A 57,671-nucleotide genomic window follows, 5' to 3' on the forward strand; every position below is an offset into this window, starting at 1 on the left:
ATAAGGTTTGGTAGACCTTAACAGTGTGGCTCATCTAGGTGCCGGGTAAAAGGGAGGATGAGTCCATATCATTGCTTGCTGAAGCAAATTAACCTTCGGACTGGCAGCTAAATTTTCTCATTTCCATAATGTCTTATTGATTTCAACAGGTAAAATGAGGCTGCGCAAACTATGAGAACTGGAATTGGTTGAAGCATAGAGTTTAAGAATATTCTCTGCCAGATATAGAGAAAAAGATTACTTATAAATATTAATGATAGGGGAGTATTAATCGTTTTCATTTGACTGATTATAAATGGCAAAATTACAACGATAAGAATTAAGGAATGATGAGACTCTACGTGCGGATTAAATAAAAGCATGTATAGAGAAGAAACGACGTATAAGAAAAAAGGAAAAAGGCGTTTGTCTATTTTTTTCTTGACCTGCCACGAAAACAAAATAGTCAAAATTGAAAAAGTTAAACGAACAATAAATTGTGTGTAATCAGAAATATTACTGTTTGTAAAAAGAAAAAATAAATTAAATACATGTGGAAATTCGGAGGTTGATAACAGCCTGTATCTTAAAATCAGTTCAATGTACTCTTGGTTCACATAGTTTGCTTTACTAATAATATATGGAAATAAAATAAAAAAAAGTGAAAAACAAATTATTCTAAACTGTAATTGACGATGAAATAAAAACATTAAACCCATAAAAACAATGGATAATGGATCTAAGAATACGGAGAAGCAGAGAAGAAAGGCGCATTTCGTATATTTCTCATCATGCCAAGCAGCAATTGCAAAGATCATACATGAAATCATCAATATGTCTGCTTGTCCTTGTGTAAATGGTCCTTGAGCGACAAGAAGGGTTATCCCAAAAAACATAAAAAGTTTTTTTCTTTCCGTAATTTTAAAAATTTCTAAAATTTTAAATAATGAAGAATACAGAGCGATAATTAAAATTATTTTCCAAATGATCAAAAATAGTTGGGGGGGAAGTATTGAGATCGGGATGAAAAAAATTGCACTTTGGGGTAAATATACAAAACAACTAGAATAAAGGGATGATCCTTTTAACCACTGGTTAGCAGCATTATAGTAACAGGAGTAATCATGAGTCATACTACTGTAAAAGGACAGATAAACAGTTTGGATGAAAAGTAGGATAAGATGAATAATCAACATAACAAATACAGCTTTATTTGTATGCTTAATAAAGTTAAATTCCTTTAATAAATTATTCATTATCTACATGGCAAATTTTTTAGTTTTCTGTTGGCTTAACTAGGACATGAATCTAGAGTCAATCAATTATGAGCTATAAATTTAAGAACGCTGCATTAACGCCTTGATTTAAGTGGCTCCCCGGAAAAGACTCGAACTTTGACCTAATGATTAACAGTCCCAGACTTAGCTATTAACCATAGCACTCTACAAAAAATAACAATAATAAAATCAATGCATTATCAAAACAATTGTTACTAATCGTTGTCATTTATTGCCGTTACTTTGTGGGCTAGTGTGGCATGAGTGTCCCATGAAATCAATTCAATTTTTCCAGCAAATGTAACAAGCGTAGATACTGTCTTTAAAAGCAAGTTAAGTTTTCATTAAAGACTTGCTTTTAAAGACAGTATCTACGTTTGCTATAATAATCTTAATTGATCTTATTTGGGATCTGAGATTGGATTGATATAAATACTTTCCTCCATATTTCAATTGTTAGATTAAGATCTGAATCAGGAGCATTAAATGACCAAACGAACTCACGAGGATATTTACAAGGATTATAAAATAGAATATCACATCATAAAGCATGATAGTGGACTAGTTGAAGGTACAACTGAAATTCATGGCCCAATTTGTTCAACAGCCACCACAAAATCTACTAAAAGTGACCTTAGTTTCTTAGAGTTTAACAATGAAACCGAGGCATTAAAGGCTCTTAAAAAAATGGCAGAAAAAAGAATTGATGAGGCGGAGTATTTCCATATATATAATGTTAAAACTTCAATAGGAGAAAATAAATGTAGCTCCTGTGGAAAAATAATTCAAAATTAGAACGTAGGTTGAGCTGCGACCCAACTATGATCTAATGATATCACTAGATATCAAATGTGAGTCTTGACCAGAACTACTCTTGCTTTATTTTTACCAATTATTAATTTTTACATAGTCTGGTCAAGCGAATGATAGTTGTTCCACCCGTTCCACCATCAATTTTGATTCTTGCTCGTGTTCCACTATTTTTATCTATAATGTATTTGTCTCCTAATACATTCTTTTAAGAGAATCATTCATTAAAGAGAAAATGGAGTAATTAAATGAGCAATTTTATTAAAGCAATGAATGAAATAGAAATGGTACTAATTTTTCTTTCGGCCTTTAATTACAAATCTACAGATGAAAATATAACTATAAAGAGCATAAGCCAAAATGACCATTCAAAAATTGACGTTTTACTTACACATTGCCATGAAAACTATAATTTTCAAATTAAACAAATTCTTTATGACTCCGAAACCATGAGTGCCTCAGAAAACAATTGTGTACAAGGATCAACAAAAGCTTTTATTAAATATTATAGAGGTGAAACTAAAACCCCACCGGAATTATTAGTATTCGATAAAGTTCAAAGACCCGGAATTGATGTAATCAACGATTATATATCTGATAAAGTTAACAATTTATATCCAAGTGATATTAAAGAAAACCTTGATCTTCTTATCTATCTAGATACTCTTGCTTTAAAATTTACAGAAAAGTGCATTCATAATAATAAACAAAAATTAAAAACATTCGGATTTAGATCTATTGCTTGTGTTCATTCAATGAATTATGCATCAGTCATTTTCATTAGTGATAAGTCTCCAAAAATACTTAGAGAGAGTTATGGAACCATACATGATTTGAAAAAAGGAGATTTCATCTATTTTTAATTTTTTTAATAAAAAATAATTATTTCATACTTTTAAATAAGTATTATTTAAGGTTTCATTATTCGACACATATTCGACACGTAGTTTAAATTCCAAAATAAATTTTCATAACTCATTGATTTTATTATGCCGCTGCGCAGAATCGAACTGCGGACCTTCTGATTACGAATCAACTGCTCTACCGACTGAGCTACAGCGGCGCATGGGAAAGTATACTTAAGTTAAATGATGATGCAACTGCCCTATGATTTATCTTGGAAGCAAGTGATTTATTTCTTACAAAAAAACAAAGGATTATAATCTTTTTCACCGATTTAATCTCCAATTAATTATTAAATTGAGGATTACCCTGTAATAATTTTTGGTAGTTTATTAAAAAAATATTCAAATAGATAAAAAATGTTTTATAATGCCGTTTTAAATAATTTTTTATGGCAATTTAAAAAAAAAATTAGTGTAAATAGAAAAAATTTAGTTTTAAATTATTAAAGATGAATATAACATAGCGTCACCCAAAAATATGACAACCTGTGAGAAACAAACAGTCCGTGAAAAAGAGCAAGACAGAAATAGATAAACCCATTAAAGATAGTGGTTATAGCCGAAGATTGAAAGACCGCCATGTGCAGCTTATAGCCTTGGGGGGAATTATCGGCTCGGGTTATTTTTTAGGCACAGGGGAAGTAATAAACCTTGTTGGCCCTGCCGTGTTTCTAGCCTACATATTGGGTGGCTTGATCATTTTTTTAACCATGCTCTGCATGGGTGAGCTTGCTGTAGCAATTCCTATCTCCGGTTCCTTTGTAACCTACACCGCCGATTTCATCTCTCCATCAGTTGCTTGCGGCGTAGGATGGTCTTATTGGATCAGTTGGGTAGCATATATCCCTGCCGAATGTGTTGCAGGTGGAATAATTATGGAGATGTTTACTGGGGTAAATGGTTACGTATGGGCTGTTTGCTTTGGCTTACTTATTACTTACATCAATCTTGCTAAAGTGGATACTTTTGGTGAAATCGAGTTTTGGCTCGCTTTAATCAAGATCTTGGCTTTATTAGGCTTTGTTATTTTAGCTATTTTAATTTTCTTTGGTCTCATCCATGGCTCAGAATCGGATGGATTTATTGGTTCCAAGTATATCTTTGGTGATGGTGGTCTTCTTCCTAATGGAACCATGTCCTTATTGACCGCTATGGTTCTTTTATTGGTTAACTATCAAGGTTCCGAAATCATTGGGCTTGCTGCCGGAGAGTCAGAAAATCCTGCGCGCATGATCCCTCATGCCATTCGAAATGTAACGTTGAGAATTCTTTTTATCTATATCATTCCCGTATTTTGTTTGGTGTTAATTTTTCCTTGGCAAAAAGCAGGCCTTTCCAATTCTGTGTTTGCTGATGCACTCAACTTTTACAATCTAAAATGGGCTGGGGCTGTGACCAGCTTTGTGACCCTAAGTGCGACTTTATCTTGTGCTAACTCTGGATTTTATGGAACGGTGCGCGCACTTAATGCTTTAGCGCGTGATGGTATGGCACCGCACACTTTTGCTAAATTCAATCATAATTCAGTACCGCAAAATGCGGTCATCGCGACCTTAATTACCATCTGGATTCTTTTAGGGGTAGGTTACTTTTTTGGGCAAACACAACTTTATATCGCCCTACTTCTGGTATCAGGATTTACTGGCACACTGGCATGGATTTCTTTATGTACTTCTCAAATTCGCTTTAGAAATAGACTATATCAAGCTGGGTATACTACAGCGAACCTTCGCTATGTGACTCCCTATTCACCCTACACCGGAATTTTAGCAATCATACTTATGTTTATTGCCTTGTTTTTCTTGGTATTGAATAAAGACCCTACCTATAAGCTTGCTTTCTATATAGGCATGGTTAGTTTTATAGTTCCTATAATAATCTACAAGCTTTTTGATTTATCGAAAAAAAGGAAAAAAGCGCTCCACTTGAAAACTCGTGTTAAGTTTCAGGACCTTTTCCCTCCAGTTTAATATGTAGCCTGGGTGAAGCGCAGCGGAACCCGGGGAAAGAAAGTATATTTATGCTCAAAAATCCCGGGTTCCGCTGCGCTTCACCCAGGCTACGTCGCTACATCCTTTCATTTAAAATTAATGCAACTTTTCTCCATTAGGAACTTTGGGATCAGTTGTTATGAGACATATGGCACCATTAGCATCAGAGAACCCAACTAATAAGAATTGGGAAGTAAAGCCTGCGATATTTTTTTCGCCTAAATTGACACATCCAACAACAGAACGTCCTAATAAAGTTTCTGGCGTATAATGTACGGTCACTTGAGCAGAGGTTTGTAATATACCGATATCCTTACCAAAATCCACCCAAACTTTATAAGCGGGTTTCCTTGCGCGGGGAAATTCTTCAACTTTAACTACAGTGCCTGAGCGTAATTCAATTTTGGCGAAATCATCATAAGAAACAATCATCTTGAAAACCTTATCTATTATAAATGAGTACAATAACACACAACGACACCCATAAATCAATTAGGATATTGGCACAACACTGGTTGTATTTAACTCAGGAACTAAGCTCTTCAATAAAATGAATAATTCATCATCCTGATTTTCCTCGCATGCTGAATGCAATAAACGCATTGTTTGGATTAACTCCTCCCAATTTAGCTCACGGAATTTTGCTTTGAATAATTTTTCATGTTCTGTTGAAGCCAATTGCTCTGATTCATGGAACAACTCTTCAAATAATTTTTCTCCTGGGCGTAATCCAGTGTATTCAATCATAATGTCCTTTCCAGGCTCTTTTCCCGCTAAGCGAATCATTTGCTCTGCTAAGTAACTAATTTTAACGGGCTCTCCCATATCCAGAACAAAAATTTCGCCCCCTTTTCCATTAACCATAGCTTGCAAAATTAACTGGCATGCTTCAGGTATAGTCATAAAATACCGTTGCATGTCAGGGTGAGTTACTTTTATCGGACCACCGCTTTGTAATTGTTTTTGAAATAAAGGAACGACACTTCCAGCCGAGCCTAAAACGTTTCCAAAACGAACAGTAATAAATTGAGTTTTAGACCTACCATCCAAGTTCTGGCAATAAATTTCCGCCACGCGCTTTGTAGTTCCCATAATGTTGGTTGGATTTACTGCTTTATCAGTAGAAATTAAGATAAATTTTCCGACATTAACAGATACACTCGCCTTCGCAACAATCTGGGTTCCGAGTACGTTATTCATCACAGCAACGCGTATTTGATTTTGCAAAAGAGGTACATGCTTATAAGCAGCTGCATGAAATACGATTTCAGGTTGAAAATTCACAAAGAAATGATTTATTGCTACTTCATCAGTAACACTCATCAACATGAATTCCATAGGAGAATCTGGGAAATTTTGCCTTAATTCAAGTTCAATTTGATACAAATTGAACTCACTATTTTCAACTATAGCTAAACTCTTGGGCTTAAGAGCTAAAATTTGTCGGCATAGCTCCGATCCAATTGAACCTCCTCCACCAGTAACCAATACTTTTTTTCCAGAAATCCCTGCTGTTAATCTATCCCATTCCAAATTAACTTGGTCTCTGCCTAACAAGTCTTCTATATTAACCGGTCTAAGTGCATTGACCTCCACTCTTCCAGAAGCTAAAGCATTAAGACTTGGAAGTGTGCTAAATGATGTTTTGCTTTCCTCACAACACGTTACAATACGTCGCATAACGGAAGAATTTGCTGAAGGAATAGCAATGAAAATCAAATCAATTGAATACTCAGTAACACACTTAGCAATTTGAGCTGTAGTCCCTAAAACTCGTACTCCATGTACCTCCAAACCGCGTTTTGCCAGGTTATCATCAATAAAACCTACAGGAATGTATTGCTTCGATCGTTTTAAATCACGGGCGAGACTTTCGCCAGCCATACCTGCACCGATAATAAGTACTCGCTTCATTTCACTTGAATTATTACCGCTCGCTTGTTTATCCCAATAAATCCTTCGTAACATCCTGCAACTACATAAAATTGCAGTTAAGATCATGCAGTATAAAGGAAAAACTGAGCGGGGAACTTCGTGAAGTATTGACACTAAATATAAAATGGGAATTCCTAATACTGTAGCAGTCAACGTGGCTTTTAAAATTCGCACTACATCGTTTAATGAAAAAAAGCGCCATAAGCCGCGATATGTTTTAAAATAAAAAAAGCAGACAACCTGAATTGCTGTCAATAAGGTTAAACCAATGACCGAGTGAGTTGAACTTAATATTTTAGGAAAGGGTTGCATGTTATAACGCAACCAATATGCTGCATACCATGCTACAGGAATTGCAAGCAAATCACACAAAAGAACAGGTAATTTTTTATACAGTTTTTGAAAAAATACTGACACCTTTTGTATCATACGAGAATCCTTCACTCATTTTTTATTACTATCGGAATATACACTATATTTTGCATATATCACATAAAAAAGCATCATCCACAGGAAAACCTTAGGCTAAAATGATTTCCTTTTTGATGGAAAAGCAAATGGATTTTCATATATTTCGTAGCGATAAGTTGAATCGGGATTGTTACTTACATAAGTAGTACTTAATTTATAGTGATATTTATCCAATATTGTTTTCAAACATGCGTCACTCGGCGTATAGATTACTTTTCCTTGTTTAATAAGCGACGTTAAAATGATAATTTTTGGCTTCTTTTGCCAAATACTTTCACAAAAGTGCGCATATATATGTTGCGTAGGATAGTGGGCCATTGCTAAATTATTTAAACAGTATGAGTCAATAAAATTCAAATTACTGGCATAAGGAATTAACCCACTATCCGCTAAAACGACCCAATCCCCAGCAGAAGCATGGTGATTTAACCAGTCTACTACCTTACTACGTAACTGCTCTCCTTTAACTGGATTTTGACTAAAATAGCGATAATCTGCCAGGCTCATTTTTGGAATTAAAAGAAACAAAATGACCAAAGTACACACATAAAAAAGTAATGAAAAAATAGAGTCCCTTGTTTGTCGGAAAACACACATTACTGTGTAAATACCTTGAACTACCAAAGGAAGAAACAAAGCAAATGCAGGTAAAAAAAGTCGATTTTCAAAAGCGACAACAGGGTCCGAGTCGACCAACATAATGAGGTAGACAAAACTAGGCAACCATAAAAAATAATGCCGTTTATCTTTAGCTTTAATACAAGCAGGCAAGACCAAAAGAGCCAAAGGCCAAATCAATTTGAGATAGTGCAGATTCAATGAAAAGGTAAATGATTTAGATAGTCCTTTGCAATACACTGAATTGGGGAACAAAAATCCAAAATAAATAAGGCGCCAAAAAAAATAAGGCCCATAGAAGAATACGAGCGTTAAACAAAAAAGCAAAACACCATATCGATACTGTTTTATTTCTTCTTTCGGTCTATCCCAACACATTAAAATAAAAAATAATATCATGAATGCAGGAGCTTCTGGCCGTGTCATTCCAGCAAGTGCCAGCAAAATCCCAGCGAATATAAAGTAAGCATTTACTGCTGTTCCCCGTAAATTTGGGAAAAAACTATACCCCATTCCTCTTAAACAGCAATATACGGTACCGCAGATGAATGCTTCATATACCGTTGTTTCCAAGCCACTGGTTGCCCATATAATTTGTCCTTTATAGAGTAGCAGTCCAAAACAAGGCAAAAGTGAGTCACGCTGAGAAAACCATAATCGACTAATTAAGTAAATAAAATAGCAGGTAATAAAAAGACCTAATAATCCTGCCAATTTTAAAACAATTACAGGATTACCTTTGAATAGAAGTGTTAAGGCCCCTAAAGCAACAAAGCTAAAATTGGAATAGCCTTCTACTGGAGGAGCATGCAAATTCCATAAAATACCCTCTCCAGCTACCCAATGTTTGGCATAACGCAAAGAGATAAACATATCATCAATGGTAAATGCCCAGATGGCTTGTATTTGCAAAACAAATAGATAGAAAAATAATAAAATCAGGATGCTGTCATACCATCGAAACCCTGGTTTCATTGAGCTAAAGCCATAAAGGTCAAGACCACAAAACACCAAAGATTAATTCGCGACAATCGATCACTTAAAAAAACAATAACCGGATCATCATTTTCAATATCTTGCATTGCCAACCAAGTAAAACGCCACAATGCGATTGCGGCAAAAGGCACGGTTAACATAAAATAAAATGACTCATCTCGAGCATAAATGATATAGAAAACGTAAGTAATAAAACTGGCAGAACCTATCGCGACAATCAGCCAATGCAGTACGAGAGGATTATATTTCTTCAATACCTTGCGCGTAGCATGCTTTAATCCTAATTGCATTTCCATTCGTCGTTTGTTTAAAGCAATAAAGAGACTAAGCAAAGTTGCCGCAACAATTAACCACGTTGAAATAGGCAACCCAATACCCAAAGTTCCGGCTAATACGCGCAGCATAAATCCTGCGGCAATACAAAGCACATCGACTATAGGAATAAGTTTGAACAGGTGGTTATAAGCAACATTAATCACTAAATACACGCAGAGAATAATAGCCAGTTTCTTAGAAATCAACCATCCCAAAGTAAGTCCAGTCAGCAGCAATAAAAACAGCATAAAGATTGCTTCGGATACAGAAACTTTCTCACTTGCCAATGGTCTATGACGTTTGTGGGGATGTAAGCTGTCTTCAGTTCTGTCTTCAATATCGTTATAAATATAAACTGCACTTGAAATCAGGCAAAAAGCTAAAGAAGCAAGTAACGCAGGTATAAAATATCCAGGAGTGGGTGTGTAACAAAATCCCAGCATCACAAAGACTGCTTTGGCCCAGTGGGACACACGAAGAAGCAGAAACAAATGTTTCATCTTTTCGATGAAGCTCACTTTTCTCACATCATTCATCAATTCATTCACCTTGTCTGTTCCTGTAAAAATGCAGCCTGGGTGAAGTAAAAGCATAACCCGAGAACTCTGCATCTGCCAGAACCAAGGTCATGGTCTCGCCTCGTCCAAGTTACACTGCTATGTACTACCCACAACATACAATAACTATAGTCAATTAAGTTAAAAGTATCATAATCCTGAAAAAATGCATCATTTCAATAGGTTAATCGCCAAATAAAATAAAAACCTTCAACATATTGAAACAATTTAGTAAAAAATAATCAAATAACATTGCATTTATACAATTACGAAGTAAGATAAAATATGCAAAAAAGGAATTTCATGCGGCTCACGCAAAAAAATATGCCATTGGAAGGGGGATATCATGCACTTTATTCTTGCACCTGGATGTATTGCGAAGTTTGACCATTTACGTAAAGATTATGAAGCAGAACGCCATGTTGATTTGAATGCAAAACCATCAATGATAGGTACACCTGTTTTTTTCGGAGGAACAGATGTCGTCAATCGCAGTAAACAAGTTTCGTTCTTAGAAAAAGTAAAAGCGGTACTTAAAGTACACTTACTCCACGAAGAAGACATCAAAACACCGCAACAGCGACTAGCATATATTATCGCAGAACGTTTTATGATTGCAGCGTGTCTGTATGTACAATCTCAAATAGGTAGTTCAAAACGAAACTCTGCTCTGTACCGTATCATTGAAGACAATTTGGGAGTAACAGATAAAAATTTCATGGATGATGAAGATAAAGAAACATGTTATTTGACTGCAGAGCGACTCCTTAAAACGACAAATGCGTTTGAACATGCCAATGTGGCATTAGGAAAAGATGGACATAAACCATTTACTGAAAAAGAATGGAAACAGTTTGGCGATTTTTTAAAAGTGATGTGCCATAAAAAAGAGGTTCCTGAACATGTCAGAAACTTTCCTGTTATCTCATTCACCCAACCTTTGTTTGGAGCTGCTTTTTCTTATGTAGGAGCTACCGTGGGTGTAGTATTGGCAGAGGGAGTTAGCAACTCGACCACGGCAATATCTCCTAGAGTTCAATTAACCGCTCTAGTAGGCAGTACTTTATTAATTTTTAGCCCTGCTGGTACAACCGGAGTTGCTCTCTTTGCACCAGTAATTGCAACCAGGCTCCTCACTTCGTTCTGTACGATCAGTTTGGCTCATATTATGGGAACAGCAGCAGGATATTTAGGGCAAGGAGTAGGCATCGGTGTAGGCTTCCCCTTCGATGCAGCATACAATTTACTTTGGTCCGTTTGCTCTCTAATTAGTGGTTATTACAGTACAACACCAAAGCTTGCAGCAATTGATGGAATACGTATTGCTGACGGAGCACCAATAATTGCTGGCATACCGGTTCAACTCGTTCCTGAAAATGCATTACCCGAAGGCTGTACTAAAAAAATTCTTGAAATAACTGAAGCAGGCGAAATTCGCATTGAAGGAGAGGAAATATCAGAACCCAAAAAACCAATGCAAATTCCCCCAGAAGTCATTGAAGAATTAAAGAAACAATTAGCAACTCGTACAAAAACGCAAGAATCAACAGAGATCAAACAAGGACCAGAACAAGAAGCAAAGAAAAGTGAGGAAGTAGAGCCAGGTGAAAGTTCATTATCCTTGGTATAAGTAGCTAAAATTGAACAAAAGCTAAATGACTGGGTGCACCAGTACCCAGTCAAGTATTTTAAGGACGGCTATCAACTTCTTTGCGTTGACTTGGCATAAAGTCTTTTCTATCAAGTCCCATTGCTACTGCTAAAGCTCCAGCAACATAAATCGAAGAATAAGTACCGATCACAATCCCAATGATCAACGCCAGAGAAAATCCATGTATGGCTTCTCCTCCGTAGATAAACAATGCAAGTACTACAAAAAGCGTCAACGTTGAAGTCATAATGGTTCGTGATAAAGTTTGGTTAATCGAAATATTCATAATTTCGATTGAGCTGGCACGACGTACCTTAACAAAATTCTCTCGTACCCTATCAAAAACTACGATGGTATCATTTAGAGAGTAACCAATAACTGCCAACAAACCTGCCAGTGCTTTCAAATCAAACTCGATGCCAAAAAAAGCAAAGATACCTAATATCAACACAGGGTCATGGACTAGAGCAACTGCAGAGCTTACTGCAAGTCGATACTCAAAGCGCATGGCAATATAAATCATCGTTGCTAACAGAGAAACAACAACAGCCAAAGCCCCCTTAGTCGCTAATTCTTGTCCTACTTGTGGCCCGACAAAATCAACTCTTTGTTTTACAGCACCTGGCAGAGCAGTCATGACTTGATCTACCAGACGCGCTTGCTCTTTATCTTCTCGAGGTGCAATACTGATTAATACGTCTTTAGAAGTTCCATAGCTCACAACCTGAGCTTCTTTGAAACCTGCCTTACTCAGACTTTCTCTGATTGAGGGCAAATCTGCAGCTGAGGAATAAGAAACTTCAATTTGGGTTCCACCTGTAAAATCAAGCCCCCACTTTAAGCCATGAATTGCTAAAGCGCCTATAGAAAGTACAAAGATCAATATGGAGAATATTGCCGTCCAACGACGAGCACCCATAAAGTCCACATTTGAATTTGGATTAAAAAATTCCATCTGAGCCTCGCCTTAAATACCAATAGATAATTTCTTAACAGCCCTACCACCATAATACCAATTTACAATCGCTCGGGTATAAGTGATACCGGTTAGCATAGAAGTGAGTAACCCTAAAGAAAGAGTTACAGCAAATCCACGTACAGGTCCTGTACCCACAGCAAACAAAATGATTGCTACGATTAATGTAGTCACGTTCGCATCAAGAATGGTCGCAAAAGCGCGCTCATAGCCCGCATAAATTGCGGCTTGCGGTGATAATCCATGACGCAATTCCTCTCGAATACGTTCGTAAATCAGTACGTTGGCATCTACAGCCATACCCACTGTCAATACAATCCCTGCGATACCCGGTAAGGTTAATGTGGCATCAATCACAGACAACAAAGCACAGAGTAATATCAAGTTAAGCAACAGTGCTATATCTGCGATAAGACCAAAAAGCCGATAATAGACTAACATTAAGATCAGAATTAAGCCCATACCCACTTGCAAGGAAACAATACCTCTACGAATATTTTCTTTACCTAAAGTGGGGCCTACTGTGCGTTCTTCGATTGGATAAATAGCAGCAGGTAAAGCTCCTGCTCTAAGTAATAAAGCCAAATTACTTGCTTCTTTGCTGTCAGCAAGACCAGTAATCTGGAAATTATTTCCTAAAGCATTTTGGATCACTGGAGCACTAATAACACGTTCCTCTCTATGAGTAATCCTTTTTTCCTCTCCATTTACAGTTTGTATGGTATTTTTTGTTTCAACATAAACAATTGCCATACGTTTGCCAATATTCTCACGGGTCACTTTGGTAAACAGGCTTTCACCCCCTCCACCAAGTTGTATTTGTACCGCTGGAGTTGCTGTTTGCTGATCATAACTAGAAACTGCTGAGGTAATTGAATCACCACTCAACACCACTTGTCTCTTTAACAAAATAGGGCGGCCATCCATCATGAGTAATTTATCATTGACAGGGATAGCACCCGTTTGTTTTGCAATTTGTGGATCATTATCCTGGTCCACTAAGTAAAATTGTAGGGTTGCAGTTCCGCCAAGAATTTGTTTCGCGCGGGCCGCATCTTGAATTCCAGGTAAATCAACAGCAACACGAGTTGCCCCTTGTTGTTGTACGACAGCTTCGCCAACACCTAATTCATTAACCCGATTACGTAAAATACTCATTGTTTGTTCAATAGTATTTTGGCGCATAGTGTTCAATTCGACGGGTGAAATTGAGGCTAAAATTTCATTATCCGTTTTACTTTTTACGAAAACGAGCTCAGGAATTTTTTCCTTTAAACCCGCATAGGCATTATCCAGAGTTTCACTGTCACGGAAATGTAAATTAACACCTTTATCTGCTACATAACGAATACCTGTATAACGAATACCAAGCTCACGTAATTCTTGGCTAATGTTTTTCATGATCCCTTCATAACGACGGCTAATCACACTGTCAACATCAACTTCTAACAGGAAGTGTACCCCTCCTCTTAAATCCAAACCTTGCTTCATTGGAGCAGCACGAATGGAATCCAACCAATTGGGTGTAGAGGGAGCCAAATTCAGGGCTACAGTATATTGGGATCCCAAAGCATTTTTAATGGCATCGCGAGCTAATAACTGGGAATCAGTAGATGAAAAAACAGCTTCTACAGCGTCGCTTTGAGCGATAACTGATTGATTAGGTATGTTATCTTTTTTTAAGATACCTTCTATCTGATTTTTTAATTCATCATAATCCACAGGTGTTTCAGACGAAATTTGTACTACAGGATTTTCTGTATACAAATTGGGTATGGCGTAAACAAACCCAACAACTGCGATAATAATCAGCATTAGGTTTTTCCATAGAGGATATTTATTTTGCATTTCCGTGTGTCCCTATGACTTTCTTAAAGCGATTTTAAAGTGCCTTTGGGCAATACAGTGCTTACTGCGCCTCTTTGTATATTAATCTCAACACCTTCTGCAAGACTGATCTTGATGTATTGGTCATCCAGATTAACTACCTTAGCTAAAATACCACCCGAGGTAACGATCTCATCACCTTTTTTTAAACGGCTTATTAATTCACGATGTTCTTTTGCTCTTTTGTTTTGAGGTCTTATAAGCATAAAGTAGAACAACACAAAAATAGCAGCGATCATAACGAGCGAAAAAGTTCCATCTGCTTGAGGCGCTGCTGTAGTCCCCGCTGCAGCCAGAGCATCGCTAATAAAAAAACTCATACTGTCTCCTTTAATCTACTATTGATAATCGCGTGACATCATATAGTGAATTGCTCTTAAGGTAAATGAATCAAAGCGGAAATTAAAACAGTTTTTCATAATATGAGTTCATTTTTTGAACTATAATTTGTTGGAACAGTTAGAAAAGGAATCTAAATGAATAAGCTAAAGGTCTTTATGCTTTTATTTATAATGACCTATTTCATATCAGGATATTCAACTACAGAAAAAAATTTGCCTACTTCGCAGCAACCTACTGTTCTTATTATAAAAAAAATACCACTTATCGTTGATGGAAAAAGCACTGAAGTATTTAAAATTGAACAACCCGATGGAACTTGGGGTTACCATGGAGTAGAAGGGCAATATTTTGATGCAATAGTTAAAAATACAACAACCAATCCTACAGTAATTCATTGGCATGGATTAATTTTGCCCAACTCAGAAGATGGTGTACCTTATGTAACACAACCACCAATTCCACCTGGTGGAACAGCTCATTACCGTTTTAAATTGCGCCAATCAGGAACTTACTGGATGCATTCTCATTTTGATTTACAAATTCAACAATTACTTGCGGCACCATTCATCGTTGACAATCCGAATAAAAAAAATAAAGAACATGATGTGGTTTTATTTCTTGCAGATTTTAGCTATAAAAAACCTGAGGCCATATTATATCAGTTGAAAAACAAAGGAACTGTACCCTTAAAAACAATGGGTAGTATGAAGCAAAAAACACCTATGAATGCTAAAGCAATGAATAGTTCGTCGAAACCCGATTTAAATGATGTGACTTATGATGCTTTTTTAACAAATTATCACACCCTATCCAATCCTGAAGTTATCCCTGTTCGTAGTGGAGAACTTGTTCGACTCCGTATTATTGATGGTGCTGCGATGACCAATTTCTTTATTAATCTTGGTCAACTTAAAGGCACAGCAATTGCTGTTGATGGACAACCTATCAAAGAGATTCCAGGCAATCAATTCCAACTTGCTGTTGGACAACGAATTGATGTCCTCATTAAAATCCCTAAGGGTGAAGGAGCTTATCCTATCCTTGCTCAAGGTGCTGGAACACAACTGCAAACTGGATTAGTTTTATCGACTCCAGGTGCTTCCAAAATATCAGTAAGTGAAAAAGCCCCTACCCCTGTTGGAGGACTAAATAATGATCAAGAATTTAAAACACACTCCTTGGCTCCTCTGCCCGTAAAACAACCAAATCAAACACTTACTGTCACTTTAGACGGCGATATGATGAACTATATTTGGAAAATAAATAATCAAGCTTGGCCTAATATTACGCCATTGAGTGTTGATAAAAATAAAAGAATAGAAATCGTCTTAATTAATAAAACCGGTATGGCTCATCCGATGCATTTACATGGACATTTTTTTGAAGTCACAGAAATTGATGGCAAACCTCTGAAAAATGGACCCATGCGAGATACTGTTTTGGTTTTGCCTCGTTCTACAGTCAAAATACAATTTGATACAGATAATCCAGGAAATTGGATGTTTCACTGTCATATGCTCTATCATGAAGCTACGGGAATGATGACTTTTATTAATTACAAAGGAATAAAAATACCGGACTTTAAGAAAGATACATTTCGTAAATAAAAACCCTTATATCGTAGCCCGGGTGAAGGCAAAGCCGTAACCCGGGTTTCGGTTAAGAAATCACGCTTCTATATCCCGGGTTTCGCTGCGCTGCACCCAGGCTACAACGATCACAAGCAACCAAATTTTCGTTAAAAGATTGTATTTAAAGACAGTATCCACGTGTTTATGATCTATAACGAGTCGATTCCATGAGCCAAATGATATACCTTATGAAACCCAGCTTTTTTTAATAACATTACAGCCTGTTGGCTTCTTTGACCCGACTGGCAATAAATAAGGATGGGCTCGAAAGGATTAAGTTCATTGAGACGCGTAGTTAGCTCAGCTAAAGGAATTAATGTTCCACCTAAATTTTTATGGTAGTGTTCCTCGGCTGTTCTTACATCCAACAAAAATAGCTCAGGATTTTCTTGCAAAAAATTTGGCAAATTTTCCCCTGAGATCGCAACAGATTGGATCTCCTCTGAATGCATACACAATCCAAAAGCATTTTTGTCTAGAGTATGACCATAAACACAAAATGAACATTCCTCATTTTTAGTCAACTGAATATTTTTTATTTCCATTGTGAGCAAATCGATACAGAACAATCGATTCCATAATGGCGCACCGCTATTGGTAATCCATTTAATCATTTCAGTCGCTTGCAAAATCCCTAATAATCCAGGCAGCGTACCGATTACCCCCCCATTTTGGCAATTTGCGTTGGTATCAGGAATGCTGGGAAACAAACAATGTAAACAGGGATTCTGTTGCCCATAAAACAAAGAACAGTGCCCTTGGAATTGGTAAGCACTTGCATAAACGTAGGGCTTTTCTAAACGATAACAAACATCATGAACAAGATAACGCGTATAAAAATTATCGGAACAATCCGCGATAAGATCATATTGCGCAATAAGTTCTTCTGCATTATGGGCAGTTAAACGAAATGCATAAGCTTGAATGTTGCTAGTGGAATTCAGCGTGTTAATCTTCATCTTTGCTACATCAGCTTTTGCCTTGCCAACATCGTTCTCTTGGTAAAGAATTTGTCGATGCAGATTACTTTCTTCAATCAGATCATCATCAATAATCCCTATCGTTCCCACACCCGCGCCAGCAAGATAAGGAAGTAGCGTAGCACCTATACCTCCTGCACCAATGCATAACACCTTTGCATTTCGCAGTTTTTTTTGTCCCTGTATACCAATTTCTTCTAATTTAATTTGCTGAGAATAACGTTCTAACTTGGATAAAACGGTCATATTAGGTTCCTTAACCAAGGTGCTTAATTTCTATCATCTTGTCCTCATTTCCATCAGTCAATAAAACTCAAAAGTTGTTCCGTAGCTCTTTGTGGATCTTTCGCTTGAGTAATTGCAGAAATAAGAGCGATACCTTGAACACCTGTAGCAACCACATCAGGCATCCGTTCAATATTGATCCCCCCTATTGCAACCAAAGGATAATTTAAAGTTCTTTGCCAACGATGTAATCGTTCAATACCCTGTGCTAAAAAAGGCATTTCTTTGCTGGTAGTTGGATAAATTGGTCCAATCGCAATGTATGAAGGACAAATCGCATGCGCTCGTGCAACCTCAAAATAACAGTGAGTACTTACTCCCAGTAATAATCCTTGATCTCTAATTGCATCGAGATTTGCAGTATCTAAATCCGATTGACCTAAATGAACTGCTTCTGCATTCAATTTTAAAGCCATTTCCCAATAATCATTAATAAATAAGGTAGCTCGATGCTTTTTAGCCAAAGTAATACTTCGCCGCATCTCCTCTTCAATATTTTTTGTTTTTTCTTTAATCCGCAATTGAATGGTTTTTACCCCAAGATTTAAAAGCATTTCGACCCAGGAAAAACAATCAACAACAGGATAAAGACCTAATCGAAGACATGATTTAAATGGTAGAGGTGCTTCGTACAAAGGCTTGGACGACAGATAAGGCAAATCCATTTCATCCTCTGGAAAACCACCATAATATAAACCCGATCGTGCACGACGTACTGCTTGGTGCGCATACATTTTTGCTATGATGAGTGCATCTTCTAGCGAATATCCAAGAGCCAATGCTCCGGTAATCGCCGCTGATAGAACAAAGCGCCGTTCTGGGAATTTCGAATCAGAGAGATGATTTTGCGTCAACCAAAATGAAGTAACACCGTTTGTCCAATAATCATGCTCCCATGAAATTTCCTGTAGATGATTACCCAATAGTAGTATACTTTTAGCACCCAGAGTTAATAATTCCTGAGCCGCTTCCTGCATGGCTTGATGCGTCATGATCCTTCGCTTTAAAAGAAATTCGGCTTCCAGTGTATTCAATACACAAACATCTGAGAAAGAAAATCCTGAAGTTAAATTATTCGCATTTTTAATATACTGAGATGAAGATAACGTAAAATCTAAAACTACAGGCCCAGAATAATGTTTTAGGATTTGTAGGTCTTCAGAAGAAATGTTCTCGTTAATTTTAATTGCCTTAGGCTGGGTGGTTCCATTAAATTGCTGTTGTTGAATCTCAAGACCCAATCCACGAAAAGTGTGCCGATCGACTTCATTTCCAGTATTGGTCCACACCGTGTTCATCATATAACCTCCTGATGCCAAAAAGGTGTATCAATCAATGGAGTACATGATTGTGCTGTAATCCGCTCCGGCATAAGTCCCGCTTCGAAAGCACTTCGTCCAGCGATTACTGCATGAGAAAAAGCTTCAGCCATAGTTACAGGATGAATTGCTGAGGCAACAGCACTATTCAGTAAAACTGCATCAAAACCTAATTCCAAAATACGTGTTGCATGAGATGGCTTACCAATTCCTGCATCTACAATTAGGGTCACATCGGGTAATCGCTGCCGTAGAGTCTCTAAAGCAAAAGGGTTGAGTAATCCTTTCCCAGAACCAATAGGAGCGGCCCAAGGCATCAAAATTCGACAACCACAATCAATTAAACGCTGACATAAAACCAAGTCGTCGGTACAATAGGGAAAGACTTCAAATCCTCGTTTTACTAATTCAGTAGCCGCACGTAACAATTCAAAGGGATCCGGCTGCAAACTAAACTCATCACCAATCACTTCCAATTTAATCCATGAAGTTAGAAAAAGCTCACGCGCCATTTCTGCTGTAGTTATTGCAGTTTGAGCATCACGGCATCCAGCTGTATTGGGGAGTAAATGACAATCCAAAGACTGGATGGTTTGCCAAAATAAATCGCTGCCTGTGCCACTGGCCATTTGTCGTTTTAGAGAGACAGTAATTACATCAGTTTTGGAAGTCCGCACCGCGTCGGTCATTACCTCAAGTGATGGATAACCCGCTGTTCCCAAGAGTAAACGACTCGTTAAAGGTTTATCTGCTAAATGCCACATAGCCTACCCTCCTTGCATTGGCACGATCAGATCAATACGATCTCCTTCATGCAAGATCGTATTAACAAACATGGACTTGGGAATAAACTGATTGTTAATTGCAATTGCTACATGTGCAGCAACGTTTTTCTTTTGCTCGAGCATTTCCTGGAGAGTACAGGATTTATCTAAAGTTAGTGGTTTATTATTGATATAAATAATCATGAACAAGCCTCCCAAAGCTCAGGATAATAAATGTCTTTTTGATCGCTCTTCAATCCACGCAGGATTTCCTCCACCAATGCTGGCGCAATTAAAAATCCATGCCGATACAGTCCATTCACAGCAATCAATCGTTTCGCATATTTTATACGTGGCTGATGATGTATTAAGGTTGGACGACAATGTGTCACTGTTTTAATTATCCGTGCTTCAGCAAAACCTCGATGTACATAATAAGCAGCAGTTAATAATTCAAGCGTAGTACGTACCGAAATTGGACTGGAATCTTCTGCCTCCAATTCGCTGGCACCGATAAGGTAATAAGAATTAGGGCGAGGAGCAATATAAATATTGTATCTTGGATGCAAGAACCGTATTGGTCTTTGTAATTGAACTTCGGGGGCATGGAGCCAAATAAGTTCCCCACGAAGCCCGCGTAACTGTGTAAAAGTACTTTTTGCTCCAATGCCTCGACAGTCAAAAACAAAATCAAACAAATAGGACTCCGTTCCTGTTTCTACCTTGCCTGAATGGATGTAAGAAACAAAAGTTTGGTCTCGCCAAACGACTCCTTGCTGACACAGATGTTTTTTTAGTGCCAACAATAAAGTCTGATTATCAAGCTGCGCTTCTTTTGGGAAATAATACCCAACTTTGAATTGATTCAGCTCTGGTTCAAGTTGGCACAGAGTATCTTGAGTCAGTAACTGATAACATGAATCGCTTAATTTATTTACAATTCGGGTACTGAACTGCTGCCATTCTGCTTTATCTTGAGGATGGTGCACTACCAGAGAGCCTTTTTGGCGAAAATAGACAGCCTCTGTTAATTGATTCAAAATAGACTTCCATAAGGTATCAACCGACTCCATTCCCAAAGTAAAAATCACGTGCTCCGCTTTATCAAGCTCAGACAGAGGTGCCAATAAACCTGCTGCTGCATAACTGCAATTATTGAAAGAGGCTTCCGCCTCAAATAAGGTCACCTGCCAACCCTCATTTTGTAAACGTAAAGCGAGCAAACACCCCATAATTCCAGCACCAACCACAGCAGCATTTTTCATTTGAATCACTCAAAAACAACCTAACATTATTGTAGCCTGGGTGCAGCGCAACGGAACCCGGGGATTTAGAGAGCTATTCATGCCCAAATCCCGGGTTCCGCTGCGCTGCACCCAGGCTACACAGCATAAAGGTCTACAATTAGTGCATCTTACTCACCAACACAACACGCAATAGGCTCTAAATCAGAATGAGGCATCTTTGGCAATAACTCATTTGTATAACAAGAGCTCACTGAAAAAGACTCATCGATTACCCCCAAATGCTTGCCAAAACGCCCTACCTTATTCCAATCACGCTCTACATTTAAAAGAGTGCGCGAGAAAAAGGGCAAGCTACGAATAAAAATAGTATGATACATAGGTGTTCGTAGCTGGGGCTTTGTTCTACATAAAAGTTCATAGGCTTCATCTGGGTTTTCGGTAGTAAAAGCAGCCCCACGTTGTGTGGCTTTGAGAAATCCTTTAATCGTTTCAGGATTTTTTAACATCCTTTCTGGCACAATAAACTGAATGGAACAAAAACAGCAGCAACCTAGTCCTGCAAGCTGATCCAGGCGCAGAAATACCGTTTCACCACGGAAGTGCTCTAATTCAACTTTTTGAAAATTAATAAATCCAATACCGGTATCAATAATGTCGCGGCAAATTGCATCAGTAACATTCATGCCAATACGCACTGTTTCATAACTCGCGGAATCAATGCCAGCCAACTGTGCCAAATTATCGATAATGATTTTGCCAAACTCACCAATGTACCCTACTCGTTTCCCGGCAATATCTTGAAACGAGGTAATACCACTGGATTTAAGTGCGATAAGGCCTGTAGGAGGTTCATCTAATAATGTCCCAATTGATGTGACAGGATAACCTTTTGCACGAGCCGCCAAGGTATGGATCATCGCCTTAACCCCAAAATCAACATGCCCCATACCTACAATTTCGGTCACATCACTGGGATCGCTAGGCTCCAAAATCGCCAGTTTTATCCCTTCCTGTTGATAATAACCTAATGAATGAGCAACAAAAATTGGGGTATGATAAGGGTTTGCATACCAATTGAGTAATAAAGTTGTTCTTGTAGATAACGCGCTCATGCCATAACTCCTTAGTATTAATTGATAAAATAAAGGATGGCTAAAGATATCGCGAAAGACTTAATTGAAGAAATTAACCTGGACTAGAACTGTTGGGAATAACTCTTAAAAGAGAATGCACCACAGCAGGAGATCTAAAATTCAACTACTCTCAAATGAAATTCAGATTTAAGGCGTTTCTTACGCTGGTATGAACCAGATCAAGTTCAACGGGTATTTCTCAGACGTTTATCACGACACCCCGCGCCATCAATTGTTGGTAATGCTAGCGGTTATGGAAAAAACTGTCAAACATTATAATAATAACCCTCATCCACCCTAATGGGCACCTTCTCCCCCACGGGGAGAAGGGATTTTTTGGTAAACACTAAAATTAACGTAATCCTCTATCCCGTTATCGGGAGAGGAGCTGGGGTAAGGGTAAAAATTTATTTACGCTTCTGCACATAAAACACATTATGCTGAATCAAAAAGCGCTGACATAACAAAGGGGTATGTTGCAATAAATGATGTAGGTAAGCGCGTGTGAATTGTTGCGAACAGGTAGGACAAACGCAATCAGCATCAATTAGTTCAAATTGCATCTGTGTTTTTGAATCCATTAAATCCACATCCCCTGCTCTGCTGTAGACTTTTCCTTGCAACGCCGCGTGCGCTGGTTCATCAGTCTCAATAAATCCTATACCCTTATCACGCAAACGCCAAATTAATTCGGGATCAAAACGCCCCATGATATAGCGCGGTACATGAGACCAGCGATTTAATTGTTCCCAATCCAACTCATGCAAAACATTAAAATAAATTCCATGGTGCTTATCCACCTTATGTTTTTCCAGGTCATTAACATGCATAAATGGAACAATTGCATCATTCCAATTATCCCAAATTTGTGGAAAGTCCTGCACGATTTTTTGAGGTAAAATGACTGCATTGGGCTTTAAGTGCTGAATAAGACCGAGCAAATCGGCCAAAGTAAATTTTATTTTAGAACCATCATAAGGAGATTTAAGCGTATAAATTCCTTCTTTATTTACCACAAGCGATACCGCATTGAGCACTAGGACACCAGGCCAAACCAGATAATGTGATAAATTAGTTATTTTTTTGAGTCCATCCTGGCCAGGTTTATACAACAAACGCTCTAGAGAATAAGATGCTGCTGTTATTTCTGCTTCTTGCCAATTTGCTGTGGTAAGACATAAACCTGCTTCTGAAGTTAGAACGGGTATAAAATTCTGTACTGCAGTCAACATTCTGGATCTCCTGATTACTATCTATTTACCACATTTGAATGCCTTAGGGGAACAGTCACCTGATTTACAACAATAAGCTTGTGTCACCATAACTAAAGAACCTATACCCTTTTTCGATTGCTTCTTGATAAAGCATCATTGCTTGTTGGTGACCAACAAAAGCAGAAACCAGCATTAACAAAGTCGATTCAGGTAAGTGAAAATTAGTCATTAATCCATCACAAATCTTAAACTCATATCCTGGGTAAATAAAGATGTCGGTATCTCTACTGCATGGGGTTAACATTCCATCTTGTACTGCACTCTCAAGGCTACGCAGAGCGGTTGTACCTACTGCGATTACCCGATTTCCTGCGGCTTTGGTAGCATGTACCGCAGCACATAATTCAGGACTTATTGTAAATTGTTCGCTATGCATTTTATGATCTTTGATGTTATCGCAGCGAACAGGCCTAAATGTCCCTGCCCCAACATGCAAAGTGAGATAAGCTACTGCAACACCTCGTGAATTTAGGCTGGATAAAACTGATTCATCAAAATGCAAGCCGGCTGTAGGCGCTGCCACAGAACCTTCATATTTTGCATACACTGTTTGATAACGATCCTGATCCAAAGTTTCATCAGTTCGGGTAATGTAGGGAGGTAAAGGAATGTGCCCTATCCCATTTAATAAGTTCAAAACGTCCATATCCGCTCTACACATGAATAAATCATCGTGTCGATCAAGAATTTCGATTTCTTTATTTTGCTCCAGCTTAATCACTGAGCCAGATTTCAGTGCCTTACTGGCTTTAATATGGGCTAGAAAAGTAAATTCACCCGTAATCCGCTCGACTAATAGCTCAACTTTTCCGCCTGTAGTTTTATGGCCATAAAGTCTAGCTGGGATCACTTTGGAATCATTCATTACCAGTAAATCACCTGGGTTTAAAAAATCAGCGATTTCGCGAAATTGGTAATGGCCGTATTCACCTTTTTGACGATCATAAATTAAAAGACGCGAATCACTGCGATTTGCTAAAGGATATTGCGCAATTAATTCTGGAGGTAAATCAAAGTAAAAGTCTTGCTTATTCATGAAGCAACCTGAAAAATAAATTGTCGCTATTATACACGGAATACACTCATTCATCATCCCTGCTGAATCGTGTTTAGTAACAAATTTAGATTGTATTAAGAGAGCTGTCGTTAAACGTATTACTTAATCTTTTTTTTGCACAGTTGAATCGACATGGGATGATGGTGATGTCTCGCTTATTAAGTGTTTGACTTCTTTAAAAAATCGAAGCCTTTGTTGTGATCCCATAACCTTCTCTGGTGCCACTTGTTCAATTAATTTATTAAGTTCTCCCTTATTCTCAGGCGATATTGAGGAATGATCGACCATATCCCGTATTTTTTCTATTTCTTCTTTTTTTGGTGCTTTTAATATTAAAGATTCAAATTGTTCTACCATTTGTGACTTACTTTGGATAGTCTCTGGTTTTGGAGTAGATGTATGCGAATACCTTGTGCTCTGATGCAATAATAATGTTTTTCGGGCTCGGATTTGTCTTAATGTTTCGCCCATTTCCTTTTTGGCTCCTTGCAGCTCAAGTTGTTGAGTTTGTAGTAATTCTTTCAAGTGTTCAGGCTCTGCTTTGCGTTGACTGAATCTTTGCTTTTTTTCTTCTATTTTATCAAGCTTATTAAAACGAGGGGTTTGAATACTTTTTTTAACCTGTTCAAATTCAAGCTCAGCTTGCACCCACTCATCTTCAGTCAAATCATTTGGCTCCTTACCTTTAGGGATTAGAGCATATGAACGCTCACCTCTTTGAATGAGGCGTTTTGCATCCTCCGGTTTAATACTAAAACGAGCTTGAGAAAGAATAAACACTCGTTCTAATTTCTCGTTGAGAAGTATGCTATTGCTGCTCATAACTCCCAAGGCATGAACCAATCCTTTTTCACGAAGTTTTAAACCTTCCAATTCAGGGTCCAATTGTCCTGGGATAGGCTGATAATCCTGTATTTGGGCTCGGGTCTTCTCCAAGGCCTTGCGAATAAACTCCTCAGGGGTCCGCGTTCTTAGTTTCAACTGATCTTTATGAAGATTAAGTTCATGTTCAGTGACTCTGATGTGTCTACTAAGACGTCGTTTTTCTACTTCTTGAGTCTGGATATTATCAGAAACTGTGTTTTTATATAGTTCCTCTTGTTTTTTATACCGTTCTAAATCTTCCTCCAAAACAGGTATTCTTTGTTCAGAAAAAACGGTAGGATTTTCTTGGAGACCTTGGGAACGGTCAGGAATAGGCAGTTGCAAATACGTATCCAATATATCGATATGCGTACGAAGTTCTTCATGGTAAACCTCCATACGTCGTTCTTCCTCTTCGATAATAGCCAATTCCTCTTCAACCTGCTTTAATTGGTATTCCAATTCATCCAGTTTTTCATCTAAAACTTTAATAGTCTCAACGTAATGGGCAATCATATCCTCTAAAATTTGAATTGGGACGCGCTCAGAAACCGTTTCGATATTATATTCAGGATGCTTAACAAGATGTTTGTCGATTTCAAGTCGGATAAGCTGATCTACATTTTTAGCCAGTTCTTGTCGCTCTGCAATAATTCCCATAAGGAGGAAAACCAAATGCCTTTGTTGTTTGAGCATTTCTTCTGCATTACGCTCCCTAATCGATTCAATGCGCGACTCTTCTTTCATTATTTCTCGAGCGATCATGGTTAATGTCGCTTTGCCGCCCACTGTTTTCAGAAAATGAAACACTTCTGAAGCATTTTTTAATCCAAATGATGCCAAAAATTGAGTAGCTAAATGGGAATTTGTTCCTGTATTATTCGGGTAAATGTATTTTTCTGTATCTGCAAACCATTGTTCCATCCGATCTGAAATGTTTTTTTGAGCTGTTGGGCTTAATTTGTTTAATACTGGGGTATCTCTGTCTATTGCGTCGATGACTGATCTACGAGGAATCATTTGATACTCCAATAAAACACCTTGATTAAATTATAGGCCATTTATGGAGAAAAGGCTTTGAGCACCTAATCCCTGACTTTAAAGTGTGGAAAAGTGAATTAAAGATCAAAAAATTTCAATTTTAAGAACAGGATTTAAGCGCTATTTGGTTTTTGGGTTCGCTAACATCGAACCCAAAAACCTACAACCTTAATTGAAAAACTATTATAAATAGGTACCCATAGAATTTTAATTAGAGTATATGGCAGAAGGAAAAGAAGTCTGAGAGTCAAAAAGATGAGAACCTTTCTCGTGAGTTTCTGATTCTGTATATATTGAACTCAATTGATATGGCTCTTTTTCTTGTCTCAAATCGGATTGCTTTGAAGAGTCTCTACTCATTTTTGAATAAGGAGATGCGGTAAGTTGCACTGCGGGCTCCTCTTTCTTTACAGGCGAAGATTTTGAAACGCTTGCGTTCGCAGCAGCTTTAACACCCATACCAGCCAGACCACCGATAAGTAAAAACGGAGACCAAAGCACAGCGCCTATAGATTTGAAAACACCAGTAAAACTCAATCCATCTTCATTAACAACACGAGATTTAATCATATCGAATACGTTTTTATCGCTGCTATAACATTCTTTCGCGCTGGAATACAAGTAACCTAAAGCCAGCGTTGCATACAGAGCGAGCGCACCGACACCTAAAGTTCCAACACTCAACCCAAATACACCTGCAGCACCTGCTCCCGCAACTCCAGCAGTGGTCATTGATGCAGCAGTTAATCCAACCGCTCCAAGAGTGAGCTTGAGTATTAAGGCGACAACAAAAATTGGGGCAATGATCAAAAGAAGAACTCCAGCTCCCAAGCTTGTACTTCGGGTAGAATAAGATCGATAAGGATAAACTCTTCTTGTAGGCGTCACTACTTCAACGCGAGATACGGGAGGAATATAAGGTGAGGTAACTTGAACCCTGGGGTAGAGAGGATTATAGGGAGGGGGCGCATCATGGCCATGATAATTAGTATCTATAGAAGCTTGAGGAGTATATTGCTGATGACGGTAATGTTTGTGCTGATCCACTTTAGTCTCCTTTTTTTTTATTATTTCCAAACTGGCGATGAGAAGTATAAAAAAGAAAACTTAAGGTTTTATTAAGAATAAGCACGTTTCTTTACAAAATAATTACATTTCTTTACAGAAAATCATATTATGATTAACAAGACAACAGATAGAATCCAAATTATTCCACTTGTCAAATATGGATGCTTATAATTCTTAAAGGTTTTTCTTCGCGAAAGAAAATCAAGAGTAAGCACTGGAACTACTGAAAGAAAGGTCAACATGAACACAAGTACCACTTGTACTGCTCCCGTCTGAAAAGGCATAATTCGCACTAAAAAATTCAGTACATCATACAGTATCTCACGCAGATAAAAGATTGCCCATAAAACCCAAAAATCAAAAGTATAGATTAGCCACGAAGCCGCAAAGAGGGGTATGATTAATTTAGCTCCTTTTATAGCAAAAAGTTTCTTAATGGCTTTGCTGAATTCCTCTGAAAAGAAGACCAAAATCGAACCCAAAAGAACAAGTAAAGCGAGCGTCAATAACATTTATTTGCTCCTTTTCTCAACGTCTTCTAATGCTTCCCATCGTGCATAAAACTGAGATAATAACGCCTCATCCTCAGCCAAACCTTGATTTATCTTTGCAATGATTTGAGCTTCTTGTTGGTAAAATTTGGGATCAGCCATTTGCAATTGTAATTCAGCTATTTTTTCTTCCAATTGCTCAATTTTCTGTGGTAACTGAGCAAGCTCACGTTGCTCATTAAAACTTAATTTATTTGTTGCTACATTGCGTTTCACAATAGGCGCTTTGATTAGCTGATCACGCTGTTGTTGTTTCTTATACATTTTATATTCATCGTAACCACCAACAAATTCATTGAACTGCCCTGCTTCCTCATAAACCAAGACACTAGTCACCACCTGATTAATAAATACCCTATCATGGCTAATTAATATTAAAGTTCCTGGATAATCAGCTAACATCCCCTCAAGGAGCTCTAATGTTTCCATGTCCAAATCATTTGTAGGTTCGTCCATCACCAACAGATTCACTGGTTTAGCAAACAATTTGGCTAATAATAATCTGTTTCTTTCTCCACCAGAAAGTACTGAAACCGGCTGATTAAACCGCTCAGGTGAAAATAAAAATTCGCGCAAATAGCTGGCAACATGTTTTTGTTTACCATTGATTGTTACATAATCCGCACCATCACCCACATTAAACATGACGGTTTGATCTTCGCGCAATTGCCGGCGCAATTGATCAAAATAGGCAACACTCAAAGAAGTCCCCAGCTTTATTTGTCCAGAATCAGGCTTTAGCTCCCCAAGCAGCAGGCGTACTAAAGTCGTTTTACCACATCCATTAGGACCAATTATTCCAAGTTTATCGCCGCGAGTCAGTAATAAGGAGAAATCACGTAAAATGGTTTTATCTCCTAGCGTATAATTCACTTGATTGGCTTCGATCACTACTGAGCCGGAACGAGTTACATCAAGAGAAAATGATTTGACTTTACCTAATTGATTACGTCGTGCCTTATATTCTTCTCTCAATGCCTTTAATGCACGAACCCGACCTTCATTACGTGTTCGTCGTGCTTTGATTCCTGTACGAATCCAGATCTCTTCCTCAGCCAGCTTTTTATCAAATAAATCATTTTGCTTTTGTTCGCTCAGACGAATAGATTCTCTTCTGTCTAAATAAGTTTCATAATCACAATCATGCTGATAGAGCTTTCCTCTGTCGATTTCTACAATCCGATCGGATACTTGATTTAAAAACTCTCTATCATGGGTAACCAACAACACTGATCCCTTGAAATTTTTCAAGTAAGACTCTAACCATTCAATTGCTTCTATATCCAAATGGTTTGTCGGTTCATCTAAAAGTAATAAATCCGGAGTTGCAATTAATGCGGCGCCCAGTAATACACGACGTTTCATACCACCGGATAGATTATTCATACGTTCGTGCGTAGCGATACCTAAACGACTGGCCATAGTCTCGATTTGAGGCAATTTGTCCCAAGCATGCAAATTATCCATTTGTTGCTGGCATGAGGCCAATTTATCCATGTCACCCAATTGAGAGAGTTCATTAAAGCGTGATAAAACCTCACCTACTTCACCAAGGCTTTTCACTAGAAAATGATAGACTGATTCTTCCCCAGTAATTGGAACTTCCTGGGTCAAACCAGCAACACGCAATCCAGAAAGCTGATTAATTTGGCCACCATCCGGAATCAATTCACCTTGCAAAAGTTTTAACAGCGTGGATTTACCTGCCCCATTCCGTCCAACTAATGCAATACGATCTTGCGGTTGGATCTGCCAATCAGCATTATCTAGCAACTGATTACCCGCAATATTGAGGGACACACCATGAAGGGAAATAATACTCATACATGAACTCTGACTTAAATTTGTAGCCTGGGTACATTGTAGCCTGGGTGCAGCGAAGCGTAACCCGGGAAATAACAAGAAACCCGGGTTACGGCTCCGCCTTCACCCAGGCTACAGTACACTACAATATATTTTAGACCAATTAAATGAATTACTTCGAAGGTAGAACCATTATACCATCCATCTCGACCTGAGCACCACGAGGCAATGCTGAGACACCTATAGCTGCTCTTGCTGGGTAAGGTGCTGCAAAATAACGACTCATTGCTTCATTAATTAAAGGAAAGTGCTGTAAATCGGTAAGGTAAACATTCAATTTCGCTATATGGGCTAAACTACCACCAGCAGCTTCACAAACAGCTGACAAATTTTCCAAAACTTGAGTAATTTGCAGTTTGATGTCTTCACTACAAAGTTGCATCGTTACAGGATCAAGTGGTATTTGTCCTGAGAGATAAACTGTATCGCCACATTGAATGGCTTGAGAATAGGTTCCAATCGCTTCTGGAGCCAATTTTGTATTTATAGGTCGCATTAATTATCCCCTTGTTTTTTTCTATAAAGACGCATCACCACTTTATTTGCCCGCAACCTACGCATTACACGAGCCAAATGCGTTCTATCAACAACACTAATTGAAAATGTTACCGCATTATGCCGACCATCGCGTGGATCTACATTGATATTACCTATATTGGAGCCTGACTCAGCAATAGCAGTTGCCAACGCAGCCAAAACACCACGCTCGTTCACTACATCGACAGTAATATCAACCCAGTATTCTCCTTCAACTTTTTCATCCCAGCGTAAGGCAACGAATTGCTCTGGATTGGTTCGCGATTTTTTTAAAGTAGCACAATCACTGCTATGAACAATAATTCCTCGACCTTGTTGGAATTTTCCAACAATATTATCGCCAGGGATAGGCTGACAACATTCGCCAAAATGAACCACCATTCCCTCGGTTCCTTTAATTGCCAACGGACGTGTTTTGATTCCTTTATCCAACTCATTGGAGTCTTGGGTGACTACTAATCTCTTGGCAATTACCATCGCCATTTGGTTCCCTATACCAATTGCATAGAGCAGATCATCCATCGCTTTATAATGAAGATCACTTAATAGCGCCTGTAAAGACTCTGGTGGTATTTTAGCGTAATCACTAGACAGCTCAATTAATGATTGCTCAAGAAGACGTTTTCCTAAACTAATTGATTCTGTATTTTGTTGGCTTTTCAGAAAATGGCGGATATTAGAGCGGGCTTTACCAGTCACTACAAAATTTAACCATGCCGGATTAGGGTGCGCACCCGCAGCGGTAATAATCTCAACTGTTTGTCCATTAGATAAAGGAATGCTGAGCGGAACTAATTTTCTGTTTACTTTCGCAGCCACACAACTATTACCTACTCCGGAATGAACTGAATAAGCAAAATCAACGGGTGTCGCCCCTTTAGGTAATTCCATAATATGACCTTTAGGGGTAAAGACGTATACTTCATCCGGGAATAAATCGATTTTGACGTTTTCAATAAACTCCAACGAACTACCCGTGCTGCGTTGCATTTCCAATAGACTTTGTACCCATTCTCTTGCGCGCAGTTGTGCTTCATTGACTTCAAGGCCAGATGATTTATAAATCCAATGTGCAGCTACCCCATTATCAGCAACCTTATCCATATCACGGGTACGAATTTGCACTTCTAGGGGAACCCCAAAAGGTCCAAATAAAGTAGTATGTAACGATTGGTATCCATTTGCTTTAGGGATACCAATATAGTCTTTGAAGCGTTGAGGGACAGGTTTGTAGGTACAATGTAAAGCACCTAAAATGCGGTAACAAGAATCAATATCTTCAGTAATGACGCGGAACGCAAAAACATCAGTGATCTCGGTAAATGAGGCTTTTTTCTGGCGCATTTTCTTATAGATACTGTATAAGTGCTTTTGTCTGCCGAATACTTGCTCATAAGGAATATTTAGTTGGGCTAAAGCCAATTGCAAATCACGCTCAATTGTCTGGGTCAATTCGCGTCGATTTCCACGAGATTTTTCAACTGCTGATTTAATCGCTCGATAACGCATGGGATATAAAGCCTGAAATCCTAAATCCTCAAGGCCTACATAAATCGAGTGCATTCCCAATCGGTTCGCAATTGGCGCATAAATTTCCAGAGTTTCAATGGCGATACGTCTGCGTTTTGCATAAGGCATTGCACCAAGGGTTTTCATATTATGCAGACGATCAGCCAACTTAACGATAATTACCCGGATATCTTTAACCATAGCCAAGACCATCTTACGGAAATTTTCTGCCTGGGCTTCAGCTTTTGATTCAAATTTAATTTTGGTCAGCTTGGTAACACCATCAACAAGGGAGGTTATTTCTTCACCGAATTGACGTGTTAAATCGTCTTTACTCACTGAGGTATCTTCAACGACATCATGGAGCAAAGTCGCCATAATTGTTTGATAATCCAGACGCATTCGCGCAAGAATTAAAGCAGCTGCAACGGGATGAGTAATATAGGGCTCGCCAGAACGACGCATCTGACCTTGATGTGCTTTTTCAGCGACCAAATAGGCTTGGTAACATTTTTCTATTTGCGACTGCTCAAGATAGCATTTCAGCTCTTCATCGAGCTCCTTAAAGTAGCTCACGCAGTACTCCCTAGTATCTAACATGACCGTACCCCTATACCCCTAATTCACACCGTTTAAGACCCGAATAAATCACGATCCCTCATGATTCGTCGTCATGGGGTTTTGTAGCCTGGGTGAAGCGCAGCGTAACCCGGGATCAAAGGTAACCCCCGGGTTACGGCTTGCGCCTTCACCCAGGCTACAATATGCCCAAGATCCATGAATATCTTTACAATATTCTAAAAATTATTCTTTATCCAAAATTTCTGGGGTAACCAAACCTTCTGCTATTTCACGCAAAGCCACGACTGTGGGTTTATCATTTTCCCATTCAACCATAGGTTGATCGCCTCGAACAGCAATTTGGCGCGCTCGCTTAGTAGCCACCATAACCAGTTCAAATCGATTTGCAACGTTTTTTAAACAATCTTCAACTGTAACTCGCGCCATAACTCATTCTCCAGTAGCAAAACCTATCATTTTACTGTGATGACATCAGGAAAGAAAGCAATTTTGATTGTTTATTTATCTGCCGCCTAATACCTAAGCGGTTTGCAATCACAATCGCCCCCAACTCCATAGACGCCCTCTCAAAATTATCATTAACGATTAAGTAATCAAACTCGGGATAATGGCTCAATTCATCTTGAGCTTTTATCATCCGATTACTAATCACTTCGTCTTTATCTTGCCGACGATTCAATAATCGTTGTTTTAATACATCCAAAGACGGCGGTACAATAAAAATACTCACCGCATCTGGAAAGGAACGCCTAATTTGTTCTGCCCCTTGCCAGTCTATATCCAGAACGACATCGATGCCTTTTTGCAAACGTGTAGTAATTTGCTTCATCGATGTTCCATACAAATGATTAAAGACTCGGGCATGCTCTAAAAAAGCATTATCCTCAATCATACGTATAAATTCATTTTCATCTATAAAAAAGTAATCCACTCCATCTTGTTCCCCAGGTCGCATCGCTCGTGTTGTATGCGAAACGGATACCTCAACATCCTCAAGAGTTTCCACTAACTTTTTTACTAAACTGGTTTTGCCTCCCCCAGAAGGTGCTGCAACAATAAATAAATTACCCGAATAGTCACCCACAATAATACTCACTCAATGTTTTGAATTTGTTCACGCATTTGCTCAATTAAAACTTTCATTTGCACCGCACTCTGGGTTAACTCCACAGAGTCAGACTTTGAACTTAGCGTGTTCGCCTCCCTATTTAATTCTTGCATCAAAAAATCAAGGCGTCTTCCTGCTATTTTATCGCAATTTAACGTCCGACTCACTTCATCAAGATGAGTCTTTAATCTATCCAGCTCCTCACTCACATCAATACGAGTCAAAATTAAAGCAATTTCCTGATCCACTCGTGAATCTTGAACCTCAATCCTCACTGCGTGCAATCGGGTCAATAATTTATCTTTAACTTGCTCTGCTTGCATTGATACTAAGGACCGTGCATGCTCAATTTCTCGACCCAATTCACTTAACCGTGTCTCCACATGCGCTTTTAATGCAGCACCCTCACTTGTGCGCATCTGCTTTAACTGGTCAATCGCCTCTTTAAATAAGGAAATCGCATTCTCTCCTAATAGTTCCACATCAGGCATATTAGCTTGGACCACTCCGGGCCAAGTAAGAACACGACTTACACCTAAATCGTTCGACAAATGGTGTGACATGGAAAGTTTCTCACCTAAACCCACTAATGCATTTACCATGCCTATATTTATAAGCATAGACTGATTATTAGAACTTGTATCTTGATATTTCAGCTGGCACTCTAATTTCCCACGATTTATCTGATCCCGCAATAAATGGCGTAACTGTGGCTCTACAAATCGGAACGATTCAGGCAAACGGAATGAGACATCTAGATATCGATGGTTTACTGACTTGATTTCCCAACAAAATTGACCTTCTTCAATCTGCTGTTGCACTCGTGAGAAAGCCGTCATACTTTGAAGCATTATAGATACCGAATGAATAAACCTTGCGCGAATATACCCCAATTTAAAGCAATTGGACAGAGAAAAGCTCTTCAAAATCGTAACAGATCATGAATTCTTGGTGAGTTTAATCGCATTATCAGCCCATCTTGGCACATTGCCTGGACGCTTCATGTCCGGGGAAATACCGCGCATGAGGCGCGGTAGTGGAGAATTTTTTAGATTTATACCGTGGATAAATTATTTACTTGGTGATGGTGATGTTTCGGATTCCATTGGTTGATTTTGGGACATCCATTCACCCATTTTCTCATTCATCCAACTCATGAGTGTTACTGCAGACATCACACGCAAGCCTCGTGGCAAACCACCTTTTAGAAATACAGAAGCACCATGTGTTGCATAGAGTTTTTGAGTTGTCTTGAAAAAACCCGCTGGGTTTGCGGTGACTGATGACTGTTGCGCTGTTTTCACCACATCGAACTTTTGAGAAGCCAATGTTGCACCGACTCCTGCCAACATCCCTGCGAGTAGCGATGCAAAATAATCATTTGGATAATGCTCTTTTATTTTGGTTTTCAATGCAGGGGTCACAGCCAGAAAAAATGTAGAAAACATTCCTTCTCTCAGCATTGTTGCCATCATTCCTGTATAAAGACGAGACCAACCGCCTTGTTGCACCAAGTGAGTACCTGCCGAGAGGAAACTCTTTTTTTGATGTGTCATTACCATTTCCGTAGGACAACTTATCACAGCAGAACCGACACCAGCAGCAAAAGCGCTAACCAATTTTTGGCTATCAGATAACTCATATCTATTCCCAAAAAACCATTTCTGAAAAAAACGATTCAAACCCACTTGCACTGCAGTTATGGGGATCATGCTGGCTGCATTTGGCAATATGCCTCGATACACTACTTGTGGATTTAGGGTAAATGGCTCTCCTTTTTGCATACGTGTTTTTATCGACCACAAGGGATGATCAACTAACACTTCAAAAGCACCAGTAACGCTTCCAGAGAAGATACTTTGGGATACGCTTAGATTATTTTTCTTTTCTTTAGGGGAGGCGTCTTCTTTATGCGCCTCAAATTTAGTTTGGGTCATAATATTCTCCAATAGTTGAATCAAATGAGTTCACTACCCGCATGTCCCGCCTCCCTAGAGAGGCGCGGATAATGGGAGACCGCCCTAGGGAAAGGAAGGTAAGAAAAGAATCACTAAAGAAGAAATAACGCTTTGGGAAGAAACTAAATCGCAGACAAATAGCGAGCTAGCAGATAAATCTGCACAAAGTGCAACGCTGATTTCATGACTACGACAGTTCATAATGAAATATTTTTTTAAAATTGAATCTTAAAAATAACACGATGAATCATCATTATTCAATATGTATTCAAAGAAAATTGTTGATCAACAATTAACCCATATGCTTGTGTATTTACCTGTAAGTTTCAACATGTATTTTTATTTTCAGAAAACAAGTAAACTTAATAATAAAAAAAATCACACGCTTTATTTACATCACACATACTTTAGGATGCAACTCAGGAAGTTAAGCGTTATAATTCCCAATTTTGCGAGGATTATCCAATGCGCCCAAGTAACCGTGAAGCCAATCAACTACGTCCTGTTAAATTAACCAGAAACTACACAAAACACGCTGAGGGTTCTGTTCTTGTTGAATTTGGGCAAACCAAAGTATTGTGTAATGCGTCTATAATCGAAGGTGTCCCCCGTTTTATTAAAGGGAAAAACCAAGGATGGGTTACTGCTGAATATGGGATGCTTCCACGTGCAACACACAGTCGTACTGAACGCGAAGCAAGCAAAGGAAAACAAGGCGGCAGAACTATGGAAATCCAACGCCTTATTGGCCGCTCTCTAAGAGCCTGTGTTGATTTAAAATTTTTAGGTGAAAATACAATCACCCTAGATTGTGATGTCATTCAGGCGGATGGGGGTACAAGAACAGCAGCGATTACTGGTGCGTGTGTCGCAATGAGAGATGCAATAAGCTGGATGGTAGAACGAGAAAAAATACGTAAAATGCCTGCATTTCATTACATTGCTGCGGTTTCTGTGGGACTCTATCGTGGTCAAGCTGTACTTGACTTGGATTATGCAGAAGATGTCCTGGCCGAAACTGACATGAATATTGTTATGAACGAAGCAGGTCATTTCATTGAAATTCAGGGAACTGCGGAAGACAGACATTTTAATCGAGATGAATTAAACAGCATGCTTGCACTTGCTGAAATGGGTATCCCCCAATTAATTGAATTACAGAAAAATGCTTAAGTACTTAGCCTCCTATCTAGGGGGTAGCCTGGGTGAAGGTCTGAAAGACCGAAACCCGGGTTTCACTTCGTTTCACCCAGGCTACAAGTACTATTGAATGCTCAGCCAACACTTTAAAATATCGTTTTATCAATTGCCACTTCATGTGCGGTGTGGGTGGAAATAATATTTTTTTTCACCAGCTCTGTTAAATGTTGATCTAAAGTTTGCATTCCTTTGCCTTGGCCTGTTTGGATGGAAGAATACATTTGGGCCACTTTATCTTCGCGAATTAAGTTTCGTATTGCACCGGTGCAAATCATGATTTCCAAAGCAGCAACTCGCCCACCACCATTTTTTTTCAATAACGTTTGTGCGACTACAGCCTGCAATGACTCGGACAACATCGAGCGTACCATGGATTTTTCCTCAGCGGGAAACACGTCGATAATCCTGTTGATGGTTTTGGTTGCAGAATTAGTATGCAAAGTGCCAAACACTAAATGCCCTGTTTCAGCAGCCGTCATTGCTAAACGGATCGTTTCCAGATCACGCAACTCCCCCACCAGAATCACATCAGGATCTTCACGTAATGCAGAACGCAAAGCCGCATTGAAACTCAGTGTATCTTTGTGAACCTCGCGCTGATTCAGCAAACTTTTTTTACTTTGATGCACAAATTCTATAGGATCTTCAACAGTTAAAATATGATCATAACGACTGGCATTAATATAATCGATCATGGCAGCTAACGTGGTGCTTTTGCCTGATCCTGTTGGACCAGTAATGAGTACTAATCCTTTAGGATAACTGGACATTTCTTCAAAAATAGATGGCAACCCCAAATCACTCATGCTTAAAATTTCAGAAGGAATAGTACGAAAAACAGCTGCTGCGCCACGCAATTGATTAAATACGTTCACCCTAAAACGAGCCAAATTGGGTATTTCAAAAGAAAAATCAGTTTCCAAACTCTCTTCAAACTCTTTCCTTTGCCTATCATTCATCACATCATAGATAATTTTTATTACTTCTTTGTGTTCCATAGCCGGTAAATTGATTTTGCGCAAATCCCCGTCCACGCGAATTAAGGGAGGCAAACCCGCGGAGATATGTAAGTCTGATGATTTATTTTTTACTGAAAACGCTAATAGTTCTGCTATATCCATTGCTTAACTCGTCCTGATTAGGTAGGCCAAAGATCAAGAACATTAATGGCAGTAGGCCATTGTGCCTCAACTTTTAAAATGTGATGCTAATAGATTAACTCACTAAGTAACACTCGGCAAACATTGTTTCTTTTGCTATTGTTGGGGTTATTCCAAACGCATTTAAGTAATCATGAGTCTTCAACAAAATCTAAACCAAATAAAACAATTAGTCACGCAAACTGAACTGGAAAGTGGTAGAAAACCTGGGAGTGTTCTGTTACTTGCTGTGAGTAAACAGCAAAGTATTGAGGCGATTAGTGAATTATTTCAGCTAGGAATCACTCACTTTGGAGAAAGCTATTTTCAAGAGGCACAACCAAAAATAAATGCATTAAAAAACATACCTATATGTTGGCATTTTATCGGCCCAATTCAAAGTAATAAAACAAAAGGAATTGCTACTCTGTTTCACTGGGTCCACAGTATTAGTCGTCTTAAAATCGCTCACTATCTCAATGAGCATCGCCCAAGAGATTTAGGCCCGCTTAATGTCTGTTTGCAAATTAATCTGGTGGATGAAAAAACTAAATCAGGAATCCCTCCTCAACAAGCTACAGAATTAGCTTTGGCAGTGAGTCAACTCCCGCATCTTAAGCTAAGAGGTTTGATGACTATTCCCCCGCCACAAAAAAAACCACAAACACAATATGATTTATTCATTCAGCTTAATCAACTCATGCACTCACTCAATCAAGAACTTGGTCTAGACATGGATACTTTATCCATGGGAATGAGTCATGACTTTGCCCCTGCAATTCAAGCAGGTGCAACTATAATCCGAGTCGGGCAGGCTTTATTTGGTAAGCGACAAAAATAAAGCAACACGATATAATCTTGCAAAATCAGTTGAAGGATAGGGGAAAATATGTCTGGTATTAACGCAGTGATACTTTTTGTTGTTTCTTTATTTTTTTCACTAGTTATTTTCAGTTTATGGCTTCGCATTGCATTGCGGTATTTGCGTGTTAGCGCGCTTCATCCTGTAAGCCAACTCATTTATACAATTACAAATCCTATAGTCACTCCAATTCAACTGTTATCAAAGCAACCCTATAAACCAGGACAAAAATATGATGTCCCTGCATTCATTACCCTAATTCTGGTTGAACTATTAAAAATCATCTGCATTAGCCTTCTTGCCTTACATGGGCTAATTCCTATTGGATTCATATTCCTTTATATGATTGCTGATTTAGTCATTCAGCCTTGCAACATTCTATTTTTTGCCATACTTATTCGCGTCATCATGAGCTTTGTCAATCCGAATTGGAAAGGCCCAACTGCTGATTTCTTACGTTTGTTGACTGAACCCTTGTTAAAACTGGGTAGAAAGATAGTTCCTGACATTTCTGGTTTTGATTTTTCTCCTTTTATTATCTTGGTTTTATTAAAAATTATTACCCTTTTTATTATGGCCAACCTACCCTGGAGATTATTATAAAAACTACTATACTTATTTTTAAGCAGAGGATTATCGGGATTGAATTATGAAATTGACGTTCCTCAGTAGTGCTGGCTTAGCATTAATCATTTTACCTTTTAGTCTGTTTGCTGATACTCAATCATATTATTGTCCACAAAACCACGGATACATTAATATAGGAATGACACCCGATGAAGTCATTGCAGCCTGTGGCCAACCAGTGAGCCAACAAGAATCAAATCAACCTGTATTACAAAAAATTCCCGTACAACAACTCATTTATAACAACATGGGAACGAGCACTGCTTTTTATGGCGTATGGAACATGCCTACCGGTAGTGGCGGGGTACAGCTTGAAGTAAATATTGTGAACCAAAAAGTACGCTCCATTAAATTAAATGGTTCTGATAGTAATGCTGTTTCTGTTTGCCAAGGAGCGAACATTCAACCTGGCGATCCGGTGCAAAAAGTATATTATGCTTGTGGTTCTCCTTCTATAGTCAATAATTCGTTCATCAATGAAATTGTACCAACAGCAGAAAAACCTCAAGTTTGGGTTTATCAACCTGGGGAGTATCAGCCCGCAGTAACTATGACTTTTGTTAATGGGAAACTGCAATCAATTCAATAATTCTAAAAATAATAAAATAATCCATTGTTGCGTTATTTTATTTGTATCTATTTTTGACAAATCACAGTTCAATACTATGGTAAGTTAAAAAAATAAGATAAACTCTCAAAATTTTAGCGTAGAGAATACCTCATTATTGATGTACCTCTGCTTTTCTTGAATATTTATTAAGGTAAGACCCGAATGACTGCAAGCATAGATGAAATCACTATAACATATAACGACAATGGAACAGAGACAGTTAAAGAATTGGATAAGAAAGTATTAAGTAAAGGGGCCTGGACTACAATTATGTTTAAATATCAGGATTGGGATAATGCTCAAAATGATTATGGTCCAGTTAAATTTTCAATTCGCCGATATCAAAAACGCAATAACCAATACTGGCAAAAATCCAAGTTTAACATTTCCAGTGCAGAACAAGCACAAAAAATCATTGATATTCTCAATGATTGGCTGAAGTAATCTTGCTAGATAATACATTTTTTTATGATTGAACTTAAAATAAACACCTCTCAGCCTCCAGATTTTAGTTCGTTTCTTACCAGATATATTTCATTATAAGTCATTATAAATAAAGTATTTTTTTATAACTATCCCTTAGTAAACAAGCGGCCTACTGGAGGTTTTTTGTTCATTCCAAACGCCTGCATGCCCACAAAATAAGCCCTGAGATTTAATTTTGTTCTACTTACGCATATTTGTTAAGGTTTAGTTAATTTTTGAGCCGTATAATGAGGATATATTTAACAATCAATATAAGATATAGCTATGTATAATAAAACAGATTCGCAAACATCAAAAGTTGGGCAACCCACTGTAACTGCACCAGTAGTATGGAAACCGTGGGATCTCTCTTACCTAAAAAGTACTCCGATGGTATCGCCATTAGAGCTTGCAAAATATAAGATGATGCATTCTAAGGAAGGAACTTCTACTCCAACAATTTGGCAAATGCCTGTGTTTTCATCCATGATGAAAGGATTTTATAATCCAGCAGTTTGGCAAAGCCCTGTGTTTTCAGACATGATGAAATCTATGTGGAGCACAATCCAGACAGGAAGTAATTCTTGGATGTTCCCACCAATGGAGTTAATGAAGCAAAAACTACAAACTCAAAAATCTGTGCACGCACCGAAGGAAGGAACTTTTACTCCATCAATTTGGCAAGGCCCTGTGTTTTCAACCATGATGACATCTATGTGGAGTGCAATCCAACCTGGAAGTAATTCTTGGATGTTTCCACCAATGGAGTTAATGAAGCAAAAACTACAAACTTCTAAATCTGTACAGGTACCTACAGTACCTACAATGCCTGTTACGCCACCACCTGGAAAAGGCCCTTCTCTTCCTGACTGGGTACCTTCTGTGGATAAAATGTATCAACAGTTTTGGAATGGAGCTAATTTTACCGCCGTTGCATTGACTACAAGTTTTGGTATTGTAGCTGTTCAAAGCCCAATGAAAACAATTCTGGTTAATTTAACCAAGAACGGCACCATGTTACCCGTATATCAAGGTGGGGTAATGGGTTTTATGAAAGCTATGTATGCAGGAACTTCAGCTTCTATTTCTGGATCAGTACTAAGAACAGGTTATGTTACTACTGCTAAAGGCGGCAGCAAGCCTTTAGAAGAAGGACTTGTAAGGGAAGAAGACGGTAGAAAATACGCCCCAACAGGTTTGGGGTATCTTATGGCTATGACGTTAGGTGAGCAGTTGATAACGCAAGGGCCTGAAGCAATATCTACGCTGAAAAAAATACCCAACTTTCTTCCTCCAAATTTTACATGGAAAACATTTAATAATGCGAAAGAATTAATAGCTGCTGGCTTTGTCCCAAGATATGCTGCAGGAATGGGTAATTTTTTTGCATTGTGTATTCTTGAAGAGAGAATAGCGAAAGGTTTGCCAATTGAGGATAGTAAAAAGAGACATTTTGTCAGTGGAGCAACCAGTGGTGCGCTTGCAGCATTTACCACGTACCCACTAGCCGTATTAAAAGATTATATCGTGGTACAATTTACAATAAACCAAGAGGGACAACTAAAAAGAGCAAATTCAATTAAATTAACAAAAGAGTTATTTTTTAATTTTATAAATAATCCCGGAGCTTCAGCAAAAGCTTTTGGGGAAATGGCTCTGAAACAAGTTCCACTGCGAATGAGCTTAACCGCTATGATATTCGGTCTTGTTGCAGGTATTGGCGAAACTATGGGACCTGAACCACTGAGCAGAGTAGTTCCAGAAGAGTATCAACCCTCTGTAGGTAAATCCAGACATGGTATATTTGCTACTAAGAGTACAACTCCTCGGATCGAAGAGATTCCTGAAGATACTGATGAACATACACAGACTCAAACATCAGGATCTTCTCCAAAAAGCAACTAACTTGGTTATCCCGTAAAATGCGTAGCATTTATACGGGATCCAGTTTTCAAAATAATTGACTTTCATGAAGTAAAAATCCACATAATAGAACCATTTTATTTTTATAAAATGATTTGTTATGCAATAAAATAGTGTATGATAATACTGTAATGTGCAATTTTAGATCATACGTTACAGTTTTTAATATTACTAAAAGGATGAAATATGATGTCACGTTTTGGATTTTTTACTAAACCTGGTAAAGCAATTATTGAAACTACTCTTTATTCTCTTGGCGCAGCAGCTTTGGGAACAGGCATTTATCGTGCTGGAACATATGTTAATGATAAATTCAGCAAGCCGCCACAAGAGCAAGAACATCATATAAATCAGATGAAACAACCCAATCATGAAGCACAAAACCATTCGCATCAATCTGAGATAAAAATGGGCTGTTAAATAGATATAGGTTAATAATCCAATATCACTTAAATTGAATTTTAACCAATAATTGATGGATGGTGTGGTCAAATTAATTGACAAACACCAGCCCCAAAAATTTTATGCACAACAGATACACTTTATGCCCATTCCAAGCCAGGGTGAGAACGTTCAAAGTACTTCTGAACCATTTGCTCTGAAACCAAATCCAATCGCGCTGGATGCCATTGAGGATTCTTATCTTTATCAATCAATAAAGCTCTGACCCCTTCATAAAAATCATGGCCGTGCATAAAATGACTGACCATGTCATAATCCATTTGTAAACATTGCGCTAAAGACAATCCCTTCGCCTTTTGTAATTGAGCTAAAGTGACTTTAAGACTTAAGGGAGATTTTTGTGCCAAAGTATTATCAACCGCCTCAGCCCATACTGTGCCAGCACTTTGTAAGGAATCTCGAATCATTTCAATTGTTGGATGTGCGAAACAGACATCAATCAGAGGCTTAATCTGGCTGATTTCTTCCGTAGAAGGTACAAAAGTAAAACGCTGCAAGCATTGATTGACTTGTTCAAAAGCATCCGTTGATAAATCTTCATTCATTAATGCATCATATACAGCAGGCATTTGTTCTGATGCTACTATTTTTTTAACCAGTCCGGTTTTTACTGCATCATGAGAACCTAAGCGATTACCTGTTAAACCCAAATAAATACCTAAATATCCTGGACATCGTGCCAGTAAATAGCTGGCCCCTATATCAGGAAAGAAACCGATACTCGTCTCAGGCATAGCAAATACAAAGCGTTCACTGGCTATTGGGTGACTGCCATGCATGGAAATCCCCACACCTCCACCCATAACAATACCATCAATTAAAGAAATATAGGGTTTACCAAAATGATGAATAAAATGATTTAAACGATATTCGTGCCAGAAAAATTGCATTTGCTCCGCGTCATTTACTTGCCCCGCTAAGTAAAGCGAACGTATGTCTCCTCCAGCACAAAATGCATTCCCGGGAACAGCCCGTACGACTACAGCATGAATCGACTCGTCTTCTTTCCAAAGACTTAATTGTCTTTGCATATTAAGAATCATATTTAAAGTCAGCGCATTCAAAGCCCTGGGTCTATTTAATGTAATGACTCCCAATGAACCTTCTTGCTCAAAAAGTACCTCATCAGTCATAATTATCTTCCTTTGAACTGAGCAACTCGTTTATCTAGAAATGCGCTAACTCCCTCTTGCTTGTCTTCAGAAGCACACACTTTGGCAAAGTGAATGGCTTCCAGGTGCAAAGCATCCGTCAAGGACAAATCATAACCATGATCAATAACTTCCATAACACCTGCCACAGCAAGTGGTGCCATACTTAAAATTCCCTGTAATAGCCTTTTCCCATGTTCCAATAATAGTTCTGATTCAACAACCTCACTCACTAGTCCCCAATGTAAGGCAGTTTCAGCGTTAATAAATCGCCCTGTTAAACACAAATCTAAAGCGCGCCCTTTTCCAATTAAGCGAGCTAAGCGCTGTGTGCCACCATAACCAGGAATAACGCCCAGCTTCACTTCAGGCTGGCCGAATTGAGCTTTTGTTGAAGCAATTCTTAATGTAGCAGAAATAGCTAACTCGCAACCACCCCCAAAAGCAAAGCCGTTTACTGCAGCTAATGATGGTTTACCTAAAGTTTCCAAAAGCCGAAATACTTCCTGTCCACGACAAGCAAACTCATATCCTGTTTGTGCAGTACATTCAGCCAATCGGTTAATATCCGCACCAGCACAAAAGGCTTTACCATTCCCAGTAATCATTAATGCCTTAACTTTAGGGTTTGATTTTGCATAATGGAATGATTCTTCCAAAGCATCTAATACTTCTGAGCTTAAGGCATTTAACTTTTCAGGTCTGTTTAAAGTTAAAGTTAAAATTCCATGGTTATCCAAATCTTGCTCAATTAAATTCATTAAAAAAAACTCCTTCTTATAAGAACCGTAGCCTGGGTGTAGCGAAGCGGAACCCGGGATCGTGCACTCATTCAGCTTAGAAAACCCAGGCTCCGCTTCGCTGCACCCAGGCTACAAACAGATAAATCAGCACAAAAAATGATCTTCATCCAAAGTTGCTTTAGCAACAATTTCTCTCATGATTTCATTTGTACCTTCAAGAATTTGATGTACTCTTAAATCTCTAAATATTCGCTCAATCTGATAATCACGTAAATATCCATAACCACCGTGGATTTGCATCGCCTTGTCACAAATATGGAAAGCAACATCGGTTGCCAAACGTTTCGCCATGGCACAATATATAGGGACATTCGGATCGTTTTTATCCATAGCACTTGCTGCTCGATAAACCATTAAACGAGCCGCTTCATAATCCGTTAACATATCAGCAAAATAAAAACGTAATGCCTGCATCTCAGTGAGTGGTTTACCAAATTGTTTTCGCTCATGCATATAGCTTTGAGTCAATCGCAAGCAAGCAAGCGCGCCACCCAATGAACACGAAGCAATATTAATCCGTCCCCCATTTAAAGCATTCAATGCAATTTTAAATCCCATCCCCTCATCACCCACACGATTGGCAACCGGTACACGGCAATTTTCAAAATAAACCATACTGGTAGGCTGACTGTGCCAACCCATTTTTTTCTCTAATTTGCCAAAACTTAAACCTGGAGTCTCTTTTTCAATTAATAAGCAACTTATTCCATGATGCGACAAATCACCAGTCCGAACGATACACAGGTAGACATCACTCACTGAGCCTCCTGAAATAAAGGCTTTAGAGCCATTTAGCACATAATAATCTCCGTCTCTTACAGCCTTGGTTTTTAGCGAAGCGGCATCAGAACCAGATTCAGGCTCAGTCAAGCAATAACTGCCAAGTAGTTCCATAGAAGTTAATTTAGGCCCCCATTTCATTCGTAACTCAGAATGAGCATATCGATCAATTAAAGAAGTCACCATGTTGTGAATCGAAAGATATGCACTCGTACTGACACACCCTGTTGCTAGTTGCTCGAACAATAATGCAGAGTCTAAGCGGGTTAATTGTGCTCCGCCAATATCCTCTCGTGCCATCATCCCAGCCATTCCTAGTGCAGCAGCTTCACGTAATACATCCACAGGGAAATAGCTCTCGTCATCCCAACTGTCAGCCATAGGAGCTAACCTATTACGTGCAAAATCAGCTGCCATCTCACGAATAGCTATATGTTCTGCTGCGAATTCAAAATCCATAAACTGTCCTTAGAAAATTCGTTTAAATGTATTATTATTGCGAATTTTTATCATCCATGAAAGAGATATGTTTCGAAAATTACCCAGAACATTTTATGAACGTGATACGATTATGGTTGCCAAAGAACTTTTAGGCAAATATCTTATTCATAATCAATTCGGAATGGAATATATAGGACGAATCGTCGAAGTTGAGGCGTACCTAGGAGTGCATGATCTAGCATCTCATTCATCTAAAGGTCTTACCCAAAGAACAAAAGTCATTTTTGGACCTGCTGGTTATGCCTATATCTATTTAATCTATGGGATGTATTACTGCACCAATGTCGTTACAGAAACTGAGGGTAAAGGTTCTGCAATTTTGTTGCGTGCCATTGAACCAATAAAAAATATTGCAGGAAAAACACAAGGACCTGGGTTGCTTTCAAAAGCAATGCATATAGATAAAGAACTGAACCAACATGATCTGACCAGCGATACTTTTTATATCGCTGAAGAAGAAAATCAACATGCATTTACTATTGTGGAAAAACCGAGAATTGGTGTTCATTATGCAAAAGATTGGGCAGAAAAATTACTGCGCTTTTATATAAAAGATAATGCTTTTATTTCCAAACCATGATGATATGATTGCAACCTTTCAGCGCTCATGAAAAGAATAAGAATAATTACATGGAAACTCTTGCGGCACCTGTCACTCGTAATAAAAATTCGCTTGCTGTACTCAAAGAATATTTTGGTTTTGACTCGTTTAGAACACCTCAGGAAGACATTATTAATGATGTTATTGCTGGGCATGATGTTCTTGTTTTAATGCCCACAGGTGGTGGAAAATCTCTATGTTATCAGATTCCTGCCATCGTAAGACCAGGAGTGGGCATTGTAGTTTCTCCTTTAATTGCATTAATGGAAGACCAGGTAACTGCCTTAAGATTACAAGGAATTCGCGCCGCTTATTATAATTCCTCTTTAAGCAGCGAAGAGGCGAAAAATGTATTGATGCAATTACATCATGATGAATTGGATTTGTTATATATTGCTCCTGAGCGTCTAATTAGTACCTCTTTTTTAGAACGATTAAAAGAATGCTCTATCGCACTTTTTGCAATTGACGAGGCTCACTGTATTTCTCAATGGGGTCATGATTTTCGTCCTGAATATGCCGCTTTAGGTATCTTAAAAACCCATTTTCCTAATATCCCAATTATTGCCTTAACTGCAACTGCTGATAAACAAACACGTCAGGATATAATTAGACAATTAAATTACACGCCTAGAAAATACATTGCTTCATTTAATAGACCGAATATCCATTATAAAGTAGTCCACAAAACTAATGCGGTGAAACAACTAAATCAGTTTTTACAAACTGTGGAACAACAATCTGGAATTATTTATTGTGGCACCCGCACTGGCGTTGAAAATCTTGCCAAAAAACTACAAGAAATGGGGTTTAAAGCGCGTGCTTATCATGCCGGACTTCCTCACAAAGAACGCCGGGAAGTACAAGTTTTATTTAGACATGATCGAATCGACATTGTTGTTGCTACCATCGCTTTTGGGATGGGAATTGATAAACCGAATGTTCGTTTTGTCGTTCATCATGATTTACCTAAAAATATTGAAGGATACTATCAGGAAACCGGGCGTGCGGGGCGTGATGGATTACCAGCACAATCACTTTTACTCTATGATGCAGCAGATAGCGCTCGATTACGTTCCTGGATTATTAACAATCCGCTCGATGAACAAAGACGAGTTGAAACCAATAAGCTCAACCACATGCTTGCTTTTGCTGAAGCATCACATTGTCGCCGCCAAATTTTATTGCGCTATTTTGATGAAGTTTGTGATACAGAATGCCAATATTGTGATGTGTGCGATAATCCGCCCATAACTGCTGATGCCACAGAAGATGCACAAAAACTCTTGTCTTGTATTTATCGCTTACGCCAAAATTATGGTTTAACCCATACTATAGATGTCTTACGTGGCAGTTCTTCGGATAAAATAAAACAATATGGTCATGAGCAGCTCAGTACCTTTGGTATAGGTAAAGACAAATCGGCACATTACTGGAAACAACTAGCCTGGCAACTCATTCATAAAGAGTACTGTGTGCAAGATATTAGCCATTTTAATGTTCTTAAATTAACACCTAAAGCGATTCCTTTGCTTAAAGGTGAAGAAAAAATATCGTTGACCCTGATCAATAATGATCTTAAAAGCAACAAAAAGAAAACCAAAGAACGACGCTCAATTCAGACGACAAACAGTCCCTTATTCGAACTGCTTCGTGCGTTAAGACGTAAACTGGCAGATGAAGAGAACAAACCACCGTTTATGATCTTCAGCGATGCAACCTTACATGCAATGGCTGAAGCCAAACCGAAAAACTTGGAACAGCTACTCGCAGTACCTGGGGTTGGCCAACACAAATTGGCACATTATGGAAGCCAGTTCCTTAAGGCATTGAATGAATGGGAATTAATTTCCCATTTATGATAATGAAATTTGTAGCCTGGGTGCAGCGAAGTGGAACCCGGGTTCCGCTTCGCTGCACCCAGGCTACAAACTACAAATAACTATGGCAATATCAGCTCACCCTGAGCGTTAAAACGATATCGATTTTGATCCCAACCTTGACCAAAAAGTCTTAGTACTGAACTGTAATAATCATTATCGGTCAATTCCACTGCATCAAGACGTTTTCTTTGTATTGCAAGTTCGGAAGGATTATTTGCTAATAAAGGTAATAATGCGGCAGTAAAGCCCATAGGACCTTTGCCTTGTGTTTTAGCAGTGATAATATCAATTTTTTCTGGGGGAAAACCTAATTGTTGTGTCAAATTAAGAATCGGTAAAAAGTGTTTTATCAATTCTGCTGCTTGCGATGCATCTGAAGCCAACATCCCTACCCAAAGATAGACACGAATCGCATTATAACTACCCAAGTTAGGATTTTTTAGATCAGGCTGCCACCCACTATTCTTTTTCCAAATGACCCAATCCGGCGCAAACCCTTTGGGAGAGGTTTCTAATAACAGACGCCTGCTATTACGCTCAAGAATATTCCATTTGCTGTTCAATTTGGCAAATCGAGCAAATAATTGAGGGGGTAAATAACTTGGATTAAGTCGCCAGGTATTTTTAAAATTAAATCCAAATTTACCTGGAAGTAACATGAGTCCAAATCCTGGAATTTGAACCACCTCTTCTTTGAGAATACGTTGTAGAAGTTTTTGACCCAGAGAGTCATAACGCTTATTTCTCCACAAACGTCCTGCTTCAAGTAAATCATAAGCAATCCATAAGTCCGAATCAGCTGCCGAATTACTGTCCAAAACACCCCATTCCTTTTGGGCATTTTGTCCCCATTCCCATGCAGGTCGCTGTTTTGCCAAATCACCCGCAGCAAGATTGTTTTCAGTCCAACCTAATAATTTATCAAACATAGGCTGATCATGGGCAACCAAAGCAAAGAATAATCCATAACTTTGCCCTTCTGAAGTTGTTTTTCTTTCTGGCAGTTGTGGATCAATCACTCGTCCATCTATGCTGATGTAATATTGCTTAAATTTTTCCCACATTGACCATTGCGTAATTGCAATGGCATTAGAAATGCCCAATAAGAATAAGACAAAAAACAATAAATTTTCTTTGCTTTTTGATTTAAAAATCACGTTTTATCCTGAGTACCTTTTAAACGACGATTTTTGATTACTAACAAACCATTCCAAATCAAGAATGTAACTACTACTGCAGCCAAAAGAGATAAAAGTGCCAAGTTGATGGGATGCTGTTGCAATGATAACCAAAAACGCTCCCACCAGGGTATATAGCCTAAGTGGTATGTCTTACCAACCTTGAAACTATCAATTCCGGAGTTACGAATTACAGCTAATGACCCAAAGACTTTTCCGACATTTTTATTATTAGTCAACACATTGTTAAGTAATTCAGAGTCCTGTTGATTCTCTGCCAATAAAATAATAATGCTGCGATTACTGTAATACGGCGATTGAATACCAAGAATTGCTGCCATAGAACCCGTGGCACTAATGGTGGCTTTACTCTCGGGCATGCTGAAAGGAGTCACGCGATGTCTCTCTGGTAGCGCATTTTTATTTAAAGGCTTTTTCACCCAATCTTGTGCTTTATTCATCAACAAATTGAGATCATCGTTATCACGAAGTGCTTTGGGTAACACACCAATAGTTAAGATGTCTGCATCTTTATTTTTAACCTGAGACCAATTATCAGTTAAAACGAGTGACAAAACAGGATAACCCGTTGCTGCACCGATCTTGCCCATAACGTTAAGTAAAGTGGTTACCGTTTCAGGTTGTGATTGGGGATCAATGTACACAATTGTTTGCGAAAGATCAGCCATGATGCTAAAAGGAAATCCTGAGCTCATAAAAGCATTTAAATTCGGCATTTTAATAAAATGATAATAATTGGATAAATTTAAGGTTGAAGAACGGTCAATAACCCCTAAATTGCTAATTACCTGATAAGTAATACATTGATTATTTTGCACTCCTCCAGCAATCAGAGTTCCATATGCAAAATCAAAAGTGAATTGGTTTTGTGCTCCTATGTTTGTAGGAATATAGAGTGTTTTACTTGTCTCGGCCATATTTGCTGCAAAAGTAGATTCTTGTTTTGGCTCCAACTTATAACTTTTCACAAAAGAATTATTCAAGCTAATATTCAGTTCCGACATACTGGCAGCTGGGGGTAACGAGTAACGGTATTTTAAACGTAAATCAATTCCTCTACCTTGATTAAGGTACAAATCAGGAGGTAGATTAAACCAGAGCGTAACTGGATATGGAGTATATCCTTTTGTTTGCAATTGTCCTTCATAATCTTCTAATTCTGCAAACGTTACTGGTTTATCAGTACGAATCCAATTTGGCGCATCATAGGGTTTGCGAGTTTCAAGCATTTTTACGTTGTTAATCGTAACACTTGTTCCCCGAAAAAGAACATTCCCTTGTGCTATACCCTGGACAGCAGTCAATAAATCCTGATCATCACGTCCCGAAATCAACAATAATTTGATATAAGGATTATTCGGATGGCTTATCATTTCTACTGTAGGGGCATTTACGCTCTTATAGTTTTTCAAGAAATCGGGTCTTTGCTGGTTCGTAGCAAATACAACAGAGTTACTTGTAGGTAATTGATTCAATAAGGCTGAAAAGGACGTTCCACGCCATAAGGCTTTGCTGCCAAACCATGAAGCTAAAATTGCTGCAGCGCGTTGCTGGATCAAATTGGGTCGATCAGCAAATACCATTGGCATATTTAATTGATTTTTATCTAGTGGATCAAAGAAAGGTTCTGGAAAATGTGACAACTCATTTTTTAAGAGCAAGGTTTGGAACGTCAATTCAAGATAACTAAACTTATCAATATCTATCCATATCGAACTGTGTACAGGATTTTCACAAATCGATTTGTAGTGACCAATAAACTCAAGTCTGAGATGATTGAAATCGCTGATATAACGAGGATCTATAGGTACATCTACAGAATTTAATTTACCCAGTTGTTCGGCACTAATTGCAATCACGTTGACCAATTCATCATTTAAATAAATTTTAAGCTGCGACAGTAAAGGAATAAGTGCTGGTGAAGGTATAAATTGAAGATGGAGTGCTGCTTGAGATATCAACTCATCTTTACGCACAGTGAACTCTATATTTCTTCCTGTCATAAAATTAGTTAAAGTAAAGTTGCCTTGCTGCTGATTTAAGCTGTTAAAATATAATTGGACTTTTCGTGTTGGAACATTGGCCTGAGCTGGCTGTGCAGCTTGAATGGAATTTGCTGATAGCGCGAAAGTGGTCTGTATGTGAACGCTAGCTCCCCAAAAAAGCAGCAATATAATCCAGATTATTTTTCTTCTCATTATTCTTATCCATAAGTTTTTAAATTTTATTCCAATTCAGGTAAAAGATGTTCCCTTGATTTAGGCTTGTGAGGAAGGAAAGTTCCCATCCAAATAATTGCATTGGTAAGGCCTATGAGTATCTTACGAATTCTGTCTGGCGCATGTTCTATGATATCGTAATAACCACGCAAGTCCAGAACAAATACATCACGCATACTTTTTAGGGGTTTATCCTGACTAAACGATTCCTGCCATAATGTCCAAACATCTGCTCGAGCGAATGTACATTGGATAAAGTCGATATTTTGTTGAAGAGAAAACTCATGTAACTGAATCCCTGCATTGCGATAAAACGTATAAGCAATAGTTCCACAGAAAGCGAATTCAACATCTTCACGTTTGAGTAAAAGAGTTATCTCATCTCCTTTTTTGAGCAAATCTTGATTCTCCATTTGTATCCCCACCCCTTTATCCGAATAATTTCTTAGGGTACATTGGTATACATGTCCATCAGACCGCATAATTGCTGCTGGCATAACAAATGCCACACGAGGAGCTCTACGTCTTTGCCTTGCTTCAATACTTACGCCCAACGCCCCACCAAGAATAGCAATGTTATATAAAGACCAGGCGAAAGTAATAAGCAGAGCGACAATTGTTTCGGATGGCTCAACTATCAAACGAACGACGGCCGCGATTAAACCCGCAACATTAATGCATAATAATATTATATAAGGCCGTGCTGTTATCCAATCCACATGCTCTTCCTCAATAATTTTCCCTTTTGGCGTAACGTTAAATCTTCCTTTATGCGGATTAATTAAAGCCATAGTTGTAGGCACCGCAATGTACCAGGCCATTACTGTTTCATAGATTTCATTCCATAAAAAATGACGGAATCGACCTTGAATTTGGTTATTCGTTAAAACGGCATGAATGATATGAGGTATGGCATAAAGCAGGATCATCAGTCCAGAAGCATAGACTACATAGGCATTCAAAACCAAAAATGCCGCTGGGGTAATGAAAAAAATTAAACGAGGAACCCCAGAAAGAAAATGCAACATAGCATTAAAATAACAAAGGCGTTGTCCAAAAGATAAGCCTTTACCTAATAAAGGGTTATCCATACGTAAAATCTGCACCATACCACGCGCCCAGCGAATACGTTGAGCTACATGGCCTGCAAGGCTTTCTGTTGCCAAACCTGCTGCTAACGGGATACGAATATAAGCTGAATTATAGCCACGACGTTGCAGTCGCAACGAAGTGTGTGCATCTTCAGTAACGCTTTCTACTGCCAGCCCACCAATTTCTTCTAAGGCAGAACGACGCATGATACCGCTCGAACCACAAAAATAAGTTGCGTTCCATGTGTCATTCCCATCCTGTACTACACCATAAAATAAGGAGCTTTCATTGGGGGTTCTTCGGAACGATTTCAAATTACGTTCAAAAGGATCGGGTGAAAAAAAATGATGTGGTGTTTGTAAAATAGCGAGCTTAGGATCTTTTAAAAACCAACCTACAGTTAACCGCAAAAAAGGATGGGTAATAACATAGTCACAATCAAAAATTGCCACTAAGTCACCATGTGTACGTTTTAAAGCATAGTTAATATTGCCTGCTTTTGCATGTTCATGGGTAGGACGTGCTATGTAGTGTACTCCTACCTCTTCAGCAAATGCTTTAAATGCAGGACGATTACCATCGTCCAAAATGTATATGTTCAGTTTTTCTTTTGGCCAATCTAGACCTAAAGCCGAATAAATACCTGGTTTTACTATACTCAGATCCTCATTATAAGTAGTGATCATGATATCTACACTCGGCCAGACAGAATGATCAGAGGGCAATGGCACTGGCTTACGATGTAATGGCCAAATACTTTGAAAGTATCCTAATATCATAACCAACCAAATGTATGTTTCAGCAAAGATAAGTAAGCTTCCGAATACGGCACTGGGCAAATCATCCCACACTAAAGTATATGTATAGCGCCACCATAAATAACGACATGAAACAATTACAGAAAGAACAACCAACATAATAGTACTTACATGTCCAGGAACTTTACGGATGCTCATAGCCATTCCCCATAAAAGTACTACAAAAATAAATTGTGCTATTGGCTTAAATGGTTGAGTGATACAAATCACTAACAGTATGGCTGAAAAAATGGTTAATGTAATAAACAAAATACGGTGTAGAATACTGTTTGTTAGTTCAAAATGCTTAACCATTTGTTTGGTAGCTTTATTGCTTTCTACCTTATCCGGGAGCTTTTCTATCCATGAATAATAATAATTAAGACCGCGCTGTAAAAAATGGGTCTTTTTTCTGCGCTCTGAATAAAACAAAATAAACCATAAGCCTTGAGTTAAATAGCGAACTATATCCCCTGGTCGAGGATGTTTTCTTGAAATATGAGGAAACCAAAATTGATGGTTCTCACGTACCCGTTGCCAACTGGAAGACTCCAATCTTAAAAAAGTCCAACCGGCGATTTTGAGTAAAATAATAATAATTGAAGTGAAAAACGAGGTATTATGTTGATGATAATGATAGTAGATTTTTTCAGTCTTTTTATAGGCATCATGTGACAAAAGCAAATACAAGATATTACTCATTTTGTATTCCCATTGCGGATTCCTTGTAGCGCAATTACTGGCATGCTCTCATCCTATTTTATCTTTTAACTCTTTCAATATGAGCCAGCGTTCAATTATTTCTGTAATAATTTCTTGCTTTGAAAAATCTATATAAATTAACTGGTTAAAGATATATCGTACTCAGTTGTGTATCTATAAACTTACTCATCCTAAACATAGCTTTCTTTTTAAAAAAAATCAATTTGATCTAAAGTCAGTAACTTTTTGATTCACCGACTTTTTTTATTCTGAAAATTGGATTAAATAATGTCGCAAAAATTTGGCTTCCTTAACCAAGTTTTGGGGAAACTTGTAATGCCTCCTGTCTTTTTTCAATGAGCTCCTGTGCTTTAACAATAATTGGATTTTCTTGTAAATTCTCATCTGGATGATTATGCTGACGGAATTCTTTATATTTCTTTAACTCTTGTTCTCGCATATAAAGCTCAAATTCTTTGTAAAAGGTCTTTCCACCCTCCTCCCCAAGAATCTCAATAAATTGTTCATATAAACCTGTTTTAGGATTGCTATAAAAACAAATATCTAAAAATTTCTTCTGATAAATATTAGAAAACTGGTAAGGTTCACCCACAAACTCTGGTATTTGCTTAAATAAAATATCAATCCCTGTTGCCTGAGGTTCTTTTTTTGCTTGAAACAAAAGCTCAATCACCCGTTGGCGCTTGTCAGCTGGAACAATAATTGATCGGGTAGCTACAAATTTTTTGTTCTCCGCATTTAAAAAAGGAGCATCACCTATCCGACCACCACGTTCAGCAAGTGATAATTTCATGCTCCCATCTGCCATATTTTTTAAAGTAGCGAGTACACTATGACCAGTAAAACCAGTTGCCTGAAAAGCCATGCCCTCTCTATCCAGGCGGCTTAAAATATTTTCAACAGTGGTGTCCGATTCAAGTTTATTTAATGCAAACAATAAGCCCGTAAACTGTGAAGAATATTCTGGGTGTTTTTCCTTAATGAAAGCATTTAAATAGCTATTAAGAACTGATACCCCTTCATCGAATAATCCAAAACCCAATTTAACCTCTGCATTTTGAAATTTAAGAACTTCATGCAACTGTGATCCACCAAAAATAAAGTAAAGTCTTCGTCGATGGTAATATTCCCTATAATCAATCTGGTATGCATCAAACAATGCCTTTAGGGTTGCCTGAGAAAATATATTCAAGTGTGCGATATTAATAACCGTTTGGCCTTTATGGTTTTTGGCCAAAACATCAGTTTTTTCTGCCAAAAGTAACGGTACTGCTTCCGAATTTTGATATTGAATAGCAGACAATAAGGCCGTATTACCTTGATCATCTCTGGCTTCAAGCAACTTGGTTTTTATTTGTGGATGAGCACTAAATAGGCGCAACAGTTCCTCTATTCCATCAGTGCGTTTAAGTCTAACTGCTGTATGTAGGGGCGTTTCATCCTTATTATTTTTTTCAAGAATCAACGCAGGGCTGTTGGCATGTAGGTACTCCATCGCATTTCCCAAATTCCCTTTAGCCAACAATAAATGAAAAGCGGTATTTCCCTCGTCATCACGGGCTTCCAATGAGTAACCCTTTTGGTGAAAAAACTCAACGAGTACATCGGAGTTCACTTCAGCAGCTGCTAATAAAGGGGTCTTCCCTTGAGCATTTTTATCTTCTAGCGAAAAAAAGCCACTAGCAACTAAATGTATTACTAGAGAAGTCTGGCGGTTCTTTATTGCAACAAATAATGGGTTATCTCCTTCGCTGTCCTTATCATGAATAGGGGGAGGATCTTGACTCAGAAAATAATCGATTAATTTTATATTACCGGAACTTGCTGCTAATAACATTGGAATCATTTTAGATTCATCTGTTGCGGTTAAAGAAGCTCCGTGTTCTGCCAACCATTGTACTGTGGCTAAATCTCCTCTTCTTACTGCATCAAACAAGGCCTGCTCCTTTTCCTTTGCAGTACTTTGAGTCACAAATAAAGCGGCTACATCGAATTTCTTTGCATCCAATGCCAATTGGAACGCTGTTTTACCTTGTTTATTTTGCAGATTAGCAGGCACACCCCGATCCAGAAGATAATGCACACAGTCAAGATACCCATTGCGAGCGGCGGCCATTAAGGCATTCTCATCATTGTCATTAATGGCTAACAGATCCACTCCCTCTTTATCCAAAAATTTAAGTGTAGCTAATTGTCCATTTTCAGCCGCAATAAAAATTGTATTTTCCCCATGCTTATTTTTTTGATGCAAATTCCCGCCTTTTGCAAGCAGGTACTCAATAATTTTTAAATTCCCTCTCCCAGCTGCAGTCATCAAAGGAGTATTGTCTTGATTGTCTGTAACTTCGATTGCGAATTGTTCAGAGAATAATTGAATTGCATCTAAATTATTATTGTATGCAGCGAAATGGACACCGGACCAACCATCTTTCATTTTATAACGAAGTAAATCTTCCCGATTTCTTGCAATACCCAAAAGAATGCTTAAGGCTTTAGCATCTAATGCACTCGCAACCATGATAATTTTACCCAGTCCCTCTTTCCGAAAACTACCTGGAGACAATGCCTCAATCTCTTTATACTTTTGATGGATAACTAGTTTACTTGAAGGGCTTAATTGAGGATCAGATTCCAATAATGGCCTTGTCTTTGAAGATGAATAGACATAAGAACATTCCAGAGGAGTAAATCCATTGTTATTAGGAATTTTCAACACTTGACTATTGAATTCCTTTGCTGCGTCTATAAGTTTTTTCAGAATTTCGGGTTGATCGTATATTACAGCAAGATGTACTAGGGTATTACCATTTTCATCTGAGGTTAGAAGCCCCTCTTCCTCTACATTTGAAATTAGTTTTTTAAATTGATCCACATTCCCCTGCTTTAACGCAGCTTTTAGTCGTTCGTAACTCATTGAAGCCACCCAATCTACTTTCTATAAAGAAAGTATAGTTGGTTTGCAGAAGACAATATGAATGGGGTGAGTAATTCGCAATATATAAGAATTATCTGTTCTGATAAAGACTTAACTCTCTTAATACTGCTGTGGCATAAGCTCCTGCAGGCAAACTAAAGGATAATTCAGCCAGATTCTCCTTAATCACACACGTAAATTGCCCCACATGCACTATATTAGCGCGCCAATCTTCCTCT

The 57,671-nt window shown here is 38.3% G+C and carries 48 protein-coding genes, 1 tRNA gene and 1 riboswitch (1 of these 50 running past the window's edge); of the genes, 14 read left to right on the forward strand and 35 right to left on the reverse strand.

Annotation, left to right across the window (positions count from 1 at the left end; genetic code table 11):
* The first annotated feature begins 1,742 nt into the window (after window positions 1-1,742).
* Both Lstg_RS04705 and Lstg_RS04710 read left to right on the forward strand, forming a co-directional pair.
* The gene (locus Lstg_RS04705) at window positions 1,743-2,051 is read left to right on the forward strand and encodes a hypothetical protein (RefSeq protein ID WP_058476509.1); all 309 of its coding nucleotides are present in this window, start codon (window positions 1,743-1,745) and stop codon (window positions 2,049-2,051) included.
* Between the two features lie 263 nt (window positions 2,052-2,314).
* Window positions 2,315-2,929, forward strand: a complete 615-nt coding sequence (locus Lstg_RS04710) for a hypothetical protein (RefSeq protein WP_058476510.1) — start codon at window positions 2,315-2,317, stop codon at window positions 2,927-2,929.
* 127 nt (window positions 2,930-3,056) lie between these two features.
* Here the strand turns inward: Lstg_RS04710 and Lstg_RS04715 are convergent.
* Window positions 3,057-3,129: transfer RNA gene (locus Lstg_RS04715), tRNA-Thr, on the reverse strand.
* Between the two features lie 330 nt (window positions 3,130-3,459).
* On the opposite strand from Lstg_RS04715, the gene Lstg_RS04720 reads away from it, so the two are divergent.
* On the forward strand, window positions 3,460-4,941 hold the full coding sequence (locus Lstg_RS04720) for an amino acid permease (RefSeq protein WP_058476511.1): 1,482 nt from the start codon (window positions 3,460-3,462) through the stop codon (window positions 4,939-4,941).
* A 117-nt stretch (window positions 4,942-5,058) separates the two neighbouring features.
* Here Lstg_RS04720 and Lstg_RS04725 read toward each other — a convergent pair whose 3' ends face one another.
* From Lstg_RS04725 to Lstg_RS04740, 4 genes are all read right to left on the reverse strand, one after another.
* A complete protein-coding gene (locus Lstg_RS04725; protein ID WP_058476512.1) occupies window positions 5,059-5,394 on the reverse strand; it encodes a tRNA-binding protein in 336 nt (111 codons plus the stop codon).
* 60 nt (window positions 5,395-5,454) lie between these two features.
* Window positions 5,455-7,326, reverse strand: coding sequence for a polysaccharide biosynthesis protein (locus Lstg_RS04730; protein ID WP_058476513.1), 1,872 nt, complete (start codon window positions 7,324-7,326; stop codon window positions 5,455-5,457).
* A gap of 96 nt (window positions 7,327-7,422) precedes the next feature.
* Window positions 7,423-8,961, reverse strand: coding sequence for a hypothetical protein (locus tag Lstg_RS04735; protein WP_058476514.1), 1,539 nt, complete (start codon window positions 8,959-8,961; stop codon window positions 7,423-7,425).
* Window positions 8,958-9,833, reverse strand: coding sequence for a decaprenyl-phosphate phosphoribosyltransferase (locus Lstg_RS04740; RefSeq protein ID WP_415583194.1), 876 nt, complete (start codon window positions 9,831-9,833; stop codon window positions 8,958-8,960). The genes Lstg_RS04735 and Lstg_RS04740 overlap by 4 nt, the downstream gene beginning before the upstream one ends.
* 367 nt (window positions 9,834-10,200) lie before the next feature.
* Between Lstg_RS04740 and Lstg_RS04745 the strand changes: the two genes are divergently transcribed.
* Entirely contained in the window at window positions 10,201-11,484 is a 1,284-nt protein-coding gene (locus tag Lstg_RS04745; protein WP_058476516.1) for a hypothetical protein, read from the forward strand.
* 58 nt (window positions 11,485-11,542) lie between these two features.
* Here the strand turns inward: Lstg_RS04745 and secF are convergent, their stop codons facing one another.
* From secF to yajC, 3 genes are read right to left on the reverse strand one after another with little or no spacing between them, the layout of a single operon-like run.
* A complete protein-coding gene (secF, locus tag Lstg_RS04750) occupies window positions 11,543-12,460 on the reverse strand; it encodes a protein translocase subunit SecF (protein ID WP_058476517.1) in 918 nt (305 codons plus the stop codon).
* 12 nt (window positions 12,461-12,472) lie between these two features.
* Window positions 12,473-14,329 (reverse strand): protein translocase subunit SecD, encoded by a 1,857-nt coding sequence (gene secD / locus Lstg_RS04755; protein ID WP_058476518.1) that lies wholly within the window; start codon window positions 14,327-14,329, stop codon window positions 12,473-12,475.
* A gap of 23 nt (window positions 14,330-14,352) precedes the next feature.
* Entirely contained in the window at window positions 14,353-14,688 is a 336-nt protein-coding gene (yajC, locus tag Lstg_RS04760) for a preprotein translocase subunit YajC (RefSeq protein ID WP_058476519.1), read from the reverse strand.
* 156 nt (window positions 14,689-14,844) lie between these two features.
* Here yajC and Lstg_RS04765 point away from each other — a divergent pair, with 156 nt between their 5' ends.
* A complete protein-coding gene (locus tag Lstg_RS04765) occupies window positions 14,845-16,317 on the forward strand; it encodes a multicopper oxidase family protein (RefSeq protein WP_058476520.1) in 1,473 nt (490 codons plus the stop codon).
* 173 nt (window positions 16,318-16,490) lie between these two features.
* Here the strand turns inward: Lstg_RS04765 and Lstg_RS04770 are convergent, their stop codons facing one another.
* The 18 genes from Lstg_RS04770 to Lstg_RS04855 form a co-directional block, all read right to left on the reverse strand.
* Window positions 16,491-17,567, reverse strand: coding sequence for a HesA/MoeB/ThiF family protein (locus Lstg_RS04770; RefSeq protein ID WP_058476521.1), 1,077 nt, complete (start codon window positions 17,565-17,567; stop codon window positions 16,491-16,493).
* Between the two features lie 53 nt (window positions 17,568-17,620).
* Window positions 17,621-18,907, reverse strand: coding sequence for a thiamine phosphate synthase (thiE, locus tag Lstg_RS04775; RefSeq protein ID WP_058476522.1), 1,287 nt, complete (start codon window positions 18,905-18,907; stop codon window positions 17,621-17,623).
* Window positions 18,904-19,689: a thiazole synthase gene (locus Lstg_RS04780; protein WP_058476523.1), complete on the reverse strand. Its 786-nt coding sequence runs from the start codon at window positions 19,687-19,689 to the stop codon at window positions 18,904-18,906. Before Lstg_RS04780 ends, thiE begins: the two co-directional genes overlap by 4 nt.
* 3 nt (window positions 19,690-19,692) lie before the next feature.
* A complete protein-coding gene (gene thiS / locus Lstg_RS04785) occupies window positions 19,693-19,893 on the reverse strand; it encodes a sulfur carrier protein ThiS (protein WP_058476524.1) in 201 nt (66 codons plus the stop codon).
* Complete coding sequence (locus Lstg_RS04790; protein ID WP_058476525.1) at window positions 19,890-20,954, reverse strand: FAD-dependent oxidoreductase; 1,065 nt, start codon at window positions 20,952-20,954, stop codon at window positions 19,890-19,892. The genes thiS and Lstg_RS04790 overlap by 4 nt, the downstream gene beginning before the upstream one ends.
* A gap of 149 nt (window positions 20,955-21,103) precedes the next feature.
* The gene (locus Lstg_RS04795; RefSeq protein WP_058476526.1) at window positions 21,104-22,048 is read right to left on the reverse strand and encodes an ABC transporter substrate-binding protein; all 945 of its coding nucleotides are present in this window, start codon (window positions 22,046-22,048) and stop codon (window positions 21,104-21,106) included.
* A 159-nt stretch (window positions 22,049-22,207) separates the two neighbouring features.
* Window positions 22,208-22,302, reverse strand: a riboswitch (TPP riboswitch).
* A 174-nt stretch (window positions 22,303-22,476) separates the two neighbouring features.
* Complete coding sequence (locus Lstg_RS04800; RefSeq protein WP_058476527.1) at window positions 22,477-23,301, reverse strand: tRNA-guanine transglycosylase; 825 nt, start codon at window positions 23,299-23,301, stop codon at window positions 22,477-22,479.
* 64 nt (window positions 23,302-23,365) lie between these two features.
* A complete protein-coding gene (queA, locus tag Lstg_RS04805) occupies window positions 23,366-24,379 on the reverse strand; it encodes a tRNA preQ1(34) S-adenosylmethionine ribosyltransferase-isomerase QueA (RefSeq protein ID WP_058476528.1) in 1,014 nt (337 codons plus the stop codon).
* 123 nt (window positions 24,380-24,502) lie between these two features.
* Window positions 24,503-26,284: a hypothetical protein gene (locus Lstg_RS04810; RefSeq protein WP_058476529.1), complete on the reverse strand. Its 1,782-nt coding sequence runs from the start codon at window positions 26,282-26,284 to the stop codon at window positions 24,503-24,505.
* Between the two features lie 228 nt (window positions 26,285-26,512).
* Window positions 26,513-27,352, reverse strand: a complete 840-nt coding sequence (locus Lstg_RS04815) for a hypothetical protein (RefSeq protein WP_058476530.1) — start codon at window positions 27,350-27,352, stop codon at window positions 26,513-26,515.
* Between the two features lie 122 nt (window positions 27,353-27,474).
* Complete coding sequence (locus tag Lstg_RS04820; RefSeq protein WP_058476531.1) at window positions 27,475-27,885, reverse strand: hypothetical protein; 411 nt, start codon at window positions 27,883-27,885, stop codon at window positions 27,475-27,477.
* Complete coding sequence (locus tag Lstg_RS04825) at window positions 27,886-29,748, reverse strand: ATP-binding cassette domain-containing protein (protein WP_058476532.1); 1,863 nt, start codon at window positions 29,746-29,748, stop codon at window positions 27,886-27,888. It abuts the gene before it with no gap.
* 151 nt (window positions 29,749-29,899) lie between these two features.
* The gene (locus Lstg_RS04830) at window positions 29,900-30,283 is read right to left on the reverse strand and encodes a RidA family protein (protein WP_058476533.1); all 384 of its coding nucleotides are present in this window, start codon (window positions 30,281-30,283) and stop codon (window positions 29,900-29,902) included.
* Window positions 30,283-32,409 (reverse strand): bifunctional GTP diphosphokinase/guanosine-3',5'-bis pyrophosphate 3'-pyrophosphohydrolase, encoded by a 2,127-nt coding sequence (gene spoT, locus Lstg_RS04835; RefSeq protein ID WP_058476534.1) that lies wholly within the window; start codon window positions 32,407-32,409, stop codon window positions 30,283-30,285. The genes Lstg_RS04830 and spoT overlap by 1 nt, the downstream gene beginning before the upstream one ends.
* 228 nt (window positions 32,410-32,637) lie before the next feature.
* The gene (gene rpoZ / locus Lstg_RS04840; protein ID WP_058476535.1) at window positions 32,638-32,841 is read right to left on the reverse strand and encodes a DNA-directed RNA polymerase subunit omega; all 204 of its coding nucleotides are present in this window, start codon (window positions 32,839-32,841) and stop codon (window positions 32,638-32,640) included.
* 31 nt (window positions 32,842-32,872) lie between these two features.
* Window positions 32,873-33,502, reverse strand: coding sequence for a guanylate kinase (gene gmk, locus Lstg_RS04845; protein ID WP_115324588.1), 630 nt, complete (start codon window positions 33,500-33,502; stop codon window positions 32,873-32,875).
* 5 nt (window positions 33,503-33,507) lie between these two features.
* Window positions 33,508-34,374: a YicC/YloC family endoribonuclease gene (locus tag Lstg_RS04850; RefSeq protein ID WP_058476537.1), complete on the reverse strand. Its 867-nt coding sequence runs from the start codon at window positions 34,372-34,374 to the stop codon at window positions 33,508-33,510.
* A gap of 219 nt (window positions 34,375-34,593) precedes the next feature.
* Entirely contained in the window at window positions 34,594-35,460 is an 867-nt protein-coding gene (locus tag Lstg_RS04855) for an MC/SLC25 family protein (protein WP_058476538.1), read from the reverse strand.
* Between the two features lie 486 nt (window positions 35,461-35,946).
* Between Lstg_RS04855 and rph the strand changes: the two genes are divergently transcribed.
* Window positions 35,947-36,654 (forward strand): ribonuclease PH, encoded by a 708-nt coding sequence (gene rph, locus Lstg_RS04860; protein ID WP_058476539.1) that lies wholly within the window; start codon window positions 35,947-35,949, stop codon window positions 36,652-36,654.
* Window positions 36,655-36,767: 113 nt separating this feature from the next.
* On the opposite strand, the gene Lstg_RS04865 is transcribed toward rph, so the two are convergent.
* Window positions 36,768-37,802 carry a type IV pilus twitching motility protein PilT gene (locus tag Lstg_RS04865; RefSeq protein ID WP_058476540.1) on the reverse strand — a complete coding sequence of 345 codons (1,035 nt, stop codon included), beginning with the start codon at window positions 37,800-37,802 and terminating at the stop codon, window positions 36,768-36,770.
* A gap of 172 nt (window positions 37,803-37,974) precedes the next feature.
* Here Lstg_RS04865 and Lstg_RS04870 point away from each other — a divergent pair, with 172 nt between their 5' ends.
* From Lstg_RS04870 to Lstg_RS04895, 6 genes are all read left to right on the forward strand, one after another.
* Window positions 37,975-38,661 carry a YggS family pyridoxal phosphate-dependent enzyme gene (locus Lstg_RS04870; protein ID WP_058476541.1) on the forward strand — a complete coding sequence of 229 codons (687 nt, stop codon included), beginning with the start codon at window positions 37,975-37,977 and terminating at the stop codon, window positions 38,659-38,661.
* A gap of 48 nt (window positions 38,662-38,709) precedes the next feature.
* A complete protein-coding gene (locus Lstg_RS04875; protein ID WP_058476542.1) occupies window positions 38,710-39,285 on the forward strand; it encodes a YggT family protein in 576 nt (191 codons plus the stop codon).
* A 46-nt stretch (window positions 39,286-39,331) separates the two neighbouring features.
* Window positions 39,332-39,898, forward strand: coding sequence for a DUF2845 domain-containing protein (locus Lstg_RS04880; RefSeq protein WP_058476543.1), 567 nt, complete (start codon window positions 39,332-39,334; stop codon window positions 39,896-39,898).
* A gap of 183 nt (window positions 39,899-40,081) precedes the next feature.
* Window positions 40,082-40,363 (forward strand): hypothetical protein, encoded by a 282-nt coding sequence (locus Lstg_RS04885; RefSeq protein WP_058476544.1) that lies wholly within the window; start codon window positions 40,082-40,084, stop codon window positions 40,361-40,363.
* Between the two features lie 306 nt (window positions 40,364-40,669).
* On the forward strand, window positions 40,670-42,289 hold the full coding sequence (locus Lstg_RS04890) for a hypothetical protein (RefSeq protein ID WP_058476545.1): 1,620 nt from the start codon (window positions 40,670-40,672) through the stop codon (window positions 42,287-42,289).
* A gap of 204 nt (window positions 42,290-42,493) precedes the next feature.
* Window positions 42,494-42,727 (forward strand): hypothetical protein, encoded by a 234-nt coding sequence (locus Lstg_RS04895; protein WP_058476546.1) that lies wholly within the window; start codon window positions 42,494-42,496, stop codon window positions 42,725-42,727.
* 122 nt (window positions 42,728-42,849) lie between these two features.
* On the opposite strand, the gene Lstg_RS04900 is transcribed toward Lstg_RS04895, so the two are convergent.
* From Lstg_RS04900 to Lstg_RS04910, 3 genes are all read right to left on the reverse strand, one after another.
* Entirely contained in the window at window positions 42,850-43,902 is a 1,053-nt protein-coding gene (locus tag Lstg_RS04900) for an enoyl-CoA hydratase/isomerase family protein (protein WP_058476547.1), read from the reverse strand.
* Between the two features lie 2 nt (window positions 43,903-43,904).
* On the reverse strand, window positions 43,905-44,681 hold the full coding sequence (locus Lstg_RS04905; protein ID WP_058476548.1) for an enoyl-CoA hydratase/isomerase family protein: 777 nt from the start codon (window positions 44,679-44,681) through the stop codon (window positions 43,905-43,907).
* Between the two features lie 126 nt (window positions 44,682-44,807).
* Window positions 44,808-45,962 (reverse strand): acyl-CoA dehydrogenase family protein, encoded by a 1,155-nt coding sequence (locus Lstg_RS04910; protein ID WP_058476549.1) that lies wholly within the window; start codon window positions 45,960-45,962, stop codon window positions 44,808-44,810.
* Between the two features lie 67 nt (window positions 45,963-46,029).
* On the opposite strand from Lstg_RS04910, the gene Lstg_RS04915 reads away from it, so the two are divergent.
* Window positions 46,030-46,584 carry a DNA-3-methyladenine glycosylase gene (locus tag Lstg_RS04915; protein WP_058476550.1) on the forward strand — a complete coding sequence of 185 codons (555 nt, stop codon included), beginning with the start codon at window positions 46,030-46,032 and terminating at the stop codon, window positions 46,582-46,584.
* A gap of 50 nt (window positions 46,585-46,634) precedes the next feature.
* Window positions 46,635-48,467, forward strand: coding sequence for a DNA helicase RecQ (gene recQ, locus Lstg_RS04920; RefSeq protein WP_058476551.1), 1,833 nt, complete (start codon window positions 46,635-46,637; stop codon window positions 48,465-48,467).
* 80 nt (window positions 48,468-48,547) lie between these two features.
* Here the strand turns inward: recQ and bcsZ are convergent, their stop codons facing one another.
* The 5 genes from bcsZ to truD all read right to left on the reverse strand — a co-directional run.
* The gene (gene bcsZ / locus Lstg_RS04925; RefSeq protein WP_238585374.1) at window positions 48,548-49,645 is read right to left on the reverse strand and encodes a cellulose synthase complex periplasmic endoglucanase BcsZ; all 1,098 of its coding nucleotides are present in this window, start codon (window positions 49,643-49,645) and stop codon (window positions 48,548-48,550) included.
* Window positions 49,642-51,885, reverse strand: a complete 2,244-nt coding sequence (gene bcsB / locus Lstg_RS04930; protein ID WP_058476552.1) for a cellulose biosynthesis cyclic di-GMP-binding regulatory protein BcsB — start codon at window positions 51,883-51,885, stop codon at window positions 49,642-49,644. The genes bcsZ and bcsB overlap by 4 nt, the downstream gene beginning before the upstream one ends.
* A gap of 26 nt (window positions 51,886-51,911) precedes the next feature.
* On the reverse strand, window positions 51,912-54,497 hold the full coding sequence (gene bcsA / locus Lstg_RS04935) for a UDP-forming cellulose synthase catalytic subunit (RefSeq protein WP_058476553.1): 2,586 nt from the start codon (window positions 54,495-54,497) through the stop codon (window positions 51,912-51,914).
* Between the two features lie 310 nt (window positions 54,498-54,807).
* Window positions 54,808-57,432: an ankyrin repeat domain-containing protein gene (locus Lstg_RS04940; protein WP_058476554.1), complete on the reverse strand. Its 2,625-nt coding sequence runs from the start codon at window positions 57,430-57,432 to the stop codon at window positions 54,808-54,810.
* 91 nt (window positions 57,433-57,523) lie between these two features.
* Window positions 57,524-57,671: the 3' portion of a tRNA pseudouridine(13) synthase TruD gene (truD, locus tag Lstg_RS04945; RefSeq protein WP_058476555.1), read on the reverse strand. Its footprint extends 875 nt past the window's final position; 148 of the gene's 1,023 nt are visible here — the last part of the coding sequence; its start codon lies beyond the right edge, outside the window; its stop codon occupies window positions 57,524-57,526.

This window comes from Legionella steigerwaltii (assembly GCF_001468065.1).
Classification (GTDB): domain Bacteria; phylum Pseudomonadota; class Gammaproteobacteria; order Legionellales; family Legionellaceae; genus Legionella; species Legionella steigerwaltii.

Excerpts from the sequence above, each read along its gene's own strand:
- Lstg_RS04830 (WP_058476533.1), bottom strand. The coding sequence starts at position 30,283 with ATGCGACCTATAAATACAAAATTGGCTCCAGAAGCGATTGGAACCTAT.
- bcsA (WP_058476553.1), bottom strand. The coding sequence starts at position 54,497 with ATGAGTAATATCTTGTATTTGCTTTTGTCACATGATGCCTATAAAAAG.
- Lstg_RS04810 (WP_058476529.1), bottom strand. The coding sequence starts at position 26,284 with ATGATTCCTCGTAGATCAGTCATCGACGCAATAGACAGAGATACCCCA.
- Lstg_RS04855 (WP_058476538.1), bottom strand. The coding sequence starts at position 35,460 with ATGACCCAAACTAAATTTGAGGCGCATAAAGAAGACGCCTCCCCTAAA.
- secD (WP_058476518.1), bottom strand. The coding sequence starts at position 14,329 with ATGCAAAATAAATATCCTCTATGGAAAAACCTAATGCTGATTATTATC.
- Lstg_RS04900 (WP_058476547.1), bottom strand. The coding sequence starts at position 43,902 with ATGACTGATGAGGTACTTTTTGAGCAAGAAGGTTCATTGGGAGTCATT.
- Lstg_RS04885 (WP_058476544.1), top strand. The coding sequence starts at position 40,082 with ATGACTGCAAGCATAGATGAAATCACTATAACATATAACGACAATGGA.
- Lstg_RS04875 (WP_058476542.1), top strand. The coding sequence starts at position 38,710 with ATGTCTGGTATTAACGCAGTGATACTTTTTGTTGTTTCTTTATTTTTT.
- Lstg_RS04905 (WP_058476548.1), bottom strand. The coding sequence starts at position 44,681 with ATGAATTTAATTGAGCAAGATTTGGATAACCATGGAATTTTAACTTTA.
- yajC (WP_058476519.1), bottom strand. The coding sequence starts at position 14,688 with ATGAGTTTTTTTATTAGCGATGCTCTGGCTGCAGCGGGGACTACAGCA.
- Lstg_RS04895 (WP_058476546.1), top strand. The coding sequence starts at position 42,494 with ATGATGTCACGTTTTGGATTTTTTACTAAACCTGGTAAAGCAATTATT.
- Lstg_RS04730 (WP_058476513.1), bottom strand. The coding sequence starts at position 7,326 with ATGATACAAAAGGTGTCAGTATTTTTTCAAAAACTGTATAAAAAATTA.
- Lstg_RS04915 (WP_058476550.1), top strand. The coding sequence starts at position 46,030 with ATGTTTCGAAAATTACCCAGAACATTTTATGAACGTGATACGATTATG.
- Lstg_RS04800 (WP_058476527.1), bottom strand. The coding sequence starts at position 23,301 with ATGTTGACTGCAGTACAGAATTTTATACCCGTTCTAACTTCAGAAGCA.
- Lstg_RS04725 (WP_058476512.1), bottom strand. The coding sequence starts at position 5,394 with ATGATTGTTTCTTATGATGATTTCGCCAAAATTGAATTACGCTCAGGC.
- Lstg_RS04740 (WP_415583194.1), bottom strand. The coding sequence starts at position 9,833 with ATGAATGATGTGAGAAAAGTGAGCTTCATCGAAAAGATGAAACATTTG.
- Lstg_RS04735 (WP_058476514.1), bottom strand. The coding sequence starts at position 8,961 with ATGAAACCAGGGTTTCGATGGTATGACAGCATCCTGATTTTATTATTT.
- Lstg_RS04795 (WP_058476526.1), bottom strand. The coding sequence starts at position 22,048 with ATGAGCGCGTTATCTACAAGAACAACTTTATTACTCAATTGGTATGCA.
- Lstg_RS04850 (WP_058476537.1), bottom strand. The coding sequence starts at position 34,374 with ATGCTTCAAAGTATGACGGCTTTCTCACGAGTGCAACAGCAGATTGAA.
- thiE (WP_058476522.1), bottom strand. The coding sequence starts at position 18,907 with ATGATGAACACGGTGTGGACCAATACTGGAAATGAAGTCGATCGGCAC.
- Lstg_RS04890 (WP_058476545.1), top strand. The coding sequence starts at position 40,670 with ATGTATAATAAAACAGATTCGCAAACATCAAAAGTTGGGCAACCCACT.
- Lstg_RS04870 (WP_058476541.1), top strand. The coding sequence starts at position 37,975 with ATGAGTCTTCAACAAAATCTAAACCAAATAAAACAATTAGTCACGCAA.
- Lstg_RS04790 (WP_058476525.1), bottom strand. The coding sequence starts at position 20,954 with ATGAAAAATGCTGCTGTGGTTGGTGCTGGAATTATGGGGTGTTTGCTC.
- bcsB (WP_058476552.1), bottom strand. The coding sequence starts at position 51,885 with ATGAGAAGAAAAATAATCTGGATTATATTGCTGCTTTTTTGGGGAGCT.
- queA (WP_058476528.1), bottom strand. The coding sequence starts at position 24,379 with ATGAATAAGCAAGACTTTTACTTTGATTTACCTCCAGAATTAATTGCG.
- Lstg_RS04770 (WP_058476521.1), bottom strand. The coding sequence starts at position 17,567 with ATGACCGTTTTATCCAAGTTAGAACGTTATTCTCAGCAAATTAAATTA.
- Lstg_RS04710 (WP_058476510.1), top strand. The coding sequence starts at position 2,315 with ATGAGCAATTTTATTAAAGCAATGAATGAAATAGAAATGGTACTAATT.
- Lstg_RS04765 (WP_058476520.1), top strand. The coding sequence starts at position 14,845 with ATGAATAAGCTAAAGGTCTTTATGCTTTTATTTATAATGACCTATTTC.
- Lstg_RS04745 (WP_058476516.1), top strand. The coding sequence starts at position 10,201 with ATGCACTTTATTCTTGCACCTGGATGTATTGCGAAGTTTGACCATTTA.
- Lstg_RS04820 (WP_058476531.1), bottom strand. The coding sequence starts at position 27,885 with ATGTTATTGACGCTCGCTTTACTTGTTCTTTTGGGTTCGATTTTGGTC.
- recQ (WP_058476551.1), top strand. The coding sequence starts at position 46,635 with ATGGAAACTCTTGCGGCACCTGTCACTCGTAATAAAAATTCGCTTGCT.
- thiS (WP_058476524.1), bottom strand. The coding sequence starts at position 19,893 with ATGATTATTTATATCAATAATAAACCACTAACTTTAGATAAATCCTGT.
- Lstg_RS04825 (WP_058476532.1), bottom strand. The coding sequence starts at position 29,748 with ATGAGTATTATTTCCCTTCATGGTGTGTCCCTCAATATTGCGGGTAAT.
- Lstg_RS04705 (WP_058476509.1), top strand. The coding sequence starts at position 1,743 with ATGACCAAACGAACTCACGAGGATATTTACAAGGATTATAAAATAGAA.
- Lstg_RS04910 (WP_058476549.1), bottom strand. The coding sequence starts at position 45,962 with ATGGATTTTGAATTCGCAGCAGAACATATAGCTATTCGTGAGATGGCA.
- secF (WP_058476517.1), bottom strand. The coding sequence starts at position 12,460 with ATGGAATTTTTTAATCCAAATTCAAATGTGGACTTTATGGGTGCTCGT.
- Lstg_RS04865 (WP_058476540.1), bottom strand. The coding sequence starts at position 37,802 with ATGGATATAGCAGAACTATTAGCGTTTTCAGTAAAAAATAAATCATCA.
- rpoZ (WP_058476535.1), bottom strand. The coding sequence starts at position 32,841 with ATGGCGCGAGTTACAGTTGAAGATTGTTTAAAAAACGTTGCAAATCGA.
- Lstg_RS04940 (WP_058476554.1), bottom strand. The coding sequence starts at position 57,432 with ATGAGTTACGAACGACTAAAAGCTGCGTTAAAGCAGGGGAATGTGGAT.
- rph (WP_058476539.1), top strand. The coding sequence starts at position 35,947 with ATGCGCCCAAGTAACCGTGAAGCCAATCAACTACGTCCTGTTAAATTA.
- Lstg_RS04780 (WP_058476523.1), bottom strand. The coding sequence starts at position 19,689 with ATGTGGCATTTAGCAGATAAACCTTTAACGAGTCGTTTACTCTTGGGA.
- Lstg_RS04880 (WP_058476543.1), top strand. The coding sequence starts at position 39,332 with ATGAAATTGACGTTCCTCAGTAGTGCTGGCTTAGCATTAATCATTTTA.